This is a genomic window from Vibrio sp. AND4, from assembly GCF_000171815.1.
GTDB lineage: Bacteria > Pseudomonadota > Gammaproteobacteria > Enterobacterales > Vibrionaceae > Vibrio.
The window spans coordinates 1-57,671 of sequence record NZ_ABGR01000005.1 but is presented as its reverse complement, the minus strand read 5'-3'; the positions used below and the strand labels follow the sequence as shown (position 1 = coordinate 57,671).

Here is a 57,671-nt window from a genome sequence, read left to right as displayed (position 1 = left end):
TTTTTCAGAAAGCGGGGTCAAAGGAAGACGCAACTCGCCCTCTTTAATCAAACCAAGCTTATGCGCTGCCCATTTTACCGGGATTGGGCTTGATTCCACAAATAGGTTTTTATGCAGTGTCATCAAACGTTCGTTGATCACTTCTGCTTCCTCAAACTTACCTTCACTCGCCAAATGGAACATGTCTGCCATGTCTTTCGCGGCGATATTATTGGTTACCGAGATAACACCATGACCACCACGCTTAACAAACTCGAGCCCTGTCGCATCATCGCCACTTAGTAAGATAAAATCTTCGCCACAAAGTTCACGATGAAGCGCAATTCGATTTAAATCGCCTGTCGCATCTTTCAATGCCACGATATTATCAAGCTTTGACAAGCGAGCCACAGTCTCAGGAGACATATCTACTGCTGTGCGACCCGGTACATTATACAAAATAAGCGGTACGTTACTCGCCTCAGCAATGGCTTTGTAGTGTAAGAACAACCCCTCTTGGGTTGGTTTGTTGTAATACGGTGTGACGCTTAGGAAGCCTGAGATACCAGAATCAGCCAACAATTTGCTGAAAGTAACGGCTTCATGGGTCGCATTTGCACCCGTACCCGCAATCACAGGGATACGACCATTTACAAACTCAACGGTTTTATTTACGACCTTTACATGCTCTTCAATGGTTAAGGTCGCTGACTCACCAGTGGTGCCAACTGCGACAATGCCGTCTGTGCCGGCTTCAACATGGTACTCAACAAGCTTTTGTAGACTATCAAAATCTACTTCGCCATCTGCTTTTATCGGTGTAATCAGCGCTACGATACTTCCTGAAAACATGTTTATCTCCGTCATTTTACTCTTTCTGCATGGTACTGTAATGCGATTGACAAACACAAGAGCGTAAACTCGCTTACAAAGTACAAATGAATGAATAATTACCAGTTGTTAGAGGTCTAGCAACTAAAATATGAATTTTGTTCTCAATCCTACCTATCCTGACAATTGTGTTAAATGGCAATGCTTGCTTAGCAATCCTAGCTCACCACTTTAAATTAGGCGCGGAATATACTCTTTCATCATAGTATTCCAGTCAGTATGGAGTGAATTAATAGTGAACGTCGAAAGCAAACTGTGCACTTAATAAACAAGGCGTTTTTTCACGTTTAAAAAAAGAACTGACTCCACAATTCTGCGCTGTATCTGTGCTACCATCTGTCTATTGAAAGAAAAGACAAGAAGCTTTTTATGAAGCAACATCTGGTACTTACGGCGGTTGGAAAAGATCGTCCGGGCATATGTAACCAAGTGGTTAAGCTCGTCACACAAGCTGGCTGTAACATTGTTGATAGCCGCATTGCTATTTTTGGCAACGAATTTACGCTGATTATGCTACTCACTGGCAACGCCAGTAACGTCACCCGAGTCGAAACGCAACTGCCACTTCTTGGACAAGAACATGATCTTATCACCATCATGAAACGCACATCAGACCACGAGTTGCTCGACAGTACTTACACGATGGAAGTGTTCATTGAATCTGACGATCGCATCGGCCTAACCGAGCAGTTCACGCAGTTCTTCGCCGATAAACAGATTGGCCTACATTCGTTAAGTGCGCAAACCATCAGTAAGTCAAAAATCCAATTGGATGCCGACCAGTTCCACATTGCTATCACCGCTTCAGTGAGTGCTGACTGCAATCTGATGCAACTGCAAGAAGATTTCGATGAACTTTGTAATACTCTTAACGTACAAGGTTCTCTGAATTTCATCAAAAATAATCCATAAGTAAGGGACATAACCATGAATACGCTGACAGCAGGCTCGCCAGCACCAGCCTTCTCTTTGCTCGACCAAGATGGCAACACCGTTTCCCTCGGTGATTTTAAAGGCAAGAAAGTTTTGTTTTACTTCTACCCAAAAGCGATGACGCCGGGGTGTACAACTCAGGCACAAGGTCTGCGTGATGTAAAAGCAGAGCTTGATGCTCATAATGTAGTGGTATTGGGCGTGAGCATCGATCCAGTAAAACGTCTTGGAAAATTCATCGAACGTGATGAACTGAACTTCACGCTACTCTCTGACGAAGACCATGCGGCAGCTGACCAGTTCGGCGTGTGGGGCGAGAAAAAGTTCATGGGTAAAGTGTACGATGGCCTTCACCGTATCAGTTTCCTGATCAATGAAGAAGGTGTGATTGAGCACGTGTTCAATAAGTTCAAAACCAAAGATCACCACGAAGTGGTCTTGAACTACTTGAAAGACAACGCGTAAGCTTTACTTTCATCCAAATATCAAAAAGCCCAGCATTCGCTGGGCTTTTTATTGAATACGTTTCTATTCTTTTATCGGCTCGTTGTCTTCGGTGCTTGGCAAGGCGTTCCATACCGCTTTTACTAGCGTTGCCAATGGAATCGCAAAGAAGACACCCCAGAAACCCCACATACCGCCAAATACCAACACAGCGACAATAATAGCAACAGGGTGAAGATTAACCGCTTCAGAGAACAGCACTGGAACCAACACATTACCATCTAATGCTTGAATGATGCCGTAAGCAACAAGCAGCCAGTAGAACGGTGGCGCTAACCCCCATTGAAACAGACCGACAATCGCCACAGGTACGGTTACCGCCGCCGCGCCTATGTACGGGATCAGCACTGACAATCCTACAGCAACTGCAAGCAGCGCTGAGTAACGCAGATCGAGTATCGCAAAGGTTACGTAGCTCACGCTGCCAACAATAAGAATTTCTAACACCTTACCGCGAATGTAGTTAGAGATTTGCTCGTTCATCTCATGCCATACTTTATTCGCCAGCCGACGATTTTTCGGCAGAATACCACTTGCCATGCTCATCATTTCTTCTTTGTCTTTCAACAAGAAAAAAACCAGCAAAGGAACAAGGATCAGGTAAACCGCCAAAGTCGCCAAGCTAACCAAAGAAGCCAACGAGCCCTTCACTACGCTCTCACCTAAACCGATCGCTTGATTCTTCGCATTGGTCACTAAGGTTTCTACAATTCGTAAATTTGCTAACTCAGGATAACGCTCTGGCAGCGTCGCAATAAACTTCTGCAACCCTGCATACATATTGGGGATATCATTGATTAAGTTGCCCACCTGAGTCCAAATCGTCGGCACGAGACCAAACACCGCAATCAGCATCAAGCCAATGAAGATCAAAATAACGATAATGACAGAGAATGTCCGGGGAATACCCAAACGGCACATTTGTATCACTGGCCATTCAAGTAAGTACGCAAGAACGATCGCGACCAGTAGTGGCGCAATCAAATGCCCGAGAAAATAAATAGTGATAAAGCCGAACAGTAAGATCGCCACTAGGCTCACTGCATGTGGGTCAGAAAAACGTCGCTTATACCAGCGACTTACCATTTCAAGCATCTTATTGAGGTTCCTTATTGAGTACTGTCAAAGTAAAGTACTCTGACGAAACTTGACAATCCACCTTATAACCTTGGCGGCACAAATACTTCACGATGTCGTGTTTTGAGCTTTTATCCGACACTTGAATGACGAGCTGGTGATAGTGCCGTGCCTCTCCCTGAAATATATCGGCAGCGTGACGCTTCGCAAGTAACAGTGCCATAGGGCAGCGTTGTTCACGCAAATCGAGTAACATGGATTCCATTGTATTGCTCTGCACTTGTGATAGGGTTGTATTGTAACGGCTTTTTGAGCTGGTGCTAGTGATTTAAGCGTAGAAGAACATGACTTTTAAATTAACAATTTAACGTTATGTGCATGACAATTCACGAAACCAATTCATTTATCTTTGGTCTTATCGTTAGTATATACCCAAGTAATCACAAGATACTTGGCGTAACGAAAATAACCATAACGCCTTTACTGACGTTGAAAGCATTCATCCCTCAAGCACAGACTCGGTATTTTGGAGAATCTTTAAACCGTATGTTAAAAAGCACTCGCTCGCTAGTTTGTCTATGCCTTACTGCTGTAATGAGTACACCAACGCCTATTTACGCCAATAGTCTCGACCTTCCAGATATTGGTACGGCAGCTGGAGGCACTCTGACCATCGATCAAGAGTTGATTTACGGTGACGCGTACATGCGCATGCTCAGAGCCAGCAGTCCCATCGTCGATGATCCTGTCATCAACGAATACATAGACACACTTGGACATCGTTTGGTTGCCAATGCCAATGACGTAAAAACCCCATTCCGCTTTTTTATGATCCGTGACCGCAACATCAACGCCTTTGCTTTTTTTGGTGGTTACGTTGCGCTGCACTCAGGTCTGTTTTTACACGCTCGTAGCGAGAGCGAACTTGCCTCGGTTATGGCACACGAAATTGCCCACGTCACACAGCGTCACCTTGCACGAAGCATGGAGGAACAAGCTCGCCGTTCACCGGCCACGATGGCGGCATTGGCTGGTGCGCTGTTACTTGCCATTGCTTCTCCAGAGGCTGGAATCGCCGCAGTGACAGCGGCGACGGCAGGTAATATGCAAAGCCAAATTAACTATACTCGCTCAAACGAGAAAGAAGCCGATCGCTTTGGTATTGCAACACTGGCAAAGGCAGGTTTTGAGGCAAACGCCATGCCACGTTTCTTTGGTCGCCTGGCAGATGAATACCGTTACGCGAGTAAACCACCGCCAATGCTTCTGACTCACCCATTGCCTGAAGACCGTATTACCGATAGTCGAGCGAGAGCCAGAACGTATCCGCCAATTCGCGTTACACCTTCGATAGACTATCATTTAACGCGCGCTCGAATCGTTGCACGTTACGCTGGTATCAATGGACAAGCTGCAATGGGTTGGTTCAAGCGAACTCAGAAAAAAGCGTCCCCTGATATTATCCCATCGTTTGATTATGGACGTGCACTGGTTCACTTGGACAATAATCGCCTGAGCGAAGCAGAGTCGCTGTTGAAAAAATTGCTGCAGCAAGACCCTGGCAACCCTTTCTACTTAGATGCCGTGACCGATTTATACATTGCGCAGAAAAAACCGCAAAAAGCCGTTGCTTTGCTGGGCCAAGCGCTGAAACACAACCCACAAAACAACGTACTCACGGTTAACTACGCCAACGCATTGCTTGAGGCGAATAAAGACGAAGAGGCCGTTCGTATTCTGCAGCGCTACACTCATGATAACCCAGAGGACAGCAGTGGTTGGCACCTGCTTTCAAAGGGCAACCATGCGCTGGGTAACAACGATGAAGAACTCGCCGCACGTGCCGAAATCTTGGCATTGCGAGCAAACTGGAACAAAGCGATCCAGTATTATAGTGAAGCAAGCAAAATTGCTAAGTTGGGCAGCTTGGAACAAGCTCGATATGACGCTCGTATCGACCAACTGATGATCCAAAGAGATCAGTTCATGGCATTACAATAACGAAATGGAGAAAACCATGTCAGTCGTGATTTATCACAACCCTCGCTGCTCAAAGAGTCGTCAAACTCTGGAACTGCTTGAGCAAAATGGTGTAACACCGGAAGTGATTAAATACCTTGATACACCGCTCAATGTGGAGCAGCTCAAAACACTTTACGCTCAACTTGGTTTTTCTTCAGTGCGCGAAATGATGCGTACCAAAGAAGAAAGATACAAAGAGCTCGCGCTCAGCGAAGCTTCAGTGACTGATGAGCAGCTTTTCGATGCAATGGCGCAAAACCCAAAACTGTTCGAGCGCCCTGTCGTGGTGGCAAATGGCAAAGCAAAAATCGGCCGTCCACCAGAGCAAGTATTGGAAATTCTATAAATGGATTGTCAAGTCCTCGTGTTGTATTTCAGCCGTCATGGCTCAACAAAACAGCTAGCAAGACAGATAGCAAGAGGGGTCGAATCGACTCCCTGTTGCGAAGCCATTTTGCGCACTGTTGAAGAGCTGTCGCCTCATACACGCCTCCCTACCGATCCCATTGTCACGCTTGATGAACTCAAACAGTGTGACGGCCTTGCATTTGGCAGCCCGGTTTGGTTTGGCAACATGGCTGCGCCGCTCAAGCACTTTTGGGATCAGACTACGTCTTTGTGGGTGAACGGCGACCTTATCGATAAACCAGCCTGCGTGTTTACCTCGTCTTCTTCCATGCATGGAGGCCAAGAGACAACACTGCAAAGCATGATGACCCCTCTTTTGCATCACGGTATGCTGGTATTAGGTATCCCATACTCAGAGCCAGAACTGCACACCACACAATCTGGTGGTACACCTTACGGTGCAAGCAGTGTAGGACACGAACCAAGTCTTACCGCCGAAGAGATCCGTCTTGCACAACAATTAGGAAAACGACTGGCAACAGCGGCACAAAAGCTCAAAGCAAGCCAGTAAGCTAAAGGATAAGCAAATCGATGTCCGACATTATTGACCAACCCCCTCTCAGCACACGAACCCAAAGCTATCGCTATATGGCACTATTTGGCAATTTGGCATTATTGGCTTGGGTTGCCATGTGGCAATTGGCTTTATCTCCTCATCCGCACCTGAGTAGCACAACACTGGCTATCGCGTGGTGTATCCCTTTGTTGTTGCCACTTCCTGGCATTCTCGCCGGTAAGCCTTACACACATGCTTGGGCGAACTTCGTCTTAATGCTGTACTTCTTGCATGCCTTGACGATTTTGTACGTGGACGACGGTGAGCGCTGGCTCGCTGTTGTAGAATTAGCCCTTACCTCACTCGGCTTTTTGGGTAATATCTTATTCACACGAGCACGAGGGAAAGAGTTGGGTCTAAAATTAAAACGTTTATCTCAAGTTGAGAAAGAAGAAAAAGCCAAGTTTAATAAGTAGCAAGCCGAGAGCCATCCAGCTTCAATTTCTTCAGAGTTTTCTCAGCGACAGCATAAGTAGATGACAAATACTGGAGGCTAACACAGAATAAAAAAGAGTCGCACTAGGCGACTCTTTTTTATTCTGCTGAGTAAGAGCTTAATGTACATGAGCCTAAGCGACACGAACTTAAGTTAGATGCTCGTCAATCACGTCCGTTTCTAGCACTGGCGCGATTTCTGATTCTTCCTTCAAAGGCTCTGTTTTAGCACGCAGTGGTGCTTTCCACTTGTAGAGCAAGTCGTATTGCACTGGCGCTGGCTGAGTAATCACAGGTTGCTTTGGCTGAACCTGGTCAGTCCCAGTGTCGAGTTCAATCGCGCCCGGCGCTTGCTCTTCTCCTGCCCCAACTGGCCATTGCGCTTGTTGAACGGGCTCCATGTCGATCATAGGATCTTCTGTCACCTCTAATGGACGAATCGAAGACGCCTCTTGCTCAAACGCCTGCTGCGAAGCAAGAAGATGAATCGTTAGCGTCACTTGATTACCTTGGACACGCTTGATTTCGCTTCCTGCGACTGAGCTAAGGTTAGTAAGCGAATCTTCTAGCTCAAAGAAGTCCATCGCGGATTCCACGTTCAATACTTTCACATCCAGTGCTTTGGACGACTTGCTTGAAACCACAACCGCACTCTTCTTCGCGTAGTAATCGGCAATGCCATCAATCATCGCTGGTATTGCATTCTCGCCGGACGCCGAACCGCTGCGTAACGATTGTGTCGATTCAGACAATCGCGCAGGGGGTTGGTCGTACAGACTCCAGCGAAGCTTATCACCTTGAACGCGAACGATCAGCACGGCATCGACTGGGTAACGTTGACTTGCTTGACTGATAGGGCCAACGAAACCGCCCCAAAGATCAGAAACGGTCACCCCCGTCACATCATCAAAATCACCTACGGGCATGGTTACTGGTAATCCACGGGCGACTGCGGCTTGACGTAACGCCGCGGCACTTGCGGAATCTGATTGTTCCCACGTGACCGTACGATCGTAGCCCTGCTCTTCTACCATCCAAACCAAAATGTTGGCGCGGTTTGGTGACCATAGTGGAAGCTGAGCTTGCGTCAATAGTGAACGAATTTGTCCACTGTTAAACAGTACCTTCACGCTGTTTTGACCATCAAGCTGGCCGTAACCAAGTTGAGAAATATAGCGAGAGCTTGAGCTCACTGCTTTCTTAATTACTGGGTTACTGAGAGAAGATTGACTGCCTGTTGCACGCACAATCACATCTTGCATACCTTGTTGACGGGCGAGTTCTTCACCGTCTTTTTGCTCACCGTCGATCGCCACTTCGGCACGATAGATATCCACCTGAGTTGATGCATAAACTGGCAGAGACAACCAACCCATCAATAAGAGAGCTAAATAGCGCATAGTTTTCATAATCCTCTGAACAAGAACCCGCATGATAAGCAACTATCACACCTTGAGCAAGAATGGTACTGAGTGAATTATCGGTAGTCATGTTGAATGGAAACCTACGACGAATACAAAGCTATGGCATTCGAGTATCCACCCATCCAAAAATTTGACCAAAGTAACATTGCAATCGTTTGCGATAGTGATAATATTCCGCCGATTTGTCTGCGTATATCTCAATAGGAAATAATTATGAAAAACGCGTTACAAGGCGCTCAGATGCTCTTTGTCGCTTTCGGGGCTCTTGTGCTGGTGCCTCTTTTGACTGGCCTTGACCCAAACGTCGCTCTGTTCGGTGCTGGAGTCGGTACTCTTCTTTTCCAACTGATTACTAAACGTTCTGTCCCTATCTTCCTTGCTTCCTCTTTTGCGTTTATTGCTCCTATCATGTTTGGTATCCAGACTTGGGGTATAGGTGCAACCATGGGTGGCTTAATGGCCGCTGGTCTCGTTTACGTGGCTCTGGGGGCGATGATCAAAGTGCGTGGTGTTGGTTTTATCCATAAACTTCTGCCGCCAGTTGTCGTTGGTCCAGTCATCATGGTGATCGGCCTTGGCTTGGCACCGACTGCGGTAAACATGGCAGTGGGTAAAACTGGTGACGGCGCAGTGCAGCTCATTAACGGTGATGCCGCGGTTATCATCTCGGCAGTATCACTTTTAACAACAATCGCTCTGAGTGTATTTGCAAAAGGGTTCCTAAAGTTGGTGCCTATCGTTGGCGGTATCTTCGCGGGTTACTCTGTTTCTCTATTCTACGGCGTGGTGGATTTTACTCCGGTAACGCAAGCGGCTTGGCTAGCATTGCCAAACTTCACGACTCCAGAGTTCAACATCAACGCGATCTTATTCATGATCCCAGTGGCGATTGCACCTGCGGTTGAACACGTGGGCGACATGCTGGCAATCTCTAACGTAACCGGGAAAAACTACCTGAAAAAGCCTGGCCTGCACCGCACGATCGCAGGCGACGGGGTAGCGACGATTGCCGCCTCTATGCTTGGCGCACCACCTAACACCACTTACAGTGAAGTGACTGGGGCGGTAATGTTAACCAAAGCTTTCAACCCAGTAATCATGACATGGGCTGCGATCACAGCCATCGTCCTTGCATTGGTTGGCAAGCTTGGTGCCACTCTGCAAACGATTCCAGTACCAGTAATGGGCGGTATCATGATTCTACTGTTCGGTTCTATCGCAACCGTCGGCCTAAACACGCTGATTAAGAACAACGTTGACCTGCACAAATCACGTAACTTGGTGATCGTCGCTGTCACACTCGTATTTGGTATCGGCGGCATGGCTTTCGGCATTGGCGAGTTCAGCCTACAAGGCGTAAGTCTTTGCGGTATCGTGGCAATTCTTCTTAACCTAGTGCTGCCACACGACCTTGGTGAAAACCATGTGGTGGATAACGCCCAGATGGAAGAAGACAGTACCAAATAATGCATCATGCGGCTTAATTGACTTAAGTCGCCTTGCTACTTTCGTATTTCGTATCTAAACAACAAGAAACGAGAGACAAAAAAGGCTTGGTTTTTACCAAGCCTTTGTTTTTCAGGTCAGTTAAACCGACTAATACTTATTGAGTACCGAAGATCTTATCACCCGCATCACCAAGACCAGGAACAATATAACCTTTGTCGTTTAACTTCTCATCGATGGCTGCCGTGTACATCTCAACATCTGGGTGCGCTTTTTCTAGCGCTTCAATACCTTCTGGTGCCGCGACAAGAACAAGTACTTTGATTGATTGACAACCTTTCTCTTTTAGTAGGTCGATCGTTGCGATCATAGAGCCACCTGTTGCCAGCATTGGGTCAACAACGAGTGCGATACGCTCATCGATATTAGAAGCAAGTTTGTTGAAGTATGGTACTGGCTCAAGCGTTTCTTCATCACGGTAAATACCGACAACACTGATACGTGCACTTGGCATATGCTCGAGAACGCCATCCATCATACCAAGGCCTGCACGCAGGATTGGCACCACTGTTACTTTCTTACCCTTGATTTGGTCAACTTCTACAGGACCATTCCAACCGTCAATGGTTACTTTCTCTGTTTCAAAGTCAGCAGTCGCTTCGTAAGTAAGTAGGCTACCGACTTCTGTCGCTAACTCACGAAAACGCTTCGTGCTGATGTCACCTTCTCGCATGAGACCGATTTTGTGTTTCACTAGAGGGTGTTTAACTTCAACAACTTTCATTTCCATCTCCGGCTTTATTGGCAATATTTAACTAAACCTTCAGATTATACATGATATTTTCCGTGATATCAGGATAGATAACCAAAGAAAAAAACCAACGCAAACGTTTGCTATCTGTATTTAACCACTGGTAGAATAGCGCCGTTTTCATAGCCAACTTAAAAACCGAGGACTTCCCTGTGAGTGGTAACAACTCTTCTCTTAGCTACAAAGATGCTGGTGTAGATATTGATGCAGGCAACGCGCTTGTAGATCGTATTAAAGGTGCGGTTAAGCGTACTCGTCGCCCTGAAGTGATGGGTGGTATCGGTGGTTTTGGCGCATTGTGTGAATTACCGACGAAATACAAACAGCCTGTATTGGTGTCTGGCACCGACGGTGTAGGTACAAAACTTCGCTTAGCGCTGGATATGAACAAGCACGACACGATCGGCGTCGACCTCGTCGCAATGTGTGTAAACGATCTCATCGTTCAAGGCGCTGAACCTCTGTTCTTCCTAGACTACTACGCTACGGGCAAACTGGACGTAGACACAGCAGCAGACGTGGTTTCTGGTATCGCTGATGGCTGTGTTCAAGCAGGTTGTGCACTTATTGGTGGTGAAACCGCTGAAATGCCGGGCATGTACGAAGGCGAAGATTATGATGTTGCTGGTTTCTGTGTTGGCGTAGTAGAAAAAGAAGACGTCATTGACGGCACCAAAGTAGCAGCAGGCGACGCACTTATTGCTGTTGGTTCAAGCGGCCCACACTCAAACGGTTACTCTCTTATCCGTAAGATCCTAGAAGTTTCTGGTGCGGATAAGAACGAAGAGCTAGCAGGTCGTACTATTGGTGAACACCTTCTAGAACCAACTAAAATTTACATCAAATCAGCACTTAAGATGATTGAGACGCACGACATCCATGCCATCTCTCACATCACAGGTGGTGGTTTCTGGGAAAACATCCCGCGCGTACTGCCTGAGGGCACCAAAGCAGTGATCAATGGGAACAGCTGGGAATGGCCAATCATCTTCAAATGGTTGCAAGAGAAAGGCAACGTTGAAACGCACGAAATGTACCGTACCTTCAACTGTGGTGTTGGCCTAATCGTAGCACTACCGAAAGACCAAGCAGACGCGGCGGTTGCACTTCTTAAACAAGAAGGCGAAAACGCATGGGTGATTGGTGAAATCGCTCAAGCAGAAGCTAATGAAGAGCAAGTTGAAATCCAATAACTTGTGAGTTGCTCTCCATAACATTATCAATGAGGACGCCATGTCCTCATTCTGCTATCTGGCACATCGAAAACCATTCTAATAGTAGGTAATTTAGCGGATACGCACTTCAAACCTACCATAGCAAGGCAGTCTCAATATCATGAAAAACATAGTGGTCCTCATTTCGGGTAACGGCAGTAACCTGCAAGCCATCTTGGAAGCTTGCGAAGACAGCATGCCAAATGCACAAGTCGCAGCGGTGTTCTCCAACAAAGCTGATGCGTATGGTTTAGAGCGCGCCAAACAATTTGGTGCGAATAGTCATTTTGTCGATCCTAAAGCATTCGAATCGCGTGAAGACTTTGATGCTGAACTGATGAAGCAAATCGATGAATATCAACCAGCCGTGATTGTTCTCGCCGGCTACATGCGTATTCTGAGTGGCGCATTTGTTTCCCACTACATGGGTAAGATGATCAACATCCACCCTTCTCTCCTGCCTAAGTATCCAGGTTTACACACCCACCAGCGCGCAATTGATGCGGGTGATAAAGAACATGGCACCAGTGTGCATTTCGTGACAGAAGAACTTGATGGCGGCCCTGTAGTACTGCAAGCAAAGGTACCCGTATTCGAAGATGACGATATCAGCAGTCTTGCTGCACGTGTGCAAACTCAAGAGCATAAGATCTACCCCATGGTTACGAAATGGCTGGTGGATGAGAGGCTGACGATGAGAGATGGCAAAGCGTACCTTGATGGTTTTGAGCTTGGCGCTCACGGCTACGCCGACGACGACGAGTAGTTCTCAGATCCAAACGACAAACACACAAAGGCAGCCATCAAGCTGCCCTTTGTTATTTTAAATCTAAAAAGCTTGATTCAATAAAGCCGAAGTCAGACTAGAAACCAACAACCTAAAAAGTCCCTGAAACCACCTTAGCAATACAACACTCGATAGTAGACTCTGAATCTGACTCACTCCTCGCCTCTCAGAATGACGCAGTAGTTAAAGAAAAATAATAGTCTACAACTGCTTAGGTCATTGAAGCGAGGCTGGGAATCGACACCCAGCACACTATAAAATAAAAGTGCACGTCCGTACCTGCTCTCGGTTTCAAACGCATAAAAATAAAGCTCGTGATTAAACGAGCTTTATTTCACTATTCTGTTTCACAAACCATCATTCCAACGGTTCGATCGGCGCCTGATTACCTGGCTTTGGTGCAGCAAAGGGCACATCCACCAAGGCTTCAGCATTATTCAACACCAGTTCACCAATATGGAACAAACCGTATTCGCCCGGCTTCATGCGATGCCATGTCTCATTACCTGTTAGTGGCTGAGTCGCAATCACGGAAACCACATCGTTTGGCGTCGTCTCCTCTTGGAAATTGATCTCGACATCTTCATCCAACAAGGCCGCCTTGCCAAATGGCGCACGACGCGTAATCCAGTACAAATGGTTAGTGCAGTAAGTCATCACAAACTCACCATCGCTGAGCAGCATATTAAATACGCCCTTCTCTTTCAGCTTATCGCAGCACTCGGCCACGTAGGCAAAAACAGCTTCCATATCCTGTGGTGGTTCAGGGTACTTGTCTTCCATCTGCTTTAACAGCCAGCAAAACGCCATCTCACTGTCAGTTTGCCCAACCGGACGATGACGCCCTGTGTACCAGTCTTGATAATCGCTCAGTTGACCATTGTGTGCAAACGTCCAGTAACGCCCCCAAAGCTCACGCGTAAACGGATGGGTGTTTTCGAGATTCACACCCCCTCGGTTGGCTTGACGAATATGGCTCACAACCGCGCGACTTTTGATCGGGTAGTTTTGCACCAATTCGGCAATCTGAGACTCACAACTTGGGTTGGGGTCTTTAAAAGTGCGGAACCCCTTTCCTTCATAGAAAGTAATTCCCCAACCATCACGGTGCGGGCCTGTGCGACCACCGCGCTGCATTAATCCCGTAAAACTGAAACAAATATCTGTTGGAACATTTGCGCTCATGCCGAGCAATTCACACATGGTTTAACGAACTCCTACCTGAAAACACAAATCAGCTTGCAATTGGCTTAACTGATAGTCTTATTCCATCTCTTTTTCGATCAACTGAATAATGATGTGGATGATCTTGATGTGCACTTCTTGAATACGATCAGCGTAACCAAAATGCGGTACTCGAATCTCGATATCAGCGAGACCGGCCATCTTGCCACCATCTTTACCCGTTAGCGCGATCGTCTTCATACCTTTTGCTTGTGCCGCTTCAATGGCTTTTAGAATGTTGCCTGAGTTGCCTGACGTCGACAAACCAAACAGAACGTCGCCTTTACGACCAACAGCTTCTACATAACGAGAAAATACGAAATCATAGCCAAAGTCGTTACTTACACAAGAAAGATGGCTTGGGTCCGATATAGCAATACCTGCGTAGCCTGGGCGATTTTCACGGTAACGACCTGTCAGCTCTTCGGCAAAGTGCATCGAGTCACAGTGAGAGCCGCCATTACCGCACGACAACACCTTACCGTCTTGCTTGAATGAATCAGCAATCATTTTCGCTGCCGCTTCAATTTGTGCGATGTTGTGGTCATCATTTAAAAACTTATTCAGAACTTCAGCAGCTTCGTTTAATTCACTTCTAATCAGATCTTGGTACATAAGACGTTCTCTTTATTATCTCGGCCACAGCAGTGAGGTTGAACCTCTCGCTTGGCAAATTGTTCTGATGTGGAATTCACACCGGACAGTTCATTACTCAGAGTTTACCCATAAACAAGAATTTGTGTCGATAGCGAAGCTACAGATTTGGATTCATCACGCTAATAAACTTATCAGCTTGCTTACGAAACCATCACCTAACTCTCAACTTTAGAATTTTAGCTCTACTTAGATCACTTTTTGCTCAACTTTGGGTTTTACATTTCGTTAATATTTTGATTACACTTAAAGCACTGGTTAGACCTCATACCAAATCACAGACGTACAACATAATTAAAGTCTGAAAAGGAAAAAATATATGGACATCTTGCTCTCTATTTTAGCGATGACAGTGGTATTAGGCATTACGCTTTACCACAGAATGTCGCTCATAAAATCCATCGGCTTACTCACAGCAGCCATGCTAATACTGACGATCTTGGGTTCAGTTGGTTTTATTGGCTGGGCGCTCTACATTGCTGCCGCGGCAGTGCTCGCTGTTCCTAGCGTGCGCCAATCCCTGATAAGCCGCAAAGCGCTGGTAATGTTTAAGAAAGTTCTACCCGCTATGTCTCAAACCGAGAAAGAAGCATTGGATGCAGGCACGGTATGGTGGGAAGCCGAGCTATTTAAAGGCAAGCCCGAATGGCAGAAGCTCCACGCTATTAAAGCGCCTAAGCTGAGCAAAGAAGAGCAAGATTTTTTAGATGGTCCGGTCAACGAAGTGTGTGCCATGGTGAGTGACTTCCAAGTGACCCATGAGCTGGCAGACCTTCCTCCCGAAGTATGGCAATACCTAAAAGACCATAAGTTCTTCGCCATGATCATTAAGAAGAAATACGGCGGGCTTGAGTTTTCAGCGTATGCGCAATCTTTGGTATTACAAAAATTGACGGGGGTTTCTGGGGTTTTATCGTCAACCGTTGGTGTACCTAACTCATTAGGTCCAGGCGAGCTACTGCAACACTACGGTACTGAAGAGCAAAAAGATTACTACCTACCTCGCCTTGCAGAAGGAAAAGAGATCCCATGTTTCGCTCTGACTAGCCCAGAAGCAGGTTCAGATGCGGGGTCTATCCCAGATTACGGCGTTGTATGTAAAGGCGAATGGCAAGGAGAGGAAGTCCTTGGCATGCGCCTAACATGGAACAAGCGCTATATCACGCTGGCGCCCGTCGCCACTGTACTTGGTCTGGCGTTCAAATTGCGTGACCCAGAGGGCCTACTTGGAAACCAAGAAGATCTTGGAATCACCTGTGCTCTGATCCCAACTGACCTCAAAGGTGTTGAGATTGGCAACCGACACTTCCCGCTTAACGTACCATTCCAAAATGGCCCAACTCGTGGTAAAGACATCTTCGTACCGATGGACTTCATCATTGGTGGTGAAAAAATGGCGGGCCAAGGCTGGCGTATGCTGGTTGAATGCCTGTCGGTTGGCCGTGGTATCACGCTGCCTTCAAACTCAACAGGTGGCATCAAGACGGCTGCAATGGCAACAGGCGCATACTCACGCATTCGTCGTCAGTTCAAACAGCCAATCGGTCACATGGAAGGCGTAGAAGAGCCATTGGCACGTTTGGGAGGTAATGCCTACGTGATGGACGCCGCTAGCAACCTCACCGTAGCAGGTATCGACCTCGGTGAAAAGCCATCGGTTATCTCAGCAATCGTGAAGTACCACTGTACGCATCGCGGTCAACAAAGCATCATCGACGCGATGGATATTGTAGGTGGTAAAGGTATCTGTATGGGCCCTTCTAACTTCCTAGCGCGTGGTTACCAAGGTGCACCAATCGCAGTCACGGTAGAAGGTGCAAACATCTTAACGCGTTCAATGATCATTTTCGGTCAGGGCGCAATTCGCTGTCACCCTTATGTTCTTGAAGAGATGAACGCTGCATACTCTGACGCCGGTGATGCCGTTGAGAAATTCGACAACGCATTAGCGGGTCACGTGAGCTTCACCATGAGTAACCTTGTTCGCAGCATCTGGTTTGGTTTAAGTGACGGCCTAGGTTCGTCGTCACCAACCAAAGACGCGACCAAGCGCTACTACCAAAAATTGAACCGTTATAGCGCAAACCTGGCTTTACTATCGGATATCTCAATGGCAGTACTGGGTGGCTCGTTGAAACGTAAAGAACGTCTATCGGCGCGTCTTGGTGATATTCTAAGTCAGCTATACCTTAGCTCTGCAACGCTGAAACGCTTTGAGCAAGATGGTCGTCCCGTTGAAGACCTGCCGCTCGTTCATTGGGGCGTACAAGACAGCTTGAAGCAAACTGAAGCGGCGATTGATGAGTTCCTCGCAAACTTCCCTAACAAAGCAATCGGTCGAGTGTTACGTATATTAATCATGCCATTTGGTCGTGTTCGTAAAGCGCCAAGCGACAAGCTAGACAGCAAAGTGGCTCGTATTCTGCAAACACCAAGTGCAACACGTTCACGTATTGGTCGTGGTCAGTACCTAGAACCAACGGAACACAACGCAGCAGGTAAAATTGAGTTGGCATTGGCTGTAATTCTTCAAGCTGAACCTGTATTTGACAAAGTATGTAAAGCGCAAGGCAAACGCCGTCCGTTCCTACGTTTGGATATGATTGCTCAAGAAGGTCTAGAGCAAGGCTTCATTACTCAAGAAGAAGCTGATTTGCTGAGAGAAGCAGAGCAACATCGTCTGGATACCATCAACGTAGACGATTTTGAACCAGAGCTACTGGCCGCAAAGCGACTCTACCCTCAAATGGAGCACGTCGCTTAAGCGAATAACCAGCTTGAGTGAAAAGTAAAAAGCGAAACGGGAGCCTCGGCTCCCGTTTTTATTGAATCTCTGTTTCGCACAACATCTTGTTAGCGAAAAAACGTTTATTTTTCTTTGTTTTCTTCAACAATAAACGACTGTTCAATTCTGCGCAGCTCTTCCTGCTCTTTTAACTTAAGTTCTTCTTGAAGCATCGCCTTACGCTCGTTCAGTGCTTTCTTTTCTGACTTAGTTAAGAACTTAACTGCTTTTTTATTTGCAAGCGCATACGCGATTACATCTTCACCTTTTTCGCGACGTTCACTCACGCGTTGTGAGAAACGCTCGTTGTCGCGAGCTTTACGTTCAGCTGAACTTAATTTGCTCATTCTTATGCCTTTATTCGAAATTTCGCCGCCTAATTGCAGCCTTCAGGTAAACAAATGAGAGTCATTCATATAGCTGATGGCGTGAGTTTAGCATAGATACGGAAAGGATCTGCGAAGCGATTAAGAACACGGACTAGAACCAGCTTGCCAACGACTCAACAGAGGATAGAAGCACAACCCCCACAGCGCGCTAATACTAGATTCTTAGTCTCGCTGGAGCTCGCTAGGATGACGGGGTACTTAGAGTTGTCTGGCGACCACACACGCGGTCTTCCTTACTTTCCGTCATTCTGAACAGTGAGGAACGAACGTGATTCAGAATCTACTCACCAAATGCTCCGAGAGGATAAAAGTACAAACTTCACAACGCGCTGATTGTAGATTCTTAGTCTCGCTGGGGCTCGCTAGGATGACGGGGTACTTAGAGTTGTCTGGCGACCACACACGCGGTCTTCCTAGTTTTCCGTCACTTTGAACAGTGAGGAACGAACGTGATTCAGAATCTACTTACCGAATGATCCGAGAGGATAAAAGTACAAACTTCACAACGCGCTGATTGTAGATTCTTAGTCTCGCTGGAGCTCCCTAGAATGACGGGATACTTTGAGTTGTCTGGCGACCACACACGCGGTCTTCCTAACTTTCCGTCACTTTGAACAGTGAGGAACGAACGTGATTCAGAATCTACTCACCGAATGCTCCGAGAGGATAAAAGTACAAACTTCACAACGCGCTGATTGTAGATTCTTAGTCTCGCTGGAGCTCGCTAGAATGACGGGATACTTTGAATTGTCTGACGACCACACACGCGGTCTTCCTAACTTTCCGTCATTCTGAACAGTGAGGAACGAACGTAATTCAGAATCTACTTACCGAGAGAGCCTAGCTAGACAGATAAAAGATCCGGGGTTGAAAAACATCCGCCAAACACTCAGACTCCATAATAAACGATATTAGAAATACTCTTATACTAGAAGCTAAAGTTCCTAAAGCTTAAGAACAATACAAAAAACGGAGCCAATTGGCTCCGTTCTAAATTTAAATTCTTACACCCTACTTCTTCGGCACTTCCAACTGCATCTCTGGCATCGCTTGGCGTTTAGCTTTGAGCTTGGTCCAGATGATCCAGAATAGAATCACCAGAATCAGGGCAAGCACATTACCAATGGCGATGATGATCATACTTTGCTGACGTTCAGCTTCGCGCTTGGCGATGATGCGTTCTTCCATTTCGATACGTCTTTGCTCAGCGATCTCCGCTTCTTTGGCTGAGCGCGCAGCTTCCAAATCCACTTCGTTGACAACGCTGAATGATTGCTCTTTGATTGGGAAGACCAATGAGCGCTTGGTGGCTAAGTCGGTCGCAAACACTTCACCGTGCCATGTGTATTTACCCAACTCGGTGTCATTACCCATCTCAAGCGTCGTTTTGCTGCCATCTGCAGAGACTTGGCCTTGGCTATGACTAATAAAACCATCTGGCGCTTTTTGCTCCACGTTCACTGCAATCGAGCCCGGTGTAATCATGCCTTGCTCACCACTGACGACCAATTGATGTGGTTGCCCGGCATGGCGTGATTGAATAAAGGTGCGAGTAATCGGCGATGGGTAAACCAGTACCACGTGCTCTTGTGCTCGGAGAAATACGCCGTTACCAGAGGTTATGCGTGCGCGGTATTTCCCCGGTTTGACATCAATCGGTAGCTGAACGGTAAAAACGCCATCGCCGGCTTTTTCATCCAAGCCGCGGCCATCATCGGAGAATTCACCAACCACCATAGCGATGGGGCGCGCTTCTTTTATCAGTTGATCTTCGTTTTCGACAAACTTGGTGAAAGTAACACGCAGTTTTACGCGCTCGAGGAAATCTCTCAGTACCAGTGGTTTATCTTCTGAGGTCAAGCGCGCTGTAAACTTTAGTGCTTCGTTGTGATAGAGACGGTTTGGAAACACATCGGTGTTGAGTTTGAGGTGCGAGATTAGACGGATATTGTTTTTGGGGGTCACTTTACCCACGGCTTGCCAAGGGCCTGCCATAGGTTTGTCGACAGAAATGATGTCAAGAGAAGGTTCTTGATACCAACGTACGTTGTCGTAGGTGCCCCATGCGTAATATTTTTTACCATCAGGACGAACAAGGACGACAGGTTGAGAACTTTGCTCACGATAAACCAGAAATGTGATTTGTTCTATGGTCGGATCGACACGAAAACGGTTATCTAGCAAAGACATGGCGGACTCGCTCGCAGAAAACGCGAAACAACTCCAGAACGCTAAAATAGCGACGGACAAAGCCCTCAACATAGTCTCTCCTAATTACTACCAAATACTGTCGTTCACCAGCTCTAATCTTTTCTGGTGTGCTTCTACTTCATCGGCAGTGGCACGCAAAACCTTTAGCGCTTTTCTTCCTTGGACCCGACGAATACCCTCTGGTTCGCCATTTTTTTTATTAGCGTTAAATTCTAGACTCGTTTGACCACCCGTCATTAAGAGGTAAACGTCGGCTAAAATCTCAGCATCGAGCAATGCCCCGTGGAGAGTACGGTGAGAGTTATCAATACCGTATCGTTCACACAAGATGTCGAGGTTGTTGCGCTTGCCTGGGAAGATTTTCTTCGCCATGGCAAGGGTATCGGTCACCTTACAGAAATCGTCCGTTTTACCAATGGCTGGATCGAGCATTTCAAACTCATAATCCATAAAGCCGGTATCGAAGGGCGCATTATGGGCGACCAGCTCAGCACCTTTGATGAAATCTAAGAACTCTTGGTGGACATGCGAATAATCCGGTTTGTCGACGAGGAATTCATCGGTAATACCGTGAACGCCAATCGCTTCGGGCTGAATTTCGCGGTCCGGCTTGAGGTATACATGGAAGTGACGACCAGTCAGCTTACGGTTGATGATTTCCACGGCACCGATCTCTATGATGCGGTGTCCCATGTAGTGCGGGCCGCCCTCAAGGTTCATACCCGTGGTTTCAGTATCGAGTACGATAATACGATTGTGTTCAGAATTGCTGCTGGTATTCATAAGGTTATGTGTGTCAGACTATGCTTCATTAAAGTTTCGGGTTAATAGTATCAAAAATATGACCAAACACGTTGAGATTTTCACTGATGGTTCTTGTTTAGGCAATCCGGGCCCTGGCGGTTACGGAATTGTTCTGCGTTACAAGCAAACAGAAAAAACTCTAGCAAAAGGCTATACGCTGACCACCAATAACCGCATGGAAATGTTGGCGGCCGTGGTCGCGCTACAAACGTTAAAAGAACCATGCCAAGTATCGTTAACAACCGACAGTCAGTACGTGCGCCAGGGCATTACGCAATGGATACACAATTGGAAAAAGCGAGACTGGAAAACCGCAGACAAAAAACCAGTGAAGAATGCCGACTTATGGCAAGCACTGGACAAGGAAACCGCTCGCCATCAAGTGGATTGGCATTGGGTTAAGGGCCACGCAGGCCATCGTGAGAATGAGATCTGTGACGATCTTGCTCGCGCCGCTGCTGAAAACCCAACGGAAGAAGATACCGGTTACCAAGCGTCTTAGTTTTTACTGCTTAATACCTTTTTCACCGCACTGCCCTCTCTGTTCATCACCCCCATTGGTGTTAGCTTCCGTTTGAAACGCCAATGCGGCTTGATAGGTTTAAGGGGGTAAGTTCGCTTACGAGCGACAATGTAATAAAGACTCCCTGCCGGCGATGCCCAATCTCCCAAACTGTTTTCCAACCATGTCAGCATGGTTTTGCAGCGTGTCATCGGAAACAGAGCATAACGTTCACAATGAACCACTTGATAGTTCAACACGCCTAGCCAGTCTTTAATCCTGTGGGTGGTAAACATTCGCCCACTCCACGGCAAAATATTTCTCCGCCAAGGCAGCAAACTTGCTAAGCCAGTGACACTGATCGGATTGAAGCCCGTAATAATAATATAACCATCATCCATCATGACGCGATCAACTTCTCGCAGCAGTCGATGGGGATCACTTGCATAGTCCAGTTGATGAGCGAGGACCGCAACATCAAAACTTTTCTCTAAAAAGGGCAATTCGTAACCATCTGCAACAACATTATGCAACGGGTTCTGGATATCTACGTTGACTTGGTGTTGAATGTTACCATTACAGCTGGTTAGCTCACAGCTCAAACCACCCAATTTCAGCATGTGATAGCCGAATAACCTCGGACACCATTCATCGAATCGGGTTTGGATTGACTCAAGTACCCACGGCCCATTGTTCAGTTCTGACCAAGTCGACGGGTACGGTAAAGTTTTGTTGCTGAGTGCTGGTTTCATTAACCACCTGACTTAAAAGGGTAACGGAGAACGAACGTGTTAGAGATCAAAAGCATACCCGCATTTAACGACAATTACATCTGGCTGATTCAAAATAGCGACAAGCAATGTGCCGTGGTCGATCCAGGCGACGCCAAGCCAGTGTTAGCGTATTTACAGGCTAACGAGTTAACTTTAGAAGCGATCTTAATTACACACCACCACAATGACCACATTGGCGGCGTTTCTGATTTAGTGCGTGCTTTTCCTCATGTTTCTGTGGTCGGCCCGAAGACGGAACCTATCCCTACATTAACCAATGCGATGGAAGAAGGCGACAAACTTGAGCTTTTCGGTGAAATATTTATGGTGCTCGGTTTGCCAGGTCACACATTGGGTCATATAGGCTATGTAGGTGATGGCAAGTTATTTTGCGGAGACGTACTGTTCTCAGCTGGCTGCGGTCGTATCTTCGAAGGTACCCCAGAGCAAATGTTCGAGTCATTGAGCAAAATAATGAAGCTACCTGAAGAGACTGAGGTGTTTTGTGCACACGAGTACACCGCAAGTAACGTTGCCTTTGCATTAGCCGTTGAGCCAGATAACGAGCACTTACGTCAATACCGTGATGACGTAAATCGTCTGCGCGGATTAAACATTCCTACCATTCCTACCACGCTGCGCAAAGAAAAATTGATTAATCCGTTCTTGCGCGCGACCAACGCCGAAGTGATTCAATCTGTCACAAATCGTATTAAAAACAGCGACCCGTGCTCAGTTTTTACTGCTCTGCGTGAGTGGAAGAACGAATTTTAACCAATTTATGCTTGTAAACTTGCACGACGCAAGTATTATCGTGAGCTGATTTCAATAGAAGCGCCAGTGGCGCTTCTATTGCGTTTGGGGGCAGATATAAAGCTGTTTGTATTTCATCCAATCGCATAAAAGTAGCGGCCTGTAAGCCCTACCTTTCATTCAGTTACAAGATGTCTATTATCTTGCGACTGCCACGTACATTGTTGCGCGACAGGCAGGAGAAGATAAACAGGCCCTAAATAGGCTTAAATCCATGCGTTTAAAGTACAGTTGGGCGCTGGCGTTATTACTTTCTGGTTGTCAATTGACAGAGTCAGAGTTAACAAATACGCCAGCACCAGAAACCAATAAGTCCGAACAAGCGGTAAAACAAGCCGTCACTCGAGCGGACTCAAAGAAAAGGCTATCGGCAGCAAAAAAACCGGCTAGAGTGACGCCGAAAGCCCTTTCTCCTCAAGATCAAAAAGATGTATGGCGTCGTATCGGCATGCAGCTTGAAATGGACATCCCAAATAACAAGAAAGTGGCTTACTACCGTACGTGGTATTTGAAGCACCCTAACCATCTGCGTACCGTGTCTGAACGCGCACAGCCGTTTTTGTACATGATTACAAAACGCATTGAAGAGCGTGGCCTTCCCATGGAATTGGCACTTCTACCTATCGTAGAAAGCTCATTTGACCCCTTTGCATACTCACATGGCAGTGCAGCTGGCCTTTGGCAATTCGTTCCTGGCACCGGAAAGATGATGGGATTGGAGCAGAACTACTGGTATGACGGCCGTCGTGATGTTTACGCAGCAACAGATGCTGCGCTTGATTACCTTGAGCAACAGAGCAAGCGCTTTAACGGCAACTGGGACCAAGCAATTGCGGCTTACAATAGCGGCGGTGGTCGTGTATCAAGCGCGATTCGTAAAAATAAGAAGCTAGGAAAACCAACGGACTTCTTCTCCCTTGATCTACCTAAAGAGACAAGCAGCTACGTTCCTAAGCTACTTGCGCTTGCAGACATCATTGCGAACCAAGACAAGTACGGTATAAAGATTCCATCAATCCCGAATAAGCCTGTACTGACACAGGTCGATCCAAATGAACAGTTGGATCTTGCGATTGCAGCTGATTACGCAGGCATTGGTGTCAAAGAGCTACAAGGTTACAACCCAGCTTACAACCAATGGTCTACGGCGCCCAATGGTCCGCACCAACTTCTAATTCCTATCGAGAAGAAGGCTCAGTTCCTTGCTCAAGTGAAGAAGAACCGTGGTAAAGGCATGAAGGTCGCACGCTACAAAGTGAAACCTGGCGACTCACTCAGCAGGTTGGCTCAGAAATACGCAACGACAACCAAAGTTATCCAACGTGCAAACGGCTTGACGAGCAGCAATATTCGCATTGGTCAGTACCTAATGATCCCGACGTCAACAAAAGATGACGCTAAATACGCTTTAACCGCGAAAAATCGACTGAACAAAACACAGTCAACATCCCGCGGTCAATTCAAGCTGACTCATGTCGTGCAACCTGGCGAGAGCTTGTGGTCTATCGCAAAGCAAAACAAGGTTTCTCATAAGGCGCTGGCGAAATGGAACGGCATGGGACCAAGAGATACCCTACGTGTTGGCAAAAAGCTGACGATTTGGAAGCGCTCAGACAAAGGCGAAGTAATTCGCTCCGTTTTCTATAACGTACGCTCGGGCGACACTATCAGCGGTATTGCGAGCAAGTTTAAGGTGAAGGGCAAGGACATTGTCAAATGGAATTCTCTTCAAACGCAGAAGTACCTCAAACCAGGTCAGAAGCTTAGGTTGTATGTTGACGTCACTAAGGTAAATGTATGACCCCATCAAGTAACCCGTTTGTCATGTTGTTGGATATTTTCCGTTCACCAACATCGTGTTTCTTGGCGCTGTATCAACGTGGGATCTGGGGATGGCAGCCGTTCATTTTTTTGATGCTCAGCCCGATCTTGTTCTGGGGTGCCTATTTCTCAAATGTGGATTTTACTTGGCTAAGTGAGCAATTAACGGCTCAACTGCAACAGATAGCTCCTGAGCAGATTGAGCTGTTGGAACCCAATACACTGATGGCCAGCTCAATCATCAATGACGTATTTAATCGCTTTGCGACTTTGCTACTTTTGGCTTTGTGGTTCTTCCTTGCGACCAAAACAAGCAAACAGCAATACGGTTACTGGAGATGGTTTGCGGCCTCTTGTGCAATTCTCTTCCCCGCCGTACTTGGCGATATCGCCAGCTACGTGAGTCTGCTTTTGAAACACGGGCAAGTGATGACGTATGCTGCCGACTTAAACAGCCTAAATGGTTTGTTAAAGCTACCACTAACTAACGAGTGGTCACCATTGACCAGTTCACTGCCACTGCTGCTGCCTTGGTACATTGTCTTGGGTTATGGTGTGGTTTTAACTTGGACAGAGTTTGAACGCGGGCAGGCCCTTGTAATTGCAAGCCTACCTTGGATTACGTTCTACCTGATTTTTGCCCTGTACATCATTATTGCTTAGCTAGGGCCCCTCTTAGCTAATCGTTCAGTGTAAACGAGACTAGCAATGGATTATGATCAGAAGCGTCGCTCTGCGGCGCTTTCGCACTTTTGAGAGTTAGGCCACGATAAAAAACATGGTCTAGCTTCAAGCCAGTAATGAACTGAGTACGGTGATCTTGGCTGAAAGCAACTTCTTGTAAATTGACTTTCTGCAGCGTTTTTTTCATCGCGCTTAAGCGCTCTCCATTCCAACTATTAAAATCCCCAGCAAACATAATCGGGCCAGCATGCGCCTCTAGCACTTTCTCTAGTACAGAAAGCTGAGACGTGTACTCTTCGGTACCCAACGTAAAGTTAATCGCATGGATGTTCACAACCGCCAGAACTTGACCATTGCTGAGCTGGTACTTACTGTACAACGCTGATTTCGGCAGACGTAACCACGGTTCTTTTGACGTATACGCGCAAGCTCGAATGGGCGCTTTGTGCGCAATGCTGATCACACCCGCGCCACTGCCAAGTGCTTTGAATGCACTGACTTGGTTGCTCACCCACTGTCCGTCCACCAGCCAGTTTTTGAATTCATCAGTTAAGCTGGCTTCTTGCAGCACAAGTAACTGTTTGTTGGCGGAAAACTCGTCCAGCGCTTGCTGCCAGTTGTCTCGGTTTTGTTTGTAGATATTCCATACCAAGACATTTAACTCACCATCTTTGTCAAGTGCCTGAGGCTGCTCAAACTCCATACAGCGAAGATCTTGAGTAATATTCGCCCCTGTTTGAGAAATAATTTGTGGTTGCTCTGGCACCTTAAAGATAACCTGAAAACTAACAAGCCCAGTGATAATGAGAAAAACTAACGCAAAAGCTAAACGCGGATACATAGGCCTACCTAATAAAGAATAGAGCGCATAAATGCGCATCATAAAAAAGGAGCCATTGTCGGCTCCCTGTTAGCTTACTCAATTTTTCACCAGATAATGAAGTGAAATCTTAATTCTATCTCGACAGAGTTAGATTGCGTCTTCGTCTTCTTCACCAGTACGGATACGTACGACACGTTCTATATCGGTTACAAAGATCTTACCGTCGCCAATCTTGCCGGTTTGCGCTGTTTCGATGATGGTTTCTACACATTTATCGGCAACATCTTCGGTCACGACGATTTCTAGCTTCACTTTAGGAAGAAAATCAACCATGTACTCGGCACCACGGTACAACTCTGTGTGACCTTTCTGACGGCCAAAACCTTTCACTTCAGAGACCGTCATCCCTGTTATGCCTACTTCAGCCAATGCTTCTCGCACATCATCCAATTTGAATGGCTTGATGATCGCTTCAATCTTTTTCATGTTCATCCCTTAAGCTTCAATCGTTTACGCATATTATCGGTTAGCGCCTCGCAACATTCAATCCTTGTTGTCGGGACGCAACTGAAAACCCAGACACTAGTGGAATTTATTTACCGATAAGTGCAACAAAGTCATTAGGATTACAATAACTTTCGCCAGACAAGCTCACAGTCTTGACCACTGAATGCTCGGTCAACAAACAAATCCCCAACCGCTACCACCTTATCTTGATACATTAAAATCGGGATTTGACGACGCAACCAGCTCGGCACCTTGTACTCTTGGAACAGCTTTTTCAACTTGCGGCTGTGATTCCGCGTGGCTGGATGCGCAGAGAGTCCTTCTGGGTTAAACGTCACTTTGAGCAGTTCTGGCTGAGGCGGCAAGGCAATATTGGCTTGCTCTGAGCGGGTACTCAAAGTAAGCACCCCCAGCTGCTTCGGCAACACCAAAGCCATATCGGTGTGAATATCGCTGCGCCACGTCGTGACATCAGCCGTTTCAGTTACCCAATACAGGCAATTTTGAAAACGGCGCACCTCTCCTTGCTTAAGTTGTAGCTTGGGGTTGGCGTCTTGCTGCGCTAACGCGACTTCATTCCAGATTAAATTAAGCTGCACTTGCGTTGGCATACTGGCATTGAGTTTAGCCAGCCACATACGCACCAACCGCGCACGAGCCAATTCACTGTGCAAAGATAGCTCTCCAATACTCAAGCTCAAATCACTTTGTAGCGCACGCTCAAACACCGCATCAAGCAGCTCATCCAGCAAGGCTTCCTGTTGAGCACACAATGCAGCGCTGCGCTGCACCGCATGGTGGATACTCGGCCAACGTTCAGAGAGCGTTGGGAGGATCCGGTGGCGAAGGAAGTTACGATCGAAACGCGTGTCTTGATTACTTTCGTCTTCTACCCAATCTAGCCCTTGCTCCTTCGCTACGGCCTCAATTTGCTCACGCTTGACGGTGAGGAAAGGACGAACCAAGGTGCCATCAGCAAACGGCATACTTTCTGCCATTGACGATAAACCTTTCGGGCCACTGCCACGCTTCAATGCTAACAAGAAGGTTTCGACTTGATCATCGGCGTGTTGTCCCGTCAGCAATAAATCACCCGCTTGGATGTGCTTGGCCAGCGCCTGATATCGCGCATCACGAGCCAACAGCTCGATGCTTTCGCCACTTTGGGTGTCTAGAGTCACTCGCTCAACGAAGCAGGTCATTCCTACCTGCTTTGCCCAAGTCAAACATTTGGCCGCCCACTCATCCGCGTTCGCACTCAAACCATGGTGCACATAAACAGCGTGACAATGAATTGGGTTGCTATCTGTGGCATTCACTTGCTGATAACGACTCAGCAGTTCGAGCATAAGACGTGAATCTATCCCACCACTAAACGCCAAGACAATCTTGGCTCCGGGCCGATAATAGTGGTCGAGCACTTGAGCACATTGCGAGTAGAGCGATTCCATAAACCATCCGAAAGAAATAAAAAAGGGCTGGACTTCTGCCCAACCCTTCTTATTTTATCTGTTATCTTGCAAAAGTTCAGCTAACGCTTGCGGCAACCATAATTTAGCTTGAGCTGCGCTTTAGCAGTGACCGCAATTTAGCAATAACCGTAGCTCATTAGCCGCTGGTAACGACGCTCAAGTAACATTTCGTGGCCAAGTTGCTCAAGATCTTCTAGCTGACGAAGCAAGTTGGCTTTCATGTTTTCAGCCATTTGAACATGGTCACGGTGAGCACCACCCAGTGGCTCTTCGATAATTTCATCGATAAGACCAAGTTCCTTAAGGCGTGGAGCGGTTAGGCCCATCGCTTCTGCTGCTTGTGGCGCTTTGTCTGAATCACGCCATAAGATTGAAGCACAACCTTCTGGAGAGATCACTGAGTACGTTGAGTACTGAAGCATGTTTACATAGTCACCCACACCAATCGCAAGTGCACCACCGGAGCCACCTTCACCAACAACATTACAAATGACTGGCACTTTGAGGCCAGACATCACTTTCAGGTTGGTTGCGATAGCTTCAGACTGGCCGCGCTCTTCAGCGCCAACGCCTGGGTATGCACCCGCAGTGTCGATAAACGTGATGATTGGCATATTGAAACGCTCTGCCATCTCCATCAGGCGTCGTGCTTTACGGTAACCTTCTGGTTTAGGCATACCAAAGTTACGCTTCACTTTTTCTTTGGTTTCGCGGCCTTTTTGGTGACCAATGATCATCACTGGTCGGCCTTCAAGACGTGCTATACCACCAACAATGGCTTTGTCGTCTGCGAACGCACGGTCACCCGCTAATTCATCAAACTCTTCAAATGCGTGTTGAATGTAATCCAATGTATATGGACGTAAAGGGTGACGAGCCAATTGAGCTGTTTCCCATGCACCTAGGTTGCTAAAGGTTTTTTTCTTAAGTTCTAGGCTCTTTTTCTCTAGCTGTTCGATTTCTTTATCAAGGTCAATCGCAGAATCACCACCGTGACGAGATACGTCGCGCAGTGCTTCAATCTTTGCTTCTAGTTCTGCAATTGGCTTTTCAAATTCAAGAAAGTTTAGGCTCATCTATGAATCCTTTTTGACTCAGCGTCTTACGTATCGCACTGAATTTTTAGTTAAATTCGAGTTCTACTTGGCCTTTACCAAGTAGCTGTTTTAAATCGTCTAGCAATGTGTCTGTTGGCGTTACTCGCCATTCGGTGCCCAATGTTAACCGCGCTCTGGCGTCGGCACGCTGGTAGTATACATTGACAGGTACGGTTCCGGCTTTATGCGGTTCTAAAATACGAGTAAATTGTTCAAAGAATTTATCGTTAATCTGGCTAGCATCAACAGATATCGACAAACCACGTGCGTATTTTTCACGTGCAGTACCCAGATCCATAACTTCACGCGCCGACATTTTAAGGCCACCGTTGAAGTCATCAAAGCTGACCTGTCCAGAAACGACCAAAATTTTATCTTTTTCGAGAAGTTCTGCATACCTATCGAGCGAATCCGAGAACAACATGACTTCCATTCGACCACTTCGATCGTCAAGAGTCATGATGCCGATGCGCGATCCACGTTTGGTTGTCATCACGCGAGCGGCAATAACCAAACCCGCGACTGTCACGGATTGATCGCGACGTGTTGGGGTCGCGTCTTTTAGTCGACAACTAACGTATTTATTTAGTTCCTTTATGTAAGCGTTTACTGGGTGCCCGGTCAAATATAAGCCGAGCGTCTCTCGTTCACCCTCTAACCATACTTTTTCTGGCCATGCTGGCACTTGAGTATACTTGTGTTCCACTTCCTCAGGCGCGTCAGTCAGCACACCGAACATGTCAGTCTGACCAAAGGCCTCAGCTTGGTGGTGTTGGCTTGCCGCTTTCACTGCATCATTGAGCGATGCCATTAATGCCGCGCGGTGAGGGCCAAGCCTATCGAGTGCCCCCGCATAAATCAGTTTTTCAATAACCCGTTTGTTGACCTTTTTCAGGTCGATACGTGCACAAAAATCGAAAAGGTCAATAAAGTGACCGCCTTTATTACGCGCTTCTAAAATCGCATCAATTGGGCCCTCACCCACGCCTTTAATCGCACCGATACCGTAAACAATGGCACCGCTTTGATCTACGTTAAAACGGTATAGACCAGCGTTAATATCTGGCGGCAAGACAGTCAGTTTCATGCGGAAACATTCGTCGACCAGGCCAACAACCTTCTCAGTGTTATCCATATCGGCAGTCATTACCGCTGCCATGAACTCTGCTGGGAAGTGCGTCTTTAGCCATAAGGTCTGGTAAGAAACCAATGCGTAAGCGGCCGAGTGCGATTTGTTAAAACCGTAACCTGCGAACTTCTCCACCAAGTCGAAGATCTTCATCGCCAACTCGCCATCGACGCCATTGGCAATTGCCCCCTCTTCAAAGGTGGCGCGCTGTTTGGCCATTTCTTCCGGTTTTTTCTTACCCATCGCACGACGAAGCATGTCTGCGCCACCAAGGGTGTAGCCAGATAATACCTGTGCAATCTGCATTACCTGTTCTTGATACAGGATGATGCCGTAAGTTGGATCGAGAATTTCTTTAAGCGATTCGTGTTGCCATTTTTCGTCTGGGTAAGAGATCGCTTCTCGGCCGTGTTTACGGTCGATAAAGTTATCTACCATGCCCGACTGTAGCGGACCTGGACGGAAAAGAGCAACGAGTGCGATGATGTCTTCAAAACAGTCCGGTTGAAGACGTTTGATCAGCTCTTTCATACCACGCGATTCAAGCTGGAATACCGCAGTGGTCTCTGAGTTTTGTAACAGGCGGAAAGACGCCGCATCAACCAGCGGGATTGACTCTATCTGAATAGGCTCTTTACCTTCACGTTCAAGGCGTGGGTTTATCAGACCCAGCGCCCAGTCGATGATGGTTAGAGTTCGCAACCCTAAGAAGTCAAACTTAACCAGACCTGCCGTTTCTACGTCGTTCTTATCGAACTGTGTGACTGGGAAATGACCTTCCGCATCAGCATAAATCGGCGCAAAATCGGTGATCGTGGTGGGTGAGATTACCACCCCACCCGCGTGCTTACCGGCGTTTCGTGTACAACCTTCTAGGATGCGACACTTGTCGATAAGCTCTTTGACTTCCTCATCCGCATCATAGAGCTCGGGGAGCGCTGGTTCGGCTTTAAATGCTTTCTCTAGCGTCATGCCTGGGTCAGGCGGAACCAGTTTAGAGATGCGGTCAACAAAGCCAAATGGGTGACCCAACACACGGCCAACGTCACGAATTACCGCTTTCGCTGCCATGGTACCAAAGGTGATGATCTGCGACACCGCATCACGACCGTACATTTCGGCTACGTGATCAATAACTTGGTCACGTTTATCCATACAGAAGTCGACATCAAAATCGGGCATGGAGACACGTTCAGGGTTCAAGAAACGTTCGAATAGCAGGTCATATTCCAATGGATCAAGGTCGGTGATCTTCAGTGCATATGCGACCAAAGAACCCGCACCCGAGCCACGACCCGGTCCAACTGGAATCGAATTATCCTTCGACCACTGGATGAATTCCATTACGATCAAGAAGTAACCCGGGAAGCCCATTTGGTTGATTACATCGAGTTCGATTTGCAGACGATCATCGTATTCAGGGCGACGCTGCTTGCGCTCTTCCTCATCTGGGAACAGGAACTCTAAACGCTCTTCCAGACCTTCGCGAGACTTCATGACCAAGAAGTCGGTCTCTTCCATACCTTCAGTTGGGAAGGCAGGTAGGAAATATTCACCCAAACGTACTGTCACATTACAACGCTTGGCAATTTCAACACTGTTTTCTAACGCTTCCGGAATGTCGGCAAACAGCTCACACATTTCCTCTTCAGTACGCAAGTATTGTTCTGGGCTGTAGTTCTTTGGACGACGCGGATCTTCGAGCGTATAACCATCATGGATCGCCACACGAATTTCGTGCGCGTCAAATAGCTCTTCGCCGATAAACACCACTTCGTTGGTCGCCACAACGGGCAACTGAGTTTCATTTGCGAACTCAACAGCAAAGTGCAGGTACGTTTCCTCGTCTGGACGACCTGTGCGAACCAGTTCTAAATAGAAACGGTCTGGGAAATATTCTTGGTAAAACGCCACACAGCTCTCTGCTACTGTACGGTTACCCTTAAGTAACGCTTTACCAATTTCACCATTTTTCGCACCAGAAAGCACAATCAAACCTTCAGATAACTCTGCCAACCAAGTCTTATCGATAACGGGTTGATGCTGCACGTGACCACGTAGGTAAGCTTTTGAAATCAAAAGCGTCAGATTTTTGTAACCTTCGTTATTTGCCGCAAGTAATGTTAATTGCGTCAGCTCCTCGCCAAACTCATCCGATTGCATTTTGAAATCGGCACCAATGATTGGCTTCACACCATTGCCGTGCGCAGCACCGTAATACTTTACCAAACCGCATAGGTTCGTAAAATCGGTCAACGCCATTGCTGGCATGCCCAGTTCGGCGACTTTCTTAACGAGCGGTGGAACTTTGTTGATACCATCCACCATCGAGTAATCACTGTGGACTCGAAGGTGAATGAACTTGGGATCTGACATTAACAGGTACCGTAAACTAAATCTTATTTGGGATTCTAACCTAAAGCGGGCGCGGTTTATAATACCGATACGCCCATTGTCCTATTTTGCTTTATTCTTCGATGCCGAGCGCTTTCTTTACGGGCTTGAAGCTCTTACGGTGTTGGCTGATCACACCGTGTCGCTCAATCGCTTCGAAGTGAGCTTTGGTCGGGTAACCTTTGTGCTGAGCAAAACCGAATTGCGGATAGTGTTTATCCAGTTCTTCCATCTCTTGGTCGCGAACCACTTTTGCAATGATCGACGCTGCGCTGATTTCAGCCACGCGCAAATCGCCTTTCACTACGGCTTGCGAGTCCATGGGTAATTCAGGGCAGCGATTACCGTCGATAAGCGCAAGGTCTGGCTGAACTTTCAAACCCTCAATGGCACGCTGCATGGCAACCATTGTCGCCTGCAGGATGTTGAGCTCATCAATTTCTTCGGGAGAACAGCGGCCTACCGCCCATGCCAACGCTTTCTCTTTGATTTCTGGCAGCAATGCAAGACGTTTTTTCTCGCTCAGCTTTTTCGAGTCGTTTAGGCCTTCGATTGGGTTATTTGGATCCAAGATAACCGCCGCGGTAACAACATCGCCCACCAAAGGACCACGCCCTACCTCATCAACACCCGCAATCAACTGATAGCCTTGCGGATATTCAAACGGCGCTAATTCTACTTTTGCTTTGGTCGTTTTGGGTTTTACAGCCATGGTAATTCTCTATTTTTCAATCAGTTTTAGAACCGCATTTGCGGCTTGTTGATCCGCACCTTTGCGAATCCAATGATGCATTTCAGTAAACTTATCCAGCATTTCTCGATTATCGCTCTCTAGTAAGCGGGATACTTCATTGAATAAGTTGTCTGATGTGCAGTCATCTTGCAGATATTCTTTCACCAGTTCAGTATCTGCCAGAATGTTCGGTAGAGAAACATACTTGGTTTTCAACAAACGCTGAGCGAGGAAAGCGGTCACACGATTGACACGGTAACCCACCACCATTGGGCGTTTAAGCAACATGCATTCTAACGCAACGGTTCCGGATGCAAGCATCACGGCGTCTGACGCGGTAATCACGTTACGTGCCGTATCGTCCACAAGTTTGAAGTCAAGCTCAGGCGCGTGTTCTTTCCATGCCTGTTCGAATTGTTCGCGACGCTTCTGGTTTACAAGCGCAACGACGAAGCCAAGATCTGGGAACTTATGATGCAACTTCTTACAGGTTTCAATAAACGGTTGAGAAAGCATTTTCAGCTCGCTGCCACGACTGCCCGGCAGTACAGCCAACCACTGTCTGTCTTGCTCTAAACCTAACAATTCACGTGCTGGTGCTTTTTCAGAACTCAGTGGAATCGCATCTGCTAATGTGTGACCAATGAATTCACACGGCACATTGAATTTATCGTAGAAAACTTTTTCAAATGGTAAAAACGCCAATACTAGGTTGGTCGCCGCTTCGATCTTAAAGATGCGCTTTTGACGCCACGCCCAAACCGACGGGCTGACATAATGTACGGTTTTAATGCCGGTTTTTTTAAGGTCTAGTTCGACACGCAAGTTAAAATCTGGTGCATCGATGCCAACGAAAATATCCGGCGGATTTTGCGTGAAGTATTTCACGAGCTCAGCTTTGACTTTGAGCAGTCTTGGCAAGCGACCTAGCACTTCCACTAAACCCATCACGGCCAGCTCTTCCATATCGAAAAGAGACTCGCAGCCTTGTGCCATCATTTTAGGGCCACCAATACCAACAAACTCGGCGTCTGGGTATTGCTGTTTTACTGCTTTGATAAAGCCTTCACCTAGCGTGTCGCCAGACAGTTCTCCGGCAATGATGCCGATACGTAATGGTTTTTCCATATCTTCTTCGCTATTTATTCTGTGCGCTATGGATAACGGTCTGCCCTATGTGCCTATACAAATGTACCGATACAAACGTAAGCTACAAACCCTTGTCCATAAAACACAAAAAGACCGCAGCCCAAGTTGGGCGCGATCTTTTCAAATTAACCGCTCTTTCGTTGATTAACGAATGATGCCACGTTCCGTTGTTTCCAGAATGTCTGAGAAACGTTTTACTGCCGGCCATTCTTGCGCCATCTCAGCAATAATGGGTTTCACTTCTTCCATCGTCTTACCTGAGCGGTAGATTTCTTTGTACGCTTTTTGCAGCGCGCGAATCTCTGGTTTTTCAAAACCATTACGCTTCAAGCCGACTAGGTTTAAACCAAATGGTGCTGCATGGTTACCTTGCGCCAATACATAAGCTGGTACGTCTTGCACGACAGCAGAACAGCCACCAATGTATGCGTAAGCGCCCACGGTACAAAATGGATGAATCGCAGAAAGTGCCATTACGCCAGCGTGATCATCAACGGTTACGTGACCACCAAGAATCGCATTGTTGCCGATGTGAGTGTGGTTGCCAACGACAACGTCGTGGGCAATGTGCGCATTGACACAAAGCAGATTATCGTCACCGATCACCGTTGTTGCTTTATCTTGCACCGTGCCACGATGTACTTGAACAGCCTCACGGATCACGTTTCGATCACCAATAACCACCGTTGTATCTTCACCACCGTACTTTTTGTCTTGGTTCTCTTCGCCAATCACAGCGTGTGGAAAAATACGGTTATCTTTACCAATCTTAGTGTGACCTTTGATAACGACATGAGACATGACTTCTGTGCCTTCACCAATCTCAACTGTAGAAGTGATGTACGTGAAGGGACCAACTGTCACGTTAGCGCCAATTATCGCGCCTTCCTCTACCACCGCACCTGGGTGGATTTTAGCGGTTTCATGAATCATATTAAAACTCTCGACGAGCACACTTCAGCTCAGCTGAACATACCACTTCGCCGTCAACCTTCGCTACACCTTTGAATGCAGCAATGCCGCGACGCTCTTTCAAAAATTCGACTTCAATAATCATTTGATCGCCTGGTACTACTGGCTTGCGGAATTTTGCTCCGTCGACACTTGCGAAATAGTACAGTTCGTTTTCAGTTGGCGCGCCAAATGATTTAAATGCAAGCAGGCCAGTCGCCTGCGCCATTGCTTCTAAAATGAGGACACCCGGGAATACTGGTAGCTGTGGAAAGTGACCTGTGAACTGAGGTTCGTTAACCGACACGTTTTTGATTGCATGAAGGTACTTCTCTTCTTGGAAGTCAATCACACGATCGATCAATAAGAATGGGTAGCGATGAGGCAATAGCTCTTGAATTTCAGAGATGTTCATCGTTTTCTTTTCAGTAGTCAAAGTCGTCTTCCTATTTCAATTCTCACCAACCAAGATGGCAAGCCTGTGGCAAATGCCATTTCAGCGCTAATCGCCTGCAAAGTGCATACCAGCTTGGTGATAAATCTAATTATAGCGCGTCATTATAGAAGAAAAAGACTCGCATTTCGCGAGTCTTTGTTCAAAATATGGAACTAAGATTCTTGTTTCGTTTCCAGCTGTTTTTCGACGGCTTTCAAACGTTTATTCATCTCATCAATACGATGAACTCGAGTCGCGGTTTTACGCCACTCTCGATTGGTTTGCAGTGGAATACCTGATGAGTACAAGCCTTTCTCTTCGATACTGCGCATCACCATTCCCATACCGGTGATAGCAACCCCATCTGCAATCGTGATGTGACCATTCAGAACCGACGCGCCGCCGATCTGACAGTACTTACCAATTTTGGTACTGCCCGCGACAATAGTACCACCTGGCATCACAGTACCATATCCGATCTGCACGTTATGAGCGATTTGAAGCTGGTTATCTAGGATTACGTTATCTTCGATTATGGTGTCTTCAAGTGCACCACGGTCAATCGTAGTGCATGCACCGATCTCAACACGGTTACCGATACGCACTGAACCCAACTGAGGGATCTTGATCCACTCGCCTTTATCATTTGCGTAGCCGAAACCATCAGAGCCAATGACTGCACCAGATTGGACTAGACAGTCATCGCCCATTGAGACTTCATGATAGACAGTCACATTAGCCCAAAGCTTAGTGTTATCACCTAGCTTTGCATTTTTACCGATAAAACAACCTGCACCCACGCTTACGTTGTCGCCAAGCTCTACACCAGTTTCAATGACTGCATTTGCGCCGATGGTTACGTTAGTCCCCATCTTCACATCTGCTGCGATAACCGCACTTGGGGCAATCTCGTCAGCAGGCTTCGGAGTGGTGTCCATGGCTTGCACTACTCGAGCAAACGCGATGTAAGGGTCTGCCACAACCAATACGTTGCCCACACATTGGTCTTTGTGATCGGCTTTCACCATCACGACGGTTGCCTTACACTCAGAAAGGTGCTTTGCGTACTTTGGGTTAGACAAGAAGGTGACGTCACCTTCTCGTGCTTTATCCATTGGGGCGACACGGCTTATGACGAGAGACTCGTCACCAACTAGCTCACCCCCAGTAATTGTCGCCAGCTCGGCTAATGTTAATGTCTTCATAACTTCTTATTTAAGTGCTTTAATAACGGCTTCAGAGATGTTGTATTCTGGCTTACCGTACTGAAGAGAAGAGGTATCGATTACCATGTCGTAGCCTTTCTGCTTTGCTACTTTCTCTACAGCCTGTTGAATCTTTTTGAATAGCTTCGCTTTCTCTTCAGCTTCACGACGAGCGCCTTCTTTTTCTAGAGTTTGCGCTTTCACTTTGTATTCGCTGTCTAGTTTAGCGATATCGATTCGTAGCTTTTGAACTTCATCTTTACCAAGAAGCTCACCATCACGTTGTAGCTTGTCGATCTTAGTCTTAGCGCGTGTTTGAATAGACTTCAGCTCGTCTGCCTTGCCTTTAAAGTCTTTCTGCATTTTTTGCACAACGACTTCACGTTGAGGAAGCGCTTGGAAAATTTGAGCAGTATTTACATAAGCGATTTTTTGAGCCGCTTCTGCCGCGTTTGCGAACATTGAAGAGCTAAGTACTAGAAGGCCTAGGCCAACTGCTTTGATTGTTTTATTCAAAATATTTTCCTCTTTAGAAGGTTCTACCGATAGTGAACGTGAAGAACTCTTCATCGTCGCCATCATATTTCTTAATTGGTTTCGCTAGCGAGAATACTAGAGGCCCCATTGGAGACATCCATTGCAACGCCGCACCATAAGATGAGCGATAGTTGGTTGGATCTGAGTAATCATAATAATAACTAGCGCCATGGGTTTTTCTATCTTCTCGATAATCAAACTCTGTATCCCAAACACTCGCCATATCGAAGAAGATACTGGTACGAACTTGGTTACGTACTTCGTCCGAAGCAAATGGTGTTGGTACAATCAACTCTAGGCTTGCTAATGCGACGGCGTTACCACCAACAGCATCATCGGTTGCGATATCCTCACCGTTATTCGAGTTAGAGGTGTCACGGTAAACCGCTTTCGGACCTACGGAGTTCGAACCGAAACCGCGCAGAGTCGAAAAACCACCCGCGTAGTAGTTTTCATAGAACGGGAACAAGTTATCATTGCCATCTGTTTGGCCATAACCATTGCCGTAGCCTAAGCGACCACGGAACAAGAGTGTGAACTCATGTTTCTTGGTCAGCGGTACGTATTGACGAACATCATACTGCATCTTGAAATATTGAACGTCAGAGCCAGGTACGGTCATCTTATAAAACGCACGTTGGTGGTTACCCGCGGTTGGGAAGTAGCCACGATTTAGGTTATTGCGAGTCCAAGAGATGTTAAAGTCAAAATCATTGGTGTTCAACGCACCATTAGCGTCAATGTTGTCAGCTTGGGCCAACAAGAACTGCTCAACCTGTAAGTAAGGTGACAAATTACCGATCTTGTTGTGGGTGTAACCAACCCCAAACTCAAAGCGGTTCAGTTCGTCGAATGGGAATCCCCACGTCAAACTTGTGCCATAACTTTGGTTGGTATAGTCGACGATACCCGCTTCCGAAGCTTCAAACTCATCGTAGAAAATCTTACCGCCCAAGCTGACACCATCAAGGTTCCAGTAAGGGTCACGGAAATCTAAACTCACGTTTTTCTGATAGTCGTTCATCATCGCGTTAATACCAACGCGGTTACCGCTACCAATAAAGTTGTCTTGTTGTAGGCCAACTTGGAAGCTCACGCCCGATTCTGTACCGTAGCCAACACCGAAGTTCACGCTGCCCGAGTTCGCTTCTTTTACAGAGTAAACTAGGTCAACTTGATCATCGCTACCCGGTACACGGACCGTTTGTACGTCTACATTTTCGAAGTAACCAAGTCGGTTAAGACGTGTTTTACCGGTTTCGATTGATTTTGAGTTTAACCAGCTGCCTTCCATTTGACGCATCTCACGGCGCAACACTTCATCTTTTGTTGAGTTGTTACCCGTGAAACGAATATCACGAACATAAATGCGGTTGCCAGGATCAACGTTTACTACCAGTGATACTTGCTTGTTTTCATCATCAAACTCAGGGATGGTGTTCACCTGTGGGTAGGCATAGCCAGATTCACCAAGCTCACGTTTGATGCTTTCTTCCATCGAAGTGACAAGCGATCCGTTGTACGTTTCGTTGTCTTCGAATGGAACCAGCTCTTCGAACGTGGCTTCTTTGCCGATCAAGCTACCGCGGAATTTCACGTCCTTAACGGTATACACATCACCTTCTTCAAGGCCAAGAGTAATGTACACGCCCTTTTTGTCGGGAGAAATCGCGACTTGCGTTGAATCAACGTTAAATTTCAGGTACCCACGGTCAAGGTAGTAAGACTTCAGCGCTTCAATATCACCAGCAAGTACTTGCTTTTGGTATTTTTCGTCCGCGAGGAAGTTCCACCAAGGAACGTCTACATTCAGGTTAAAACGAGAAAGAAGATCTTCATCAGAAAAGACTTCATTGCCGATAAAATTGATTTGCTGAATTTTTGCTGAAACACCCTCGGTGAACACAAATTTCAGATCAGAACGGTTACGAGGCAATGGAGTAACAACCGCTTTTACAGTCGCGTTGTACTTACCAACGCTATAGTAAAAGTCTTCTAAGCCCTTTTCAATATTGCTTAGTGTCGTTCGGTCAAGCGCTTCACCTTCACGCACACCAGAAGCATTGAGGTTTTCTTGTAGCTGCTCGTCCTTGATTGCTTTGTTGCCTGAGAATGAGATGCTAGCAATCGTTGGACGCTCTTTTACTTGAACAACCAACACATCACCGTTGCGCAGTACTTTCACATCCTCGAAGTTACCCGATGCGTACAGTGCACGAATGATCTCAGCCACATCGCCTTGGTCAACAGTGTCGCCAACACGGACAGGCATCTTCAGCAACGCAGCACCCAGTGCCACACGTTGCAATCCATCGATCTCAATATCTTGAACTACAAAGTTCTGTGCCCCGTTCGCAGATACACTGGTCGCCAGTAAACCTGCAAATAGAATTCGCTTAATCGCCATACTTGTTCTAATTATTCCTTGCTACTGCTTTTGTCTCTGAACTATCACAGACGAGTAAAATCATTAAATAGCGCTAACGCCATGAGCGAGAAGATAATCGCACCACCAATTCGATAACCCATTTCCTGTATTTTCTCAGGTACAGGGCGTCGGATGACGGCTTCGATTGCAAAAAACAGCAAGTGTCCACCATCCAACATTGGTAAAGGAACGAGATTAATAATACCTAGGTTAACACTTATTAGTGCCAGAAAACCTAAAAAGTACACCAGACCATAATCGGCCGTCGTACCCGCGCCTTTAGCAATAGAGATTGGTCCGCTCAAATTGTTCAGACCAATATCACCCACGATCAGTTTCTTAAGCATACTGATGGTAAGTCCAATAACCTGACCTGTTTTGTCAATCGCCTTGCCGACAGAGTCGAATACACCAAACTGTAGTTCAAAGCGATAACTTTCTGGCCATTCTGCGACTTCAGGAGCGATACCCGCAAAGCCAACAGTCTGTTTGTTAGCTAGCTCACGGCTACCTGGAATCAAGGTAAATGATTGCTCCTCACCTTGACGCAACACCATCACTTCAATCGGTATTTCTGGGTTAGCTCGAACAGCTTGAACTACCTCACCCCACTTAGAAATCTTCTGACCGTCAATTTCGATGATCTTATCAGCCACTTTTAGGCCGGCCTTCTCAGCGGCACCGCCTTCGCTCACCTGCGCCAGCTCAGTGTAAGTTTCAGGGGTGTAAGGTTTGAAACCCAACGATAACATCGCAGATTGTGTTTCGGGATCAAATTTCCAATCACGGATATCAAGCGTCTTCGTGACTTCGGAGCCAATTTCACTGGTCGAAGATAGTGTCATTGTCATCGAATCATCACCAATATGAGAAACCAATCCCATGTTGACTGATTCCCAATCCGGAGTTTTGATACCTGAGATAGATTTTAGTTCCATCCCTGATTCAATTCCTGACTCTGCAATGATTGAATTGGGTGTCACTTCACCAATTACCGGCTTCACTGCTGGTACACCAATCAAGAAAACCAGCCAGTAGGCAAAAATAGCAAAGAGAAAGTTAAAGATTGGCCCTGCAGCGACAATAGATGTGCGCTTCCAAAGTGGCTTTTGGTCAAAGGCCAAATGCTTTTCGTTTTCTGGCACCTCATCAACACGGCTGTCGACCATTTTGACGTAGCCTCCCAGCGGGATCATTGAGATGCTGTACTCTGTTCCGTCTTTGCCGACTCGACTCCAAATAGATTTACCAAAACCGATAGAAAACTTCTCAACTTTTACACCGCAACGACGCGCAACCCAAAAGTGACCATACTCGTGCACAGCCACCAAGATGCCCAGTGCAACGATAAAAGAAACCAAATTCCACAAAATACCAGTCATTATTAGCTACGCTCGCGTAAAAATTCTAAGGCGATAATCCGTGACATTCTATCTAGCTCTATCAAGCTTTCCAAGCTATTCACATTCTCACTTTTATAGCTTGCCGTTATTTTGTTCAAAACGGATTCATTGATTTGAGCGATATCAGTGAAACCTAGGCGATTATTAAGGAAGGCATCCACCGCGACTTCGTTCGAAGCATTCAATGCCGTTGTCGCATGTTGACCTTCATAACAGGCATCAATCGCCAGCTTCAAACATGGATAACGAGCAAAGTCTGGCTGAAGGAAAGTCAACTCCCCCACTTGTGTAAAGTCGAGTGGTTTTACACCAGCATCCACACGAGATGGGTAAGACATTGTCAGTGCAATCGGGGTTGCCATGTCTGGTTCACCCATCTGTGCCAAAACTGAACCATCGCGGTATTGCACCATTGAGTGAATCACAGACTGAGGATGAATGATCACTTTCAACTGTTCGCGGGCTGCATTAAACAGCCATTTTGCCTCGATGTATTCAAGACCTTTGTTCATCATAGTTGCAGAATCAACCGAGATTTTCGGCCCCATCGACCAATTCGGGTGAGCAATCGCTTGTGCTGGAGTAACCGACGCTAGATCTGCGATATCAGTGTAACGGAATGGACCGCCAGAACCAGTGAGAAGAATAGAAGAAATGCCATGCTCATCTAAGTTGCAACGACCTAGGTTAGTTTGAACTTGCTGAGGCAAACACTGGAAGATCGCGTTGTGCTCGCTATCTACTGGAAGTAGCTCTGCGCCATGTTCTTCTACTGCGTCAATGAACAATTGACCAGACATCACTAATGCTTCTTTGTTTGCCAGTAACACACGCTTGCCGGCTTTCACTGCCGCCATGGTTGGTAACAGGCCAGCAGCACCAACAATCGCCGCCATTACACTGTCGACTTCTCCTAGTGCGGACACATGGCAAAGTGCATCAACGCCACCTAACACTTCAGTGCTTGGTGCGATCGAAGCCAGTTCTGATTTCAGGGCAAGTGCCGCTGCTTTATCTGCCATTACAGCGTATTTGGGTTGCCACTTAAGGCAAAGTGCTACCATCTTTTCAACGTTGGTGCTTGCCGCTAATGCGACGATAGAAAACAGCTCTGGGTTTTGTTCAACCACTTTAAGTGTGCTTGTACCAATCGAGCCTGTTGCACCAAGAATCGTTAACTTTTGCATGATGTAAGACCGTTATAAAAATTCAGGAGCGACAAAGCCACTCCTGATAAATTAGAATACGAAGTAAAGAAGAGCAAATACTGGGAATGCAGCAGTCAGGCTGTCGATACGATCGAGAATGCCGCCGTGCCCTGGAATGATATTGCTGCTGTCTTTGATGCCTGAAACACGTTTGAACATGCTTTCTACCAGGTCACCAAGCACGGAAATCACTACGGTAATCAGAGTGATGCCCACCATGTGCATTGGACTGGTGAATTGGATATTAAACCAACTTGCGACACACCAGCCAACAAGCAATGCGGCGATAATACCGCCAATTAGACCTTCGATGGTTTTGTTTGGACTCACATGCGGCGCCATTTTACGTTTGCCCATGCTTTTACCAGCAAAGTATGCGCCACTGTCTGCCGCCCATACCAAGAAGCAAACATACAGAACAAGTTTTGCACCGTGGTATGGATCGACTGAAAAATCGGTCGCTCTAAGAATGATCACGCTCCAAAGGAAAGGGATCAAAGTCAGAAAACCAAATACATGACGAAGCACTTTGCTGCCTTGCCAAAAATTGGTGGTTTTAGGGTAAGTAATGGCCATCGCGCTTGCAATAATCCACCAAACAAAGCCAAGCCCTAAAACTGTGTAATGCGGTGCCACAAGTTGGTTAAGGCTTACAGCATCAGATGAAATAAATAGAAAGCTGATCCCAGTTACAGCAACAGCAGGCACAAGCGCAGCAATTCGTGAATTGCTTTCTGTGAACTGGGTCCACTCCCAAAAGCCTAGTAACACAATGGCAGTCAAAGCGATAATGAAGCCGAATAGGGGTAATTTAAAAATACCTAAAATTACAAGGGGAGCTAAAATTAGTGCTGTTATTATTCTTTGTTTCAAACTTAGAGTCCTTATTGAGCAGCCATCAGTGCCTTAATTTGCTCGCCAGTGCAGCCAAAACGACGCTCTCGGTCAATAAACCAAGTCACAGCTTCTATTAGGCTATCTTCGTCAAATTCAGGCCAGTACTCCGGAGTGAAGTACATTTCAGCATAAGCCATTTGCCACAGCATGAAGTTGCTAATGCGACACTCACCACTGGTGCGGATCAAAAGGTCCACCTCTGGAAGGTCAGCCATCGTCAGGTGCCGAGTAATCAACTGCTCATTGATATCCTCTACACGAATTTCACCGTTACGTGCTTTTAACGCCAACGTTTTTGTCGCCTCAGTGATGTCCCATTTACCGCCATAGTTAGCCGCAATGTTAATCACCATGCCCGTATTATTTAACGTCAATGCTTCTGCTTCGGCGATCTTACCTTGTAGTCGTTCACTAAAGCGGCTGATATCACCAATGACACGCAAGCGTAAATTGTTTTTGTGCAGCTTTTTCACTTCACTAGAAAGTACCGAGATGAAAAGTTCCATCAACAAACCGACCTCTTCTTCAGGGCGACGCCAGTTTTCACTACTGAAAGCGAACAGTGTCATGGCCTTGATACCGAGTTTAGAAGCTGTGGCAACGGTTTTACGAACGGCATTAACGCCTTTCTTATGACCGAATACGCGAGGTTTGCCTTTGGACTTAGCCCAACGACCATTACCATCCATAATGATGGCGATATGCTTGGGTAGGGAATCAGAGAAGGCTTGAGAATTTTGCATAGGGAGTTAATTGAGTTCCATCAGTTGGATAGACTAACACAAAAAAACGCTGCACTGTGAGCACAGCGTTTTCCAACAATGATGTGGTGGGAGCATTAAACTTCCATCAACTCTTTTTCTTTAGCAGCAAGAACTTCATCGATTTTCTTAACTGCTACATCTGTCAGTTTTTGAATCTCGTCTTGCGCTTTGCGATCTTCGTCTTCAGAGATTTCTTTATCTTTTAGAAGACCTTTTAGATCGCTGTTAGCGTCACGGCGGATATTACGTACTGCAACACGCGCACCTTCAGCTTCACCACGAACAATCTTTACTAGATCTTTACGACGCTCTTCCGTTAACGGTGGAAGCGGAACGCGGATGATTGTGCCAGCAGACATTGGGTTTAAACCAAGGTCAGACATCATGATCGCTTTTTCAACTTTCTGAGTTAGCTCTTTATCAAAAACGGTGATCGCGAGAGTTCGAGCGTCTTCAGCAACAACGTTTGCCACTTGGTTAAGAGGTGTTGAGGCACCGTAGTACTCTACAGAGATACCAGACAGTAGGCTTGGGTGTGCGCGGCCAGTACGAACTTTAGCAAGGTTGTTCTTTAGCGCTTCAACGCTTTTGTCCATGCGCTCTTGCGCGTCTTTATTGATTTCGTTAATCACGGTTTCACCTTAAAAATGTCATCTTTCCTGAAGAAAGTCTAAAAGGGTTGAGTAAAGCGAAACGCCACTCAATTTCTGTTGTTGAATGGCGCTATTATTTACGCGTCAGAGCAGATCAACGTCCCTTCAGCTTCACCCATTACCACGCGACGTAGTGCGCCTGGCTTATTCATGTTAAACACGCGGATTGGCATTTTGTGGTCACGAGCAAGCGTAAACGCAGCCAAATCCATTACTTTCAATTCTTTATCCAGAATTTCAGTAAAAGAGAGCTTATCATACAGCTCTGCGTCTGGGTTTGCCACTGGGTCAGCAGTAAATACACCATCAACTTTTGTCGCTTTCAGCACGACGTCCGCTTCGATTTCGATACCACGCAGGCATGCTGCTGAATCCGTCGTGAAGAATGGGTTACCAGTACCTGCCGAGAAGATTACGACACGGCCTTGGCGAAGTTCACGGATTGCGTCTGCCCAGTTGTAATCATCACACACACCTTTTAACTGAATTGCGGACATTACGCGAGCATTCACGTAAGCACGGTGAAGTGCATCACGCATTGCAAGGCCGTTCATTACTGTAGCAAGCATACCCATGTGGTCACCTACAACACGGTTCATTCCCGCTTCCGCAAGACCGGCACCACGGAATAGGTTACCACCGCCGATTACTACACCAACTTGAACACCCAGTTCAACCAACTCTTTCACCTCTTGAGCCATACGGTCAAGAACTGCAGGGTCAATACCAAAACCCTCTTCGCCTTGAAGAGCTTCACCACTCAGTTTTAATAAAATACGTTGATACGCTGGTTTAGGGTTCGTAGTCATGGAGTTTACCTTCCAAAAGAGAGTTGTTTATTAACAGTCATGAATAGCCACAAGGTAACTTATAGCTATTCATCACGGCTAAGATTCGCCGCTCTTTTCGTAAAAAGACCGCAGCCAAGGCTACGGTCTAACATTTGTTCTATACGCTAAGGATTAACCTTTTTGTACCGCTGCAACTTCTTCAGCAAAGCTCATTTCTGCAGCTTTTTCGATGCCTTCACCTACTTCTAGACGAACAAAAGTAGTAACAGCAGCACCTTTTTCTTTCAGCATTTCACCTACAGTTTTCTTAGGTTCCATGATGAATGCTTGACCAGTTAGAGAGATCTCGCCAGTGAATTTCTTCATACGGCCGATAACCATTTTCTCAGCGATTTCTTGAGGCTTGCCTTCGTTCATAGCGATTTCAACTTGAACTTCTTTCTCTTTAGCAACTACGTCAGCTGGTACGTCTTCTGGGTTAACGAACTCAGGACGAGAAGCAGCAACGTGCATTGCAACGTGCTTAAGAGTTTCCGCTTCGCCTTCACCAGCAACAACAACACCGATTTTCTCACCGTGACGGTAAGAAGCTAGGGCACCGCCTTCAACGTAAGCTACGCGACGGATGTTGATGTTTTCGCCGATCTTAGCAACTAGAGCAACGCGAGTTTCTTCGAACTGTGCTTGTAGCTCTTCAACAGAAGCTTTAGAAGCAACAGCTGCAGCTGCAACTTCTTGTGCAAAAGCAGTGAAGCTCGCATCTTTTGCTACGAAGTCAGTTTGGCAGTTAACTTCAAGAAGGGCAGCAACGCCGTTTTCTTCTTTGATGATGATTGCACCTTCAGCTGCAACGTTACCAGCTTTTTTAGCTGCTTTCGCTGCGCCTGATTTACGCATGTTTTCAATTGCTAGTTCGATGTCAGCGTTTGCTTCTACAAGCGCTTTCTTACATTCCATCATGCCAGCGCCAGTACGCTCGCGAAGTTCTTTAACTAGAGCAGCAGTTACAGTTGCCATTCTCTATTCCTCGTTTGATTCAAAATAAGGTAAAAAACAGGGGCCTACATTGTCGGCCCCCATTGCTAACTATAACTTAGTCTGTGCTAAAACAAGGTTTCACATAGACTAAGTGTGACACAGAGCCGTTATTATTCAGCTTCTACGAAACCGTCTTTTTCAGCAACTACTGCAACGTCTTTGTTGCGGCCTTCAGTTACTGCAGAAGCAGCAGCATTTAGGTATAGTTGAACTGCGCGGATCGCGTCGTCGTTACCTGGGATGATGTAGTCAACGCCGTCTGGGTTAGAGTTAGTATCTACCACAGCGTATACTGGAATACCTAGGTTGTTAGCTTCTTTAATTGCAATGTGCTCGTGATCAGCGTCGATTACGAATAGAGCGTCTGGTAGGCCGCCCATATCTTTGATACCACCAAGAGATTTCTCTAGCTTCTCCATGTCACGAGTACGCATTAGAGCTTCTTTCTTAGTTAGCTTTTCGAAAGTACCGTCTTGTGCTTGTGCTTCGAATTCTTTTAGACGCTTGATTGACTGACGAACTGTTTTGTAGTTCGTTAGCATGCCGCCCAACCAACGGTTGTTCACGTAGAACTGGTTGCTTGCGATTGCAGCTTCTTTAACAGCTTCAGATGCAGCGCGCTTAGTACCTACGAATAAAACTTTACCTTTCTTCTCGCCAACTTTAGCTAGTTCAGCTAGAGCTTCGTTGAACATTGGTACAGTTTTTTCTAGGTTGATGATGTGAACGCGGCTACGAGCACCGAAGATGAATGGCTTCATCTTTGGGTTCCAGTAGCGAGTTTGGTGACCGAAGTGAACACCAGCTTTCAGCATGTCGCGCATTGATACAGTTGCCATTTTAAAATCCTCTATGGGGTTAGGCCTCCACATTCCCCATAATTCCGACTGAGCTTCTGCTCAGCACCCCGGAACACGTGACGGAATGTGTGTGATTTAAAGATAAAGTTATTTGGAAAAAGCCTGCTTCGTCACTTATTCTGAAGAAAAGTAAAGAGAACAGTCCTAGATTCCGGCGCGCTTTATACCATATTTTAGTCCATCATGGCTAGTAAATATTGCTGCACACCATTCTAATCCACCGTTACCTCCCCACGGCACTTACATCCCATGACCGAACGACAAACAAGGATGACTCATATTCTTAACTGACTTTGGTTAAGCTCAATATGTCTGGTAGAATATACGCATTCGCACGTTTGCGTGCTTACGAATAGATAGAGAAAACCAATGTCAATCAAGATTAAAACTGCTGAAGAAATCGAACGCATGCGTATTGCGGGCAAGCTAGCCGCAGACACTCTAGAAATGATCGAACCCCACATTAAAGCGGGTGTAACGACAGACGAGTTAAACAAAATATGTCACGATTATGCACTGGAAAGAGGCGCTTACTCTGCACCGCTTGATTACCATGGATTCCCTAAATCAATTTGTACATCTATCAATCACATCGTTTGTCACGGCATTCCCGCTTCTGAAGATGAGAAAGGTGCTAATGGCCAAGTGAAACCCGCTGTGCTTAAAGATGGTGATATCATCAACGTCGATATTACAGTTATCGTTCCTAACGATGAAAACGCAGATCTTAGTGTTCGTCCACAAGGCTACCACGGTGATACGTCAAAAATGTTCCTCGTGGGCGATGTAACGCCGGCGAACAAACGTCTATGTATGGTTGCTCAAGAATCACTGTACATCGGTATGCGTCAAGTCAAGCCCGGTGCAACTGTGGGTGATATCGGTACGGCAATCGAGAAATATATTAAAGAAAACAACAAGAAAAACCCACGTAACAAGTTCTCTATTGTTAAAGACTTCTGCGGTCACGGCATCGGTGATGAATTCCACGAAGAGCCACAAGTGGTTCACTATAAAAATAAAGATCGCCGTGTACTGAAAGAAGGCATGTGCTTTACTATCGAGCCAATGATCAACGCAGGTAAATTCGGTTGTACTGTTGACGCTCAAGACGATTGGACAGTTTACACTGGCGATGGTAAAAACTCCGCACAGTGGGAGCACACTATCGTGGTAACCAAAGAAGGTTGTGAAGTACTCACACTTCGCAGCGACGATAGCATTCCTCGTTTAATGAAAAACGTTTAATCGCCCATCACTTTCCATATCCCTGCCATGCGGGGATATTTTTTATCTGCTTCAAATTTGTTAGATTGCTCAAAGAAGCAAATCGCACGGATAGCAAATATGGCCCTTCAGTCTCCTCTTACGTTTACCGATGAGCAGATCAACATCGGCGAACTTAAACAACAGCTTGAAAAGTTCAGTTCGTATCAAAAAGAAGAATTTCTTCAACATCACCCAGTGACAAATCTCGTCTTGTCACGTGCAGAGTACATGGATTTACTCCTCAATCGTTTATGGCAACACGCTGGTTTCAAAGACATCCACAATATCTCGTTGGTTGCCGTCGGGGGCTACGGTCGCGGTGAATTACACCCTCTGTCTGATATTGACATTTTGGTTCTGTCAAACAGTAAACTACCAAACGCATTGGAAGCCAAAATCAGTGAATTCATTACCCTACTGTGGGATTTACACCTTGAAGTCGGTCATGCCGTGCGTACCGTGGATGAATGTGCGGAGATTGGTCGAGCAGATTTAACCGTTGCAACAAACCTACAGGAAGCTCGTTTACTGTGTGGCAGCGAGGGTACTTTCCAAGCATTGAAGAAAGTGGTTCTGTCTGACTCTTTCTGGCCAAGTGAGACTTTTTACCGCGCTAAAATTCAAGAGCAACGCGAACGACATGCTCGATACCATGACACCACGTACAACCTAGAACCCGACATCAAATCTACACCCGGCGGCTTGCGCGATATCCACACATTAGGATGGGTAGCACGGCGGCATTTTGGTGCCACCTCATTACTAGAGATGAGTCGCTACGGTTTTCTGACCGATGCAGAATATCGTGAATTGGTTGAATGTCAGGACTTCCTGTGGCGCGTACGTTTCGCTCTGCATATTGAGTTGCGCCGATATGACAACCGCCTAACCTTTGCTCACCAAGCGCAAGTGGCGGAGCATCTAGGCTATGTTGGCGAAGGCAACCGCGGTGTAGAAATGATGATGAAAGAATTCTATCGCACCCTTCGCCGTGTGGCTGAACTGAATAAAATGCTACTCAAGCTGTTCGATCAAGCCATCATTAATGGCGGCGCCTTACAAAACGCAGAAATCATCGATGACGATTTTCAACGCCGTGGTGCATTGATCGAGGCCCGTAAACCTGCACTTTTCCAAGCTCGTCCAGAGACCATCTTGGATATGTTCCTGCATATTGCTAATGATTCGAGCATCGAAGGCGTAAGCCCGCCGACTTTGCGTCAGCTGCGCACAGCACGTCGCCGTTTGAACAAGTTTTTGCACACCATTCCCGAAGCACGTGAGAAGTTTATGGCGCTTTGTCGCCACCCAAACTCGCTGCACAAAGCATTCAGTCTGATGCATAAGCTTGGTGTTTTGGCCGCATATCTGCCGCAATGGAGCCAAATTGTTGGTCAGATGCAGTTCGATCTTTTCCATGTGTATACCGTGGATGAGCACAGCATTCGCCTACTCAAGCACATCAACACCTTCAGTTACACCGATAACCACAGCAAGCACCCAATTTGCTGTGAGATTTACCCTCGAATTCTAAAAAAAGAACTACTGATTCTGGCGGCAATTTTTCACGACATAGGTAAAGGGCGTGGCGGTGACCACTCCGTCATTGGGGAAGGTGAAGCATACCGTTTCTGTCTTGAGCACGGGCTGTCTAAGCCCGAAGCGAAATTAGTAAGTTGGTTGGTAAGACATCACTTGTTGATGTCTGTGACGGCACAGCGACGTGATATTTACGATCCAGATGTGATTGCGGAATTCGCCAAGCAAGTTCGTGATGAGGAATACCTAGAGTACCTTGTTTGCTTAACCGTTGCTGATATCTGCGCGACCAACCCAGAACTTTGGAACAGCTGGAAGCGCACCCTGCTTGCTGAATTATTCTACTCCACTCAACGAGCACTCCGTCGTGGCTTGGAAAACCCCGTTGATGTACGTGAACGAATTCGCCACAACCAACAAATGGCCTCTGCCTTATTGCGCAAAGAAGGCTTTTCTGCTCGCGAAATTGAAGTATTGTGGCAGCGCTTTAAAGCCGATTACTTTTTGCGTCACACCCACAAGCAAATTGCTTGGCATTGTGAGAGCTTGCTGGGTATGGAAGATACGAGCAAACCACTGGTGCTTATCAGCAAAAAAGCCACCCGTGGGGGTACTGAAGTGTTTGTTTACAGTCCAGATCAACCAGCACTGTTTGCGACTGTTGTTGCAGAGCTCGACCGCCGCAACTTTAACGTACACGACGCGCAAATCATGACCAGCAAAGATGGTTATGTACTCGATACCTTCATGGTGCTGGATCAGCACGGTAAAGCAATTGAAGAAAGTCGCCATAGCGCGGTCATCAAACACATGACTCACGTACTGGAAAGTGGTCGTCCGAAAAAAATTAGAGCACGTCGCACCCCCAATAAACTTCAGCATTTTAATGTCAAAACCAGAGTCGATTTCCTACCAACCAAAAGTAAGAAGCGTACTTTAATGGAATTTGTCGCTCTCGATACACCAGGGCTTTTGGCAAAGGTTGGTCGTACCTTCGCAGACTTGGGTATTAACCTCCATGCAGCAAAGATCACCACGATAGGTGAGCGCGCAGAAGATTTGTTTATCCTAACAAGCGAAGCAGGCGGTAGACTCAGTGAAGAGCAGCAAACACAACTGCGAGAAAAGCTAATAGAGACACTGTCTGACCCGGTTTCACTCTAGGCAAAACGCACGTTTCATCAACAGCTAAAGTGGGCAATAGCAATAGCGATCTTGCCCACAATTTGAACGATCTATCAAAATATCTGCTACCTAGCTCACAAATGGACTGCTACAGTTGTAACGACCCTAATTCAATACTCAGAGGCAGCCTATGTATCCACACCTCACTGGTTTGGGCATCCACGCTCCAAAGCAGATTGAACGTTATTCCCTGCGCCAAGAAGTTCACAAAGACATCCTAAAAATCTACTTCCATAAGCAGAAAGGTGAATTGTTCGCTAAAAGTGTAAAGTTCAAATACCCTCGCCAGGTCAAAAACGTCCTGGTTGACGGCGGCAGTCACAAATACAAGGAAGTCACAGAGATCAATCGCAATCTTACGCTTGTTATCGATGAGTTGAATAAAATCACCAAACCAGCAAAAACGACGGAGGTGGATTTGAAGAAGAAAATTCTCTCTGACCTGCGTCATCTAGAGAAAGTGGTTTCTAGCAAGATCGCAGAGATCGAAGCCGATCTAGAAAAACTTAAATAACCTGCTTGACTCCTCGAGTTTGAAAGGGAGATACACATCCCCCTTTCATTTCTACTTTGGTAAAGCCAGAAACTCATCAAGTGAAGCATTTACTGTATCAGTGATTCATCCCAATCAAATCGAGTAAATAGCTGCTGCCAAGTCTCATCGATATCCGCTCTCATGACGATTGTTTCATCGGTAAATGGATGCACAAAACGAAGCTCTGATGCATGCAGCAAGAGACGATGAGAGTCAAACTCGGTACGATACAACTTATTGTGCTTGCCATCACCGTGTGTCGTATCACCGACAATAGGATGACGTAGATGGGCCATATGACGACGCAGCTGATGTTTACGGCCTGTCTTCGGGTTCATCTCCATCAAGCAATAGCGCGTAGTTGGAAACTTACCGGTGGAGTATGGTACTTCCACTTTCGCTAACGGCTTGTATGCCGTTACCGCTTCTTGTGCTTCTTTCTCTTGCGAAGCAAACTTATCGGCAATCTTATCGAGTTCAACTTTCAGAGCGTAATCAAGCAAGCCCTCTTCTTCGATCCAGCCACGAACGATCGCGTGATAAGTCTTCTCCATCTTATGCTCTGCAAACATTGGCATCACTTGCGACGCAACTTCACTAGATAGAGCAAACACAAGTACACCAGAGGTTGGGCGATCTAAGCGGTGCAATGGGAAAACATGTTGACCAATTTGGTCGCGTAGCGTTTGCATCACAAATTGGGTCTCATGCTTATCCAGCCAACTGCGATGAACCAGCATGCCAGCGGGTTTATTCACAGCGACAAAATACTCGTCCTGATAAATGATTTCTAATACAACAGGCTCAGTGGATGGTGATGTTTCTTGTTCTAACATTGGGGTTACTTACACAGTTCGTCGATGGTTCGAATGATCTTAAGCATTGCGCCATAATGAGGTTCTTGCTTCCACGCCTCAGCAAAATACGGCTCAATAGCAAAACCAGATGGCAAAGGTTGGTTACTTTCCACTAAGGTGCGCATGCGCGCAATAAAAATCCACTGTAACCATTCATGTGGATGCAGCGTATCAATCGCGAAGGGTTCCCTACTCTGCAGGGCTTCTGTAGAAGGCATGGCTTGTTGCCATAGCTCATGGTGTCGCAATTGTGCCTCAAGTTGTTGAAGCAAGTCGACCAATTGGATGTTTGTTGCCATTAATTCCGTCTCGAACCTTGAATTAGCTTAGAATGATACCATTTCTTGTGGAAAGAACATTAGGATGTCGTATTTAATGGAAAACATTCAGACCCTCACCCAGCTGTTGAACAACAGCCATTGTGAGTATCAAATCTTCGACCTTGGCCGTCGTATCAGGACCATCGAACCACAATTATTTACCGATGTAGAAAAAGGTCAATGCCCTTACCCGTTCCCAATGCAGCGCAAAGCGCACTTGGCTATTGCATACTGGAATGAGCAAAAGCAACCTTGGATTTGGTTCTTAAAATTCGAACTGGATGAGCGTGGGCTGTTAAAGCAAGCGGATGTTGGTAACTTCATTAAATACGTCGTTGAGGCAATGGGGCACACGCCTAAATAAAGAAATATCTGAAGACCAACAACAAAAACTTTCCAACAACCCATACACTTTCAAGCCTGCGGAAGAAAAAATGGCGGTCTTCCACAGCCAAGTCCGTGCGAATTTGGGCTTATCATCTAGCCAGTATTACGAGCACACTCAACACTACTTCACCGGCGACCTTGGTTGGGAAAACTGGCAAACAGTTGGCTTGCAGGGTATTACCGATATGGCTGCGCGCCTAGACCAAGAGAACAATGCCGTTGCCTTACGCAAAGCTCTGAATCATTTACCCAATGAACCGCTTTACGCCCTACTCGGTGCATTAGAGCATGTTGTTCTTCAAGAACGTTTGGCAGAGCGCATCGCTGAAAAAGCGCAGCAGGAAATCGTAAGTAATGAACCGGACCTGTTCTTGCTCTCCGCTTTAATTCGTGCTCTAGCTGGCGCACCAATCGAAATGGCACAACCAATCTTAAAAGCGATCTTGCAGAGCCCACGCCTGAGCCACCAAGAGGTGTTGATCGGTATCGCAGGACGTACCTGGCACCTATTGGCTAACGCCGATATCGCCGAGCAATTTTTACTGCGCCTTGCACAAACTGGTAACCAAGCTTTATTTAATCAGTTGTTTGCCGATTTAGTGATGCTGCCAGAGTTAAGAATGGTATTGCTGCCTTTGCTTCACGCTAGCCCATCAGAAGAACTGGCAACGGCACTAGTGAAACTCCAGCAAACAACTAAAGGATAATAAAGGATTAGGGATGATCAGTGACCTATTGGCCATTTTTGGACTGTGCTTTTTCTGCTTTTTATTTTGGCAGCAACGTCGTCAATCAGAATTGGCAAAAGCAGCCATTACACGCAAATGTGAGCAGCTAGAACTGCAATTGGTGAGTATCGCTTTTGGTGCGCACAAACTGAAAACACCAGACGGGGGCTGGCGTTGGCACACTGTCTATCAATTTGAGTTTTCCTCTCTTGGTGATGACTGCTATCAAGGTGAGTTAACGATGATCGGGTTTAGACCACTGAACTTTCACCTGCCACCACACCGCTTGTAAATCCCGTTTAAAACTAAGAAGGGCCGTAAAGGTCCTTGCCTTTTCTTCGCCAATTCTGGGGTTTCCGTACTGCCGCGGATGCTTCGTGATGGCAACTCATCCTTGCTAAGACCATTTACTTGGTGTAACAATTTGAAAGAGAGAAAAAAGAAAACCCCGACACAAACGTATCGGGGTCATAGTCTTACTTGTAGCAGTCCGGCTACCAATCCGTGCTCCATGCATCATCCGTAATAGTGGCTGATTCCGTCAGCTGAGTCCTTCCGTCGCCGTCCTAGCGGTGTCCTTATCATCCTGATCGCTAACCTTCCTCGTTAGCACGCATCACTTGTTCCTTGAGCGGTGTCCTTTTCATCGTCCTGATGTTGTCCTGACCTCAATCCTGTGAGGGGTCCATTGTCTATCCCTAGCCATCAACTTACTATTGATGAGTGTATCCTTACAATGTCCTTCGCTCCATGCTTGATTACTCGTCCTGAATAACCAAATTGTCTTCCTGACAATAATACAATCCTTGGCGGTTTCCTGTTCCATGTCTGCTTCCTGCCGACAAGGAGTAATTTACGCTTTTACCCTAAAATCACAATCCCCTGAGAAGGACTGTCACTTAAATCTTTCTATTCACAAAACATTAAAACGCCTATAATTCAATAATTTAAAGAAAAACCCTTCTATTTATCTGATAATGAAATCGTGTTGTCTCACAACCCGTGTGAGAGATCTCGTACACGGCTCTGCCAAAATTGCTATTCGCTAAAATCTAGAGCACAAAGTATGATGTTATAAGTCATTTTAGTAGGGGCAAATTATGTTAACTCAAGACGTTACTCAAGAGCTCAAAGCCGTAATGGATCAGTTACAACAACAAGGTAAAGAACCGACCGTTGCTCTCGTGAAAGCTCGAATGAAAACGCCAGTGCCTATGCCTGCATTAATCGCAACCATCAAAAGTTGGAAAAACGCTGACCGTATTCCCAAAGTTGAAGTTGCATTACAGACACCTAAAGAAGAGGACCGACTTGCTGTACTTGAAAATACAGTGGCTAAGTTGGTGTCTCGTGTTGAAGAACTTGAAGCAAAGCTAAGTGAGAAGACATCATGAAGTTGTGGGTAGATGCGGATGCTTGTCCGAAAGTCATTCGTGAAACCATCGTACGTGCCGCTGAACGCACAGGCGTTGAATGCACATTTGTAGCGAACCATGTGGTACCAGTGCCTAAACGCGCTAATATCCACTCGCTGCAAGTTCCTGCTGGCTTTGATGTTGCCGACAATGAAATCGTCCGTCGCGTTGAAGCCAATGATTTAGTGATCACTTCTGATATCCCATTAGCAGATGAGGTCATCAGTAAAGGGGCTCAAGCTCTGAGCGCTCGAGGGGAGCTATACACCAAAGACACCATTAAAGCGCGTCTGAACATCCGTGATTTTATGGATACCATGCGTTCAAGTGGCATCCAAACCGGCGGCCCTGCTGCATTATCTCAAACGGAACGCAGAGAGTTCGCCAACCACCTCGACCGAATCCTTGCTAAGCGTTGATGACACCGGCTCTCTTTCTCGCCAGAAATCAACGAACAGCAAAACACAAAAAAGCCTGCGATCGTCGCAGGCTTTGATAAAGCTGAGTGAGGTCACCAATTAAGGCGTGTAGTACGTTGCCGCACCAGGACCAACAGGTAGGCCAAATACGAACACCCACAGATAGAAGAGTACGCTCCAGCCAACAATAAAGACGATAGAATAAGGCAGCATGGTCGCGATCAGCGTACCGATACCTAGGTTCTTCATGTAGCGTGTTGCTACCGCAAGGATAAGACCGAAGTAACTCATCATAGGTGTAATGATGTTCGTCGTCGAATCACCAATACGGTAAGCCGCCTGAATGGTTTCTGGCGCGTAACCAACGAGCATTAGCATTGGAACAAAGATAGGTGCTGTTACCGCCCACTGTGCCGATGCTGAACCAATCATCAAGTTAATGAAGCCACACATTAGGATGAAGGCGAAGAACAGCATTGGGCCAGTAAGGCCGATTTCTTGTAAGAAGCTCGCCCCCGCGACTGCGAATACTTGACCGAAGTTTGTCCACTTGAAGAAAGCAACAAATTGAGCGGCGAAGAATACCAAAACAATGTACATACCCATTGAAGACATTGACTTTGACATCGCCTCAATCACATCACGATCATTTTTCATGGTTCCAACAACGCGGCCGTACACAAAACCTGGTACCGCGAAGAAAACAAAGATGAACGCAACAATACTCTTCAAAAATGGAGAGCCAGCAACCGTACCTGCATCAGAGCGCAAAACACCGTCTGCTGGAATAATAGTCCATGCGAGTATGGCAGAAACGGCCAACACCGCGATACCTGCTAGTTTTAGACCTTTCTTTTCAACGTCAGTCAAACCGCCCATCTTATCTTGAGACAGGTCTTCAGCCGCTTCTTCATCGTTGTATTTACCAAGCTTTGGTTCAACGATTTTTTCGGTAACAAATGCACCGGTAATCGCGATAAAGAAAGTAGAAACAAACATGAAGTACCAGTTTACTTCTGGGCCAACTGTGTACGTTGGGTCAATCATCTGTGCCGCGGTTTCAGTAATACCTGACAGCAGTGGGTCAACCGTACCAATAAGAAGGTTGGCAGAATAACCGCCAGATACACCGGCAAACGCAGCGGCTAAACCAGCAAGCGGGTGACGACCTAAAGAATGGAACAGCATTGCCGCCAGTGGAATCAATACCACGTAGCCAAGCTCAGAAGCCGTGTTTGAAATAATACCTGCGAAAACAACCGTTACGGTAACCATGCGCTGTGAAGCGCCCATTACTAGGCCACGCATTGCAGCAGAAAGTAGTCCAGAATGTTCTGCAATGGCAACACCCAGCATCGCAACCAATACGGTACCTAATGGTGCGAAACCGACAAA

54 protein-coding genes and 1 pseudogene (1 of these 55 running past the window's edge) are annotated in these 57,671 nt (G+C 46.6%); 21 read left to right on the top strand and 34 right to left on the bottom strand.

Annotated elements, in window-relative coordinates; translation table 11 throughout:
- Nucleotides 1-831: the 5' portion of a 4-hydroxy-tetrahydrodipicolinate synthase gene (gene dapA, locus AND4_RS08270; RefSeq protein ID WP_009842500.1), read on the bottom strand. The gene continues 48 nt to the left of window position 1, outside the view; the window shows 831 of its 879 coding nt (coding positions 1-831); its start codon is at nt 829-831; the stop codon falls past the left edge of the window.
- Nucleotides 832-1,239: 408 nt separating this feature from the next.
- On the opposite strand from dapA, the gene AND4_RS08265 reads away from it, so the two are divergent.
- Complete coding sequence (locus AND4_RS08265) at nt 1,240-1,782, top strand: glycine cleavage system protein R (RefSeq protein WP_009842499.1); 543 nt, start codon at nt 1,240-1,242, stop codon at nt 1,780-1,782.
- 15 nt (nt 1,783-1,797) lie between these two features.
- A complete protein-coding gene (bcp, locus tag AND4_RS08260) occupies nt 1,798-2,268 on the top strand; it encodes a thioredoxin-dependent thiol peroxidase (RefSeq protein ID WP_009842498.1) in 471 nt (156 codons plus the stop codon).
- A 63-nt stretch (nt 2,269-2,331) separates the two neighbouring features.
- Here bcp and AND4_RS08255 read toward each other — a convergent pair whose 3' ends face one another.
- Both AND4_RS08255 and AND4_RS08250 read right to left on the bottom strand, forming a co-directional pair.
- Nucleotides 2,332-3,402, bottom strand: coding sequence for an AI-2E family transporter (locus AND4_RS08255; protein ID WP_009842497.1), 1,071 nt, complete (start codon nt 3,400-3,402; stop codon nt 2,332-2,334).
- Nucleotide 3,403: 1 nt separating this feature from the next.
- Entirely contained in the window at nt 3,404-3,640 is a 237-nt protein-coding gene (locus AND4_RS08250; protein WP_043991567.1) for a sulfurtransferase TusA family protein, read from the bottom strand.
- 290 nt (nt 3,641-3,930) lie between these two features.
- Here AND4_RS08250 and AND4_RS08245 point away from each other — a divergent pair, with 290 nt between their 5' ends.
- Genes AND4_RS08245 through AND4_RS08230 form a run of 4 tightly spaced genes read left to right on the top strand, consistent with a single transcriptional unit; the run spans nt 3,931 to nt 6,786 of the window.
- Nucleotides 3,931-5,385 (top strand): M48 family metallopeptidase, encoded by a 1,455-nt coding sequence (locus AND4_RS08245; protein WP_043991577.1) that lies wholly within the window; start codon nt 3,931-3,933, stop codon nt 5,383-5,385.
- Between the two features lie 16 nt (nt 5,386-5,401).
- A complete protein-coding gene (gene arsC / locus AND4_RS08240; protein ID WP_009842494.1) occupies nt 5,402-5,752 on the top strand; it encodes an arsenate reductase (glutaredoxin) in 351 nt (116 codons plus the stop codon).
- Entirely contained in the window at nt 5,753-6,325 is a 573-nt protein-coding gene (gene wrbA / locus AND4_RS08235; protein WP_009842493.1) for an NAD(P)H:quinone oxidoreductase, read from the top strand.
- A gap of 20 nt (nt 6,326-6,345) precedes the next feature.
- Nucleotides 6,346-6,786, top strand: a complete 441-nt coding sequence (locus tag AND4_RS08230) for a DUF2069 domain-containing protein (RefSeq protein WP_009842492.1) — start codon at nt 6,346-6,348, stop codon at nt 6,784-6,786.
- 168 nt (nt 6,787-6,954) lie between these two features.
- Here AND4_RS08230 and AND4_RS08225 read toward each other — a convergent pair whose 3' ends face one another.
- Nucleotides 6,955-8,205, bottom strand: coding sequence for a DUF2066 domain-containing protein (locus AND4_RS08225; protein ID WP_009842491.1), 1,251 nt, complete (start codon nt 8,203-8,205; stop codon nt 6,955-6,957).
- A gap of 237 nt (nt 8,206-8,442) precedes the next feature.
- On the opposite strand from AND4_RS08225, the gene AND4_RS08220 reads away from it, so the two are divergent.
- Entirely contained in the window at nt 8,443-9,696 is a 1,254-nt protein-coding gene (locus AND4_RS08220) for a uracil-xanthine permease family protein (protein WP_009842490.1), read from the top strand.
- Between the two features lie 136 nt (nt 9,697-9,832).
- Here AND4_RS08220 and upp read toward each other — a convergent pair whose 3' ends face one another.
- Entirely contained in the window at nt 9,833-10,459 is a 627-nt protein-coding gene (gene upp / locus AND4_RS08215) for a uracil phosphoribosyltransferase (RefSeq protein WP_009842489.1), read from the bottom strand.
- Between the two features lie 179 nt (nt 10,460-10,638).
- On the opposite strand from upp, the gene purM reads away from it, so the two are divergent.
- Together purM and purN are read left to right on the top strand one after the other, a co-directional pair.
- Nucleotides 10,639-11,679 carry a phosphoribosylformylglycinamidine cyclo-ligase gene (gene purM, locus AND4_RS08210; protein WP_009842488.1) on the top strand — a complete coding sequence of 347 codons (1,041 nt, stop codon included), beginning with the start codon at nt 10,639-10,641 and terminating at the stop codon, nt 11,677-11,679.
- 142 nt (nt 11,680-11,821) lie between these two features.
- A complete protein-coding gene (gene purN, locus AND4_RS08205) occupies nt 11,822-12,466 on the top strand; it encodes a phosphoribosylglycinamide formyltransferase (protein ID WP_009842487.1) in 645 nt (214 codons plus the stop codon).
- A 378-nt stretch (nt 12,467-12,844) separates the two neighbouring features.
- Here purN and AND4_RS08200 read toward each other — a convergent pair whose 3' ends face one another.
- Together AND4_RS08200 and lpcA are read right to left on the bottom strand one after the other, a co-directional pair.
- The gene (locus AND4_RS08200) at nt 12,845-13,690 is read right to left on the bottom strand and encodes a class II glutamine amidotransferase (protein WP_009842486.1); all 846 of its coding nucleotides are present in this window, start codon (nt 13,688-13,690) and stop codon (nt 12,845-12,847) included.
- 60 nt (nt 13,691-13,750) lie between these two features.
- A complete protein-coding gene (gene lpcA, locus AND4_RS08195; RefSeq protein ID WP_009842485.1) occupies nt 13,751-14,326 on the bottom strand; it encodes a D-sedoheptulose 7-phosphate isomerase in 576 nt (191 codons plus the stop codon).
- Between the two features lie 358 nt (nt 14,327-14,684).
- Between lpcA and fadE the strand changes: the two genes are divergently transcribed.
- Nucleotides 14,685-17,129 (top strand): acyl-CoA dehydrogenase FadE, encoded by a 2,445-nt coding sequence (fadE, locus tag AND4_RS08190; RefSeq protein WP_009842484.1) that lies wholly within the window; start codon nt 14,685-14,687, stop codon nt 17,127-17,129.
- A 104-nt stretch (nt 17,130-17,233) separates the two neighbouring features.
- Here the strand turns inward: fadE and AND4_RS08185 are convergent, their stop codons facing one another.
- From AND4_RS08185 to dnaQ, 3 genes are all read right to left on the bottom strand, one after another.
- Entirely contained in the window at nt 17,234-17,497 is a 264-nt protein-coding gene (locus AND4_RS08185) for a hypothetical protein (protein ID WP_009842483.1), read from the bottom strand.
- A 1,053-nt stretch (nt 17,498-18,550) separates the two neighbouring features.
- On the bottom strand, nt 18,551-19,801 hold the full coding sequence (locus AND4_RS08180; RefSeq protein WP_009842482.1) for a TIGR03503 family protein: 1,251 nt from the start codon (nt 19,799-19,801) through the stop codon (nt 18,551-18,553).
- Nucleotides 19,802-19,816: 15 nt separating this feature from the next.
- Nucleotides 19,817-20,533: a DNA polymerase III subunit epsilon gene (dnaQ, locus tag AND4_RS08175; protein ID WP_009842481.1), complete on the bottom strand. Its 717-nt coding sequence runs from the start codon at nt 20,531-20,533 to the stop codon at nt 19,817-19,819.
- Nucleotides 20,534-20,591: 58 nt separating this feature from the next.
- On the opposite strand from dnaQ, the gene rnhA reads away from it, so the two are divergent.
- A complete protein-coding gene (rnhA, locus tag AND4_RS08170; RefSeq protein ID WP_009842480.1) occupies nt 20,592-21,056 on the top strand; it encodes a ribonuclease HI in 465 nt (154 codons plus the stop codon).
- Here rnhA and AND4_RS08165 read toward each other — a convergent pair.
- On the bottom strand, nt 21,053-21,808 hold the full coding sequence (locus AND4_RS08165; protein ID WP_009842479.1) for a class I SAM-dependent methyltransferase: 756 nt from the start codon (nt 21,806-21,808) through the stop codon (nt 21,053-21,055). The two genes, rnhA and AND4_RS08165, sit on opposite strands and share 4 nt — an antisense overlap.
- A gap of 36 nt (nt 21,809-21,844) precedes the next feature.
- Here AND4_RS08165 and gloB point away from each other — a divergent pair, with 36 nt between their 5' ends.
- From gloB to AND4_RS08150, 3 genes are all read left to right on the top strand, one after another.
- Nucleotides 21,845-22,603 (top strand): hydroxyacylglutathione hydrolase, encoded by a 759-nt coding sequence (gloB, locus tag AND4_RS08160; RefSeq protein ID WP_009842478.1) that lies wholly within the window; start codon nt 21,845-21,847, stop codon nt 22,601-22,603.
- Between the two features lie 253 nt (nt 22,604-22,856).
- Nucleotides 22,857-24,443 (top strand): LysM peptidoglycan-binding domain-containing protein, encoded by a 1,587-nt coding sequence (locus tag AND4_RS08155; RefSeq protein ID WP_009842477.1) that lies wholly within the window; start codon nt 22,857-22,859, stop codon nt 24,441-24,443.
- On the top strand, nt 24,440-25,126 hold the full coding sequence (locus AND4_RS08150) for a YIP1 family protein (protein WP_009842476.1): 687 nt from the start codon (nt 24,440-24,442) through the stop codon (nt 25,124-25,126). The genes AND4_RS08155 and AND4_RS08150 overlap by 4 nt, the downstream gene beginning before the upstream one ends.
- A gap of 16 nt (nt 25,127-25,142) precedes the next feature.
- On the opposite strand, the gene AND4_RS08145 is transcribed toward AND4_RS08150, so the two are convergent.
- The 20 genes from AND4_RS08145 to rpsB all read right to left on the bottom strand — a co-directional run bounded on the left by AND4_RS08145 (nt 25,143) and on the right by rpsB (nt 47,601).
- The gene (locus AND4_RS08145; protein WP_009842475.1) at nt 25,143-25,988 is read right to left on the bottom strand and encodes an endonuclease/exonuclease/phosphatase family protein; all 846 of its coding nucleotides are present in this window, start codon (nt 25,986-25,988) and stop codon (nt 25,143-25,145) included.
- Nucleotides 25,989-26,117: 129 nt separating this feature from the next.
- Nucleotides 26,118-26,456 (bottom strand): nitrogen regulatory protein P-II, encoded by a 339-nt coding sequence (glnB, locus tag AND4_RS08140; RefSeq protein ID WP_005380372.1) that lies wholly within the window; start codon nt 26,454-26,456, stop codon nt 26,118-26,120.
- 140 nt (nt 26,457-26,596) lie between these two features.
- Nucleotides 26,597-27,928 (bottom strand): tRNA lysidine(34) synthetase TilS, encoded by a 1,332-nt coding sequence (gene tilS / locus AND4_RS08135; protein WP_043991565.1) that lies wholly within the window; start codon nt 27,926-27,928, stop codon nt 26,597-26,599.
- A gap of 137 nt (nt 27,929-28,065) precedes the next feature.
- Nucleotides 28,066-29,025, bottom strand: a complete 960-nt coding sequence (accA, locus tag AND4_RS08130; RefSeq protein ID WP_009842473.1) for an acetyl-CoA carboxylase carboxyl transferase subunit alpha — start codon at nt 29,023-29,025, stop codon at nt 28,066-28,068.
- A 46-nt stretch (nt 29,026-29,071) separates the two neighbouring features.
- Nucleotides 29,072-32,551 (bottom strand): DNA polymerase III subunit alpha, encoded by a 3,480-nt coding sequence (dnaE, locus tag AND4_RS08125; protein ID WP_009842472.1) that lies wholly within the window; start codon nt 32,549-32,551, stop codon nt 29,072-29,074.
- 91 nt (nt 32,552-32,642) lie between these two features.
- Nucleotides 32,643-33,281, bottom strand: coding sequence for a ribonuclease HII (gene rnhB / locus AND4_RS08120; protein ID WP_009842471.1), 639 nt, complete (start codon nt 33,279-33,281; stop codon nt 32,643-32,645).
- 9 nt (nt 33,282-33,290) lie between these two features.
- Complete coding sequence (lpxB, locus tag AND4_RS08115; RefSeq protein ID WP_009842470.1) at nt 33,291-34,430, bottom strand: lipid-A-disaccharide synthase; 1,140 nt, start codon at nt 34,428-34,430, stop codon at nt 33,291-33,293.
- Nucleotides 34,431-34,595: 165 nt separating this feature from the next.
- Nucleotides 34,596-35,384, bottom strand: a complete 789-nt coding sequence (lpxA, locus tag AND4_RS08110; protein WP_009842469.1) for an acyl-ACP--UDP-N-acetylglucosamine O-acyltransferase — start codon at nt 35,382-35,384, stop codon at nt 34,596-34,598.
- Nucleotide 35,385: 1 nt separating this feature from the next.
- Entirely contained in the window at nt 35,386-35,838 is a 453-nt protein-coding gene (fabZ, locus tag AND4_RS08105; RefSeq protein WP_009707417.1) for a 3-hydroxyacyl-ACP dehydratase FabZ, read from the bottom strand.
- Between the two features lie 173 nt (nt 35,839-36,011).
- A complete protein-coding gene (lpxD, locus tag AND4_RS08100; RefSeq protein ID WP_009842468.1) occupies nt 36,012-37,043 on the bottom strand; it encodes a UDP-3-O-(3-hydroxymyristoyl)glucosamine N-acyltransferase in 1,032 nt (343 codons plus the stop codon).
- Between the two features lie 6 nt (nt 37,044-37,049).
- Entirely contained in the window at nt 37,050-37,559 is a 510-nt protein-coding gene (locus AND4_RS08095; RefSeq protein WP_043991576.1) for an OmpH family outer membrane protein, read from the bottom strand.
- Nucleotides 37,560-37,572: 13 nt separating this feature from the next.
- Entirely contained in the window at nt 37,573-39,987 is a 2,415-nt protein-coding gene (gene bamA / locus AND4_RS08090; protein ID WP_009842466.1) for an outer membrane protein assembly factor BamA, read from the bottom strand.
- Between the two features lie 44 nt (nt 39,988-40,031).
- Nucleotides 40,032-41,390, bottom strand: coding sequence for a sigma E protease regulator RseP (gene rseP / locus AND4_RS08085; protein WP_009842465.1), 1,359 nt, complete (start codon nt 41,388-41,390; stop codon nt 40,032-40,034).
- Between the two features lie 2 nt (nt 41,391-41,392).
- A complete protein-coding gene (ispC, locus tag AND4_RS08080) occupies nt 41,393-42,598 on the bottom strand; it encodes a 1-deoxy-D-xylulose-5-phosphate reductoisomerase (protein WP_009842464.1) in 1,206 nt (401 codons plus the stop codon).
- 51 nt (nt 42,599-42,649) lie between these two features.
- Nucleotides 42,650-43,492, bottom strand: a complete 843-nt coding sequence (locus tag AND4_RS08075) for a phosphatidate cytidylyltransferase (protein WP_009842463.1) — start codon at nt 43,490-43,492, stop codon at nt 42,650-42,652.
- An 11-nt stretch (nt 43,493-43,503) separates the two neighbouring features.
- Nucleotides 43,504-44,259 carry an isoprenyl transferase gene (locus AND4_RS08070; protein ID WP_009842462.1) on the bottom strand — a complete coding sequence of 252 codons (756 nt, stop codon included), beginning with the start codon at nt 44,257-44,259 and terminating at the stop codon, nt 43,504-43,506.
- A 95-nt stretch (nt 44,260-44,354) separates the two neighbouring features.
- The gene (gene frr / locus AND4_RS08065; protein ID WP_009842461.1) at nt 44,355-44,912 is read right to left on the bottom strand and encodes a ribosome recycling factor; all 558 of its coding nucleotides are present in this window, start codon (nt 44,910-44,912) and stop codon (nt 44,355-44,357) included.
- Nucleotides 44,913-45,010: 98 nt separating this feature from the next.
- Nucleotides 45,011-45,742: a UMP kinase gene (gene pyrH, locus AND4_RS08060; protein WP_009842460.1), complete on the bottom strand. Its 732-nt coding sequence runs from the start codon at nt 45,740-45,742 to the stop codon at nt 45,011-45,013.
- Between the two features lie 153 nt (nt 45,743-45,895).
- Nucleotides 45,896-46,741: a translation elongation factor Ts gene (gene tsf / locus AND4_RS08055; RefSeq protein WP_009842459.1), complete on the bottom strand. Its 846-nt coding sequence runs from the start codon at nt 46,739-46,741 to the stop codon at nt 45,896-45,898.
- 131 nt (nt 46,742-46,872) lie between these two features.
- The gene (rpsB, locus tag AND4_RS08050) at nt 46,873-47,601 is read right to left on the bottom strand and encodes a 30S ribosomal protein S2 (RefSeq protein WP_009842458.1); all 729 of its coding nucleotides are present in this window, start codon (nt 47,599-47,601) and stop codon (nt 46,873-46,875) included.
- A 390-nt stretch (nt 47,602-47,991) separates the two neighbouring features.
- Between rpsB and map the strand changes: the two genes are divergently transcribed.
- The 3 genes from map (at nt 47,992) to AND4_RS08035 (ending at nt 52,129) form a co-directional block, all read left to right on the top strand.
- The gene (map, locus tag AND4_RS08045) at nt 47,992-48,870 is read left to right on the top strand and encodes a type I methionyl aminopeptidase (protein ID WP_009842457.1); all 879 of its coding nucleotides are present in this window, start codon (nt 47,992-47,994) and stop codon (nt 48,868-48,870) included.
- A 99-nt stretch (nt 48,871-48,969) separates the two neighbouring features.
- Nucleotides 48,970-51,594: a bifunctional uridylyltransferase/uridylyl-removing protein GlnD gene (gene glnD / locus AND4_RS08040; protein WP_009842456.1), complete on the top strand. Its 2,625-nt coding sequence runs from the start codon at nt 48,970-48,972 to the stop codon at nt 51,592-51,594.
- Between the two features lie 151 nt (nt 51,595-51,745).
- Nucleotides 51,746-52,129, top strand: coding sequence for a DUF3461 family protein (locus AND4_RS08035; RefSeq protein WP_009842455.1), 384 nt, complete (start codon nt 51,746-51,748; stop codon nt 52,127-52,129).
- An 89-nt stretch (nt 52,130-52,218) separates the two neighbouring features.
- Here AND4_RS08035 and truC read toward each other — a convergent pair whose 3' ends face one another.
- Complete coding sequence (gene truC, locus AND4_RS08030; RefSeq protein ID WP_009842454.1) at nt 52,219-52,986, bottom strand: tRNA pseudouridine(65) synthase TruC; 768 nt, start codon at nt 52,984-52,986, stop codon at nt 52,219-52,221.
- Between the two features lie 5 nt (nt 52,987-52,991).
- The gene (locus AND4_RS08025; protein WP_009842453.1) at nt 52,992-53,306 is read right to left on the bottom strand and encodes a YqcC family protein; all 315 of its coding nucleotides are present in this window, start codon (nt 53,304-53,306) and stop codon (nt 52,992-52,994) included.
- A 76-nt stretch (nt 53,307-53,382) separates the two neighbouring features.
- Between AND4_RS08025 and AND4_RS08020 the strand changes: the two are divergent.
- From AND4_RS08020 to AND4_RS08000, 4 genes and pseudogenes are all read left to right on the top strand, one after another.
- Nucleotides 53,383-54,421: pseudogene (locus tag AND4_RS08020) on the top strand (DUF3549 family protein).
- A 13-nt stretch (nt 54,422-54,434) separates the two neighbouring features.
- A complete protein-coding gene (locus AND4_RS08015) occupies nt 54,435-54,734 on the top strand; it encodes a DUF3301 domain-containing protein (RefSeq protein WP_009842450.1) in 300 nt (99 codons plus the stop codon).
- Between the two features lie 808 nt (nt 54,735-55,542).
- Nucleotides 55,543-55,836: a hypothetical protein gene (locus AND4_RS08005; protein WP_009842448.1), complete on the top strand. Its 294-nt coding sequence runs from the start codon at nt 55,543-55,545 to the stop codon at nt 55,834-55,836.
- Nucleotides 55,833-56,276 carry a YaiI/YqxD family protein gene (locus AND4_RS08000; RefSeq protein WP_009842447.1) on the top strand — a complete coding sequence of 148 codons (444 nt, stop codon included), beginning with the start codon at nt 55,833-55,835 and terminating at the stop codon, nt 56,274-56,276. The genes AND4_RS08005 and AND4_RS08000 overlap by 4 nt, the downstream gene beginning before the upstream one ends.
- A gap of 99 nt (nt 56,277-56,375) precedes the next feature.
- On the opposite strand, the gene AND4_RS07995 is transcribed toward AND4_RS08000, so the two are convergent.
- Nucleotides 56,376-57,671 (bottom strand): AbgT family transporter (locus AND4_RS07995; RefSeq protein ID WP_009842446.1); only part of this gene is annotated, 1,296 nt, incomplete at its 5' end.

What these genes read in the sequence shown, in the direction of transcription:
- upp (WP_009842489.1), bottom strand. Translation starts at nt 10,459, where the DNA reads ATGAAAGTTGTTGAAGTTAAACACCCTCTAGTGAAACACAAAATCGGT.
- AND4_RS08005 (WP_009842448.1), top strand. Translation starts at nt 55,543, where the DNA reads ATGTTAACTCAAGACGTTACTCAAGAGCTCAAAGCCGTAATGGATCAG.
- truC (WP_009842454.1), bottom strand. Translation starts at nt 52,986, where the DNA reads ATGTTAGAACAAGAAACATCACCATCCACTGAGCCTGTTGTATTAGAA.
- bcp (WP_009842498.1), top strand. Translation starts at nt 1,798, where the DNA reads ATGAATACGCTGACAGCAGGCTCGCCAGCACCAGCCTTCTCTTTGCTC.
- AND4_RS08225 (WP_009842491.1), bottom strand. Translation starts at nt 8,205, where the DNA reads ATGCGCTATTTAGCTCTCTTATTGATGGGTTGGTTGTCTCTGCCAGTT.
- map (WP_009842457.1), top strand. Translation starts at nt 47,992, where the DNA reads ATGTCAATCAAGATTAAAACTGCTGAAGAAATCGAACGCATGCGTATT.
- AND4_RS08220 (WP_009842490.1), top strand. Translation starts at nt 8,443, where the DNA reads ATGAAAAACGCGTTACAAGGCGCTCAGATGCTCTTTGTCGCTTTCGGG.
- dnaQ (WP_009842481.1), bottom strand. Translation starts at nt 20,533, where the DNA reads ATGAATACCAGCAGCAATTCTGAACACAATCGTATTATCGTACTCGAT.
- lpxB (WP_009842470.1), bottom strand. Translation starts at nt 34,430, where the DNA reads ATGGAAAAACCATTACGTATCGGCATCATTGCCGGAGAACTGTCTGGC.
- AND4_RS08255 (WP_009842497.1), bottom strand. Translation starts at nt 3,402, where the DNA reads ATGCTTGAAATGGTAAGTCGCTGGTATAAGCGACGTTTTTCTGACCCA.
- arsC (WP_009842494.1), top strand. Translation starts at nt 5,402, where the DNA reads ATGTCAGTCGTGATTTATCACAACCCTCGCTGCTCAAAGAGTCGTCAA.
- AND4_RS08070 (WP_009842462.1), bottom strand. Translation starts at nt 44,259, where the DNA reads ATGCAAAATTCTCAAGCCTTCTCTGATTCCCTACCCAAGCATATCGCC.
- lpxD (WP_009842468.1), bottom strand. Translation starts at nt 37,043, where the DNA reads ATGAAGACATTAACATTAGCCGAGCTGGCGACAATTACTGGGGGTGAG.
- ispC (WP_009842464.1), bottom strand. Translation starts at nt 42,598, where the DNA reads ATGCAAAAGTTAACGATTCTTGGTGCAACAGGCTCGATTGGTACAAGC.
- tilS (WP_043991565.1), bottom strand. Translation starts at nt 27,928, where the DNA reads ATGGAATCGCTCTACTCGCAATGTGCTCAAGTGCTCGACCACTATTAT.
- glnB (WP_005380372.1), bottom strand. Translation starts at nt 26,456, where the DNA reads ATGAAAAAGATTGAAGCGATCATCAAGCCATTCAAATTGGATGATGTG.
- AND4_RS08145 (WP_009842475.1), bottom strand. Translation starts at nt 25,988, where the DNA reads ATGTATCCGCGTTTAGCTTTTGCGTTAGTTTTTCTCATTATCACTGGG.
- purN (WP_009842487.1), top strand. Translation starts at nt 11,822, where the DNA reads ATGAAAAACATAGTGGTCCTCATTTCGGGTAACGGCAGTAACCTGCAA.
- pyrH (WP_009842460.1), bottom strand. Translation starts at nt 45,742, where the DNA reads ATGACTACGAACCCTAAACCAGCGTATCAACGTATTTTATTAAAACTG.
- AND4_RS08200 (WP_009842486.1), bottom strand. Translation starts at nt 13,690, where the DNA reads ATGTGTGAATTGCTCGGCATGAGCGCAAATGTTCCAACAGATATTTGT.
- tsf (WP_009842459.1), bottom strand. Translation starts at nt 46,741, where the DNA reads ATGGCAACTGTAACTGCTGCTCTAGTTAAAGAACTTCGCGAGCGTACT.
- lpcA (WP_009842485.1), bottom strand. Translation starts at nt 14,326, where the DNA reads ATGTACCAAGATCTGATTAGAAGTGAATTAAACGAAGCTGCTGAAGTT.
- AND4_RS08015 (WP_009842450.1), top strand. Translation starts at nt 54,435, where the DNA reads ATGATCAGTGACCTATTGGCCATTTTTGGACTGTGCTTTTTCTGCTTT.
- rnhA (WP_009842480.1), top strand. Translation starts at nt 20,592, where the DNA reads ATGACCAAACACGTTGAGATTTTCACTGATGGTTCTTGTTTAGGCAAT.
- dnaE (WP_009842472.1), bottom strand. Translation starts at nt 32,551, where the DNA reads ATGTCAGATCCCAAGTTCATTCACCTTCGAGTCCACAGTGATTACTCG.
- lpxA (WP_009842469.1), bottom strand. Translation starts at nt 35,384, where the DNA reads ATGATTCATGAAACCGCTAAAATCCACCCAGGTGCGGTGGTAGAGGAA.
- AND4_RS08265 (WP_009842499.1), top strand. Translation starts at nt 1,240, where the DNA reads ATGAAGCAACATCTGGTACTTACGGCGGTTGGAAAAGATCGTCCGGGC.
- fadE (WP_009842484.1), top strand. Translation starts at nt 14,685, where the DNA reads ATGGACATCTTGCTCTCTATTTTAGCGATGACAGTGGTATTAGGCATT.
- AND4_RS08180 (WP_009842482.1), bottom strand. Translation starts at nt 19,801, where the DNA reads ATGTTGAGGGCTTTGTCCGTCGCTATTTTAGCGTTCTGGAGTTGTTTC.
- rnhB (WP_009842471.1), bottom strand. Translation starts at nt 33,281, where the DNA reads ATGGCTGTAAAACCCAAAACGACCAAAGCAAAAGTAGAATTAGCGCCG.
- rseP (WP_009842465.1), bottom strand. Translation starts at nt 41,390, where the DNA reads ATGACTGGTATTTTGTGGAATTTGGTTTCTTTTATCGTTGCACTGGGC.
- AND4_RS08025 (WP_009842453.1), bottom strand. Translation starts at nt 53,306, where the DNA reads ATGGCAACAAACATCCAATTGGTCGACTTGCTTCAACAACTTGAGGCA.
- AND4_RS08035 (WP_009842455.1), top strand. Translation starts at nt 51,746, where the DNA reads ATGTATCCACACCTCACTGGTTTGGGCATCCACGCTCCAAAGCAGATT.
- rpsB (WP_009842458.1), bottom strand. Translation starts at nt 47,601, where the DNA reads ATGGCAACTGTATCAATGCGCGACATGCTGAAAGCTGGTGTTCACTTC.
- AND4_RS08185 (WP_009842483.1), bottom strand. Translation starts at nt 17,497, where the DNA reads ATGAGCAAATTAAGTTCAGCTGAACGTAAAGCTCGCGACAACGAGCGT.
- AND4_RS08155 (WP_009842477.1), top strand. Translation starts at nt 22,857, where the DNA reads ATGCGTTTAAAGTACAGTTGGGCGCTGGCGTTATTACTTTCTGGTTGT.
- accA (WP_009842473.1), bottom strand. Translation starts at nt 29,025, where the DNA reads ATGAGCCTAAACTTTCTTGAATTTGAAAAGCCAATTGCAGAACTAGAA.
- AND4_RS08150 (WP_009842476.1), top strand. Translation starts at nt 24,440, where the DNA reads ATGACCCCATCAAGTAACCCGTTTGTCATGTTGTTGGATATTTTCCGT.
- glnD (WP_009842456.1), top strand. Translation starts at nt 48,970, where the DNA reads ATGGCCCTTCAGTCTCCTCTTACGTTTACCGATGAGCAGATCAACATC.
- AND4_RS08165 (WP_009842479.1), bottom strand. Translation starts at nt 21,808, where the DNA reads ATGAAACCAGCACTCAGCAACAAAACTTTACCGTACCCGTCGACTTGG.
- wrbA (WP_009842493.1), top strand. Translation starts at nt 5,753, where the DNA reads ATGGATTGTCAAGTCCTCGTGTTGTATTTCAGCCGTCATGGCTCAACA.
- AND4_RS08230 (WP_009842492.1), top strand. Translation starts at nt 6,346, where the DNA reads ATGTCCGACATTATTGACCAACCCCCTCTCAGCACACGAACCCAAAGC.
- AND4_RS08245 (WP_043991577.1), top strand. Translation starts at nt 3,931, where the DNA reads ATGTTAAAAAGCACTCGCTCGCTAGTTTGTCTATGCCTTACTGCTGTA.
- AND4_RS08250 (WP_043991567.1), bottom strand. Translation starts at nt 3,640, where the DNA reads ATGTTACTCGATTTGCGTGAACAACGCTGCCCTATGGCACTGTTACTT.
- AND4_RS08000 (WP_009842447.1), top strand. Translation starts at nt 55,833, where the DNA reads ATGAAGTTGTGGGTAGATGCGGATGCTTGTCCGAAAGTCATTCGTGAA.
- bamA (WP_009842466.1), bottom strand. Translation starts at nt 39,987, where the DNA reads ATGGCGATTAAGCGAATTCTATTTGCAGGTTTACTGGCGACCAGTGTA.